The sequence below is a fragment of the Pontibacter burrus genome, assembly GCF_010686685.1.
Classification (GTDB): Bacteria; Bacteroidota; Bacteroidia; order Cytophagales; family Hymenobacteraceae; genus Pontibacter; species Pontibacter burrus.
The window spans coordinates 57,672-115,342 of record NZ_JAAGWD010000005.1; the positions used below are offsets into that span (position 1 = coordinate 57,672).

Sequence of the window (57,671 nt, forward strand, 5' to 3'; positions counted from 1 at the left end):
TGCGGGCAGACGCCCGGTACCCTTTGCAGTAGGAGTCGTTACACAAAAAGGATCCACCCCGCATTACCTTTTTTGGAACATAAGCCTCTGTTGGGTCATTGCTTCTAGCAGGCCCATTGGGATTGTAAGAAACTTGCTCTTTCAGGCTGATGTAGTATTCTGCATCATACCAATCGGCACACCACTCCCATACATTTCCTGCCATATCGTATAAGCCATACGCGTTCGGGGCATATGAGCTGACTGAGGCTATGCCGGTATGCTTATCCCAATTGCTGTTCTGGTTGGGGAACTGTCCCTGCCAGGTATTGGATTTCGGTTTTCCTTTCTCTATCGCCTCCGTTCCCCAAGGGTACGGCTGATTCTCTATTCCTCCCCTTGCAGCAAACTCCCATTCAGCCTCCGTCGGCAACCGCTTCCCGGCCCAGGTAGCATAAGCCACCGCATCGTCCCACGATACATGTACGACGGGATGTTGCTCTTTACCCTCCAAATTGCTGCCCGGCCCCTGGGGATGACGCCAACTGGCACCTTTTGTCCAGGACCACCACTGTCTTGCATCCTGTAATGTTATAGCATGTGCAGGTGGCGTAAACACGAGCGACGCTGCCACAAATAAGCTATCGGCAGGCTTTGGAGTACCAGGCGGTAATTGTTTCCTGATCTCTTCCCATTCCGGCACACGTTCAGCTGTAGTCACATAGCCGGTGGCTTCCACAAAGCTGGCAAACTGGGCATTGGTAACTTCAGTAACATCCATCCAGAAGCCATCCACTTTTACCTGATGCAGGGGATACTCGTCCTGCCTTCCTTCAGTATCGGCTGCGCCCATGTAAAATGCACCTCCTTTTATCCACACCATCCCTTCGTGTGATACTTCGCCCTTCTTTATAGAGTCTGATTTAACTGTCGTCGTAAACCGGGAAGGCATACTTTCATGACAGGAAGCTCGTGCCTCATCCACAACAACAGTTTTCTCTTCCAGTGCGCTTTCTTGTTTGCAGGACACAGTCAGGCAAAGCACACTGCAAAAAATAAAAGGAGCTTGTTTAGTGGACATCACCATGCAAGAAGTTTAATTTTAAACCTATCTATTTAACTATATCCACAGCATCTCATTAATGGTCAAAGGCAAAAAGCAATGTTTTGAATGCGTTACAGATGTACAGTGATTCTATCTTCTAGCCAGTACTTTAAAGCACCGGAGTACAATTCTGCACTTTACTCTCCACCGCGTTGCAGTTCCAGTGCAGCCTTTTCTATGAGAGCCTTGTTCGTGGAATCCAGCTTCGATTTAAAAAAATTTTTTGGACCCAACACAGTATAGGCTCTGCCACCATGATAGGGTATATATCCTACTTTCTGTGAATATTCATTCCAGCCGCTTAACAATTCCTGGAGCTTTTCCGGTTTTTGCCTGGCAAGGTCTTGCTTCTCCCTTGGGTCTTCCTTCACATTAAACAATTGCCAGTCTTGTCCTTTACCAAAAGGAGGCATCAGGAATCGGATCTTCCAATCCCCTTTGTAGTAGGCCTTATTTTCCAGACTTTCAATTCCATAGCCGGCGTTCTCATCCCGAATGGTACTTCGTTTGTTGCTTAATAATTTATTGAATGAAGTACCGGTCATAGCCGCTAATTTATTGTTTTTGTATGTATCAGGCCGCTTAGCTCCGGCAATCTCTAGCAGCGTAGGCATAATATCAGTGCCCAGAATTTTGTTGCTGGCATCTATCCCTTTTATAGTTACGCCCTTCCCCGAGATAATGAATGGCACCCGGACACCTCCTTCACCTGTGGTAGTTTTGAAATAAGAATAAGGCGTAGCGGTTACTTCGGCCCACGCCCCTTGCAATGATACAAAGGAGTTTGGTTTACCCATGTTATCCAGGCTGTTATCAAACGGCTTCATGTCAGTTTTATAGAACGATGGGTCTTTGGGGTTAGCGCCGTTATCACCGATCAGGATAACAATGGTATTTTCCAGTTTTCCTTTCTTTTGCAGGGCGTCCAGCACGCGTCCTATATTCAGGTCCATAATTTCCAGCATGGCAGCGTAGAGTTCCATGCGGCGGGCCTCTACCTTTTTCTCCTGAGCCGAAAGTTCGTTCCACTTTTTATATTCCCCTGAGCCAGGGTTCATCGGAAGGTCTTTCGGTATAAGGCCAAGCTTTTTCATATTCTCCATCCGTACCTGCCGGATGTGGTCATAGCCTTTGTCGTATGCGCCCTTGTATTTATCCATCCAGTCGTCTGGTACATGCAGCGGATCGTGGGGTGCCGTAAATGCCAGGTAACCGAAGAATGGTCGATCGTCCTTTTGCTCGGTAATGTACTGGATCATCTTGTCGGCGTAATAGTTGGAAGAGTAAAAATCGTCCGGCAGCTTTTTCACCTTTACACTATCATCATAGTACACAGTGTGAATCACTTCTTCTGGCCCTAAGGGAAAGCTGTTACTGAAATGGCTTGCTCCTCCACCCAGAAAAGAAAAGCTGCGTTCGAAGCCTTCCTCGAACGGGCGCTTGCCTTCTTCATGGCCCAAGTGCCATTTGCCACTCATGTAGGTATGATAGCCATTTTCCTGCAACACCTCCGGAAGTGTCATAACACGGTCGTTCAGATACCCTTCGTATCCGGGCTGCATGTACTGGCTGGCTGCCTGAAAAGGAGGCATAGCGCCAACGCCGCTGATGTGATTATCCATACCGGACATAAACATGGCTCGGGATGGGGCGCAAAGCGGGGTGGTATAGCACTGTTGTACAATCAACCCGTTATCGGCTAATCGCTGGATGTTGGGAGTGCGGATTTCTCCACCGAAGGGAGTCAGATCTGAGTATCCCAGGTCATCTACCACGATCAGCAGCACGTTCGGTTTAGACTGGTTAGCAGAGGTATCAGTGTTTGTATTAGCCTCATTTTTGTCCTGTGTTTTACGATTTTCGCAGGACGATATGGTGAAGAGAAATCCTATACTATACAGACTGAGCAAAAAGGCAACTTTTTTCATACCCTTCGTTAATTAAGCTTACGAACGATAAGTCAAGCATCAAGACACGAAGCAAAATATCCATCACCTATAGTTGATGAGCACATTACTTTTCAGGCATAGCAAAAAGGGTGAAGACACAGCTGCATCATAAAAACAGATACTACTGAACAACAGGGTAATTCTAACTGCCTACAGCAGTTGATGAGGGGAAAAACAGATCAGGTTTCTAAAGACGTATTACATCTTTACGATAATAAATCAACTCTGACTATCAGTATAAAAAAATAAGATACATCAATCATCCGTCGGGGCAGGTGGCATTTGTGCTTTTAAATAGTGTTAAATTAACCCTTGATTTCACTCTTAGGGTTAATGCATTTATATAATTAGGGTACTGAGGAAATGAACGCGCGATAACTCAGAAAAGCCAATACAATCCGAACTATCATTTAGAATAGAAACAACCTCTTAAGGCATCATACCAGATGCGCTCCCCAAATTCGATTTCAATATAAAACTATGTAACAATTAACTCTCCTCACATCATTCTAACTTCTTAAAGGAGGACTACAGTTTGAAAATGTGAATAATGTTAGATAATTCTTCATTTGACACACTAAACGGGAAAAGCGATCAGACTGATCGCTTTTCCCGTTATCTTTTTGCTCCGAAAACTCCTATATCTTGCTATAAAGAGTTAAAAAGCCCTTATCACTTGTGATTCGGTAATCATCCATTTCGAATTATGATACGATACTATTCCCGAAAGGCTACTGCTTCACTACCTTCCCTGAACCGGAGATCCGCTGACTTACATTAGGATCTCCTTTATAGTAGACAATACCACTTCCAGAGATAGATACATCAAGTTTTGTAGCAGCAGTCACTTGAGCTATACCTGATCCAGATATAGTTACTTCTACGCTTTCGGATTCCAGATCATACGATTCGACCCGACCTGAACCTGAAATATCGATACGATGTAAAGGAGTAATGCCTTGCAGTTGTAACTTCCCTGAACCGGTTATACGGGATATGATTCTGGCAGCTTCTACATCCAATCTTACATTTCCTGATCCGTTTAATTCAATATCCAGGTCAGATGCCGTGAAATTACTCCTGCCTTCAATACTACCTGAACCATTCAGGTACAAAGACTCTACAGCCGGTAACGTAATATACACTTCTACACTTTTACTCCTCCGTACACACTCCGCATGGGTAATTTTCCAGGTGTCATCTCGCACAGCCGTTTCCACTTGATCAAGTATGTTAGGCTCCCCTCGAATTTCTACCTTTTGAACGGTACCCTGTGTCAGGTAAACTTTAAAATCGCCTTGCACATTAATTCTTCTAAATGGATCTAAGTTAAGAAGCCGGGTATCCATTGCACCTTCCCCTTTTATACACTTACTATCCTCACAGGAACCAAACAACATAGTTACTGTTAAAAGTAGTAAAAGTCTAACCCTACCTACCCAGTTTAATGCAATTGCTTTCATCATAGTTTTTATTAGAATAAGTCATACTACTTCTATGATGCGAATAACAGTAAAAAGGTTGCATAAGGGATACATAATAAACCTGCAGGCTAAAGAATAAAGCAACCGCGTGAACAGCAGTTAACCGAGATTGAGGGTATTAAGAGCTTTACAAATTCTTCTGCCGTTATTTGTAGAAAACCTTTAAAATAGCCTCCGCACTTAAGCCTATCAGTTCTTCAAAGCTTAAACTACCCAGATAAAAGGCTAAAAAGCTTACTGTAGCTCCCAAGCAATTATTTGCTTAAACCTAAGTATTCCATTGTGCCATAACAGCACTTAAATAGTTTTGAGTCAACTTAATTTAAAATGAACAGCTTTAAGCTATACTGTGCTAGTTGGCTTTTTTTAACCACTCTCGTACATCAACAATCACTTCACCTGTGATCTGGTGGCCCATCGTTACTTCGTGGTAAGTTGGGGTAATTCCTTTACTTTCTAAAAAGGTCTTTGCTTCGCGCGCATAATGCACCGGCAACGTAGCATCCTGCGTGCCGTGAGCTATAAACACGCTAAGGTTCTTTAGCTTATCAGCAGTTTCAACCGATGGTTTTATTTCCTCCAGTATCCTGCCACTAAAAGCGAGTACGCCACTAACAAGGTCAGGTGCTGTCAGGCCTATGGTATAACTCATGATAGCGCCCTGACTGAATCCTCCTAGGTATACTTCATCAATACTGTATATTGCCTTTACCTGAGCTACAAAATCTTTGATAATCTCCCGGCTCTGTGCTTCCTGCGCGGCGTTAATTGAAGGTTTGCCCGTTGAAAAATCAACCTGGTACCAGGCGTAACGTCCTTCACCAAGCGCAAATGGACCGCGGGGCGAGATCACCGTAAAATTGCCTGGCATAAACTGCGCCAGGCTTATCAGGTCCTGCTCATTACTCCCGACCCCATGTAGCAGAATCAGTGCTTTCTGTTCTCCAGAACTTTCTGTTGCGGGGCGCACCAGGTAGTCCAACGCAAGGTTTGTCAGGAGTGTGTTTGTTTTTAAATCTTCTGTAACTGCCATAGCTTATAGTTTAAATTGTCTAGTGCTTACTTTAGCCTCACCAATATCATGTTCAGCGAACCGTCCAGTATTTTGTGGCAGAAGTAGGATACATCGTTCTTAATTCCTTTCAGGCGCGGCGTGTATATTGGTAGCCAGTAATAGTCTTGTACCAGAATAGCCATTGCGGCTTTTTGCTCGGCCTTTATTTATTGAGTTCATCTTGACTGCCACTACTGATCAGTTCCATGAACATTGTATTCAGATACTTGTCAAATCACAACAGAGTTGGTCGTCATTCCTAGTTTGATGAAAAACAGATTCTGATAGACTGCCAGATTACTCCATAGAAAGTCTTCTGACGTATGCAGCCTGCAATAATCTTGGGCGCAGCAAATGGTCTAAGGCGTATTTTCCACTACCAGTCAACAACAACATCACATAAGGGATCAGGTACAGAATTGCAGGCTCTTTTTTAGCAAACGGATCTGCGCCATGTACATAAAAGGCCGCTATCAGCATAGTAATAATAAGCGGAATAGCAGCTAGCCTTGTTCCTAATCCAACCAAAATCAGTACTGAACATATCACTTCGGAAAAAACTGCCAGAGCAAGCGAACTTGCTGCACTCAGTCCGAATAAAGCCGAAAATTTCACTGGGTCACTGGAGAGAAGCATTTCAAGTTTGGGTAAGCCGTGGGCCAGCATCAGGCCGGCCACGGTTACTCTTACAACCAGAAGTGCTATATCCGTATTTTTAGTATGCTGATACAGGTTTATAAGCTTTTTCATAGTTGACATTTCAGATAATATTACTGTATAAATTCGCCGTCTGCCTTGATGCGCACTTCGTCGCTGATCATTGGTGCCGGGAAGCCACTGCCCAGGTTAAAGTCAGAGCGCTTGATAGTGCCTGTTACCTGGAAACCTGCTGTCTGTTTTTTGCTCATAGGATTCTCAACTGTGCCACGATACACTAAGTCTAACGTGACTGGCTTGGTAATACCATTCATGGTCAGGTTGCCATTCAGCTTATAGTTGTTTTTGCCCTGTTTCTTTAAAGAGTTGCTCTTATAGGTCAATGTCGGATATTTGGCTACATCAAAGAAATCAGCGCTTTTCAGGTGATTATCTCTGTCTTCCACTCTTGTGTCTATAGATGCTGTTTTAGCAGTCAATTCAAAAGTAGCGTCGCTGAAATCAGGTTTAGAAGTAGTGATTTTTGCATCAAAATCGTTGAAGGTACCGGTCACATCGGCAATACCCAGGTGCGATACCGTAAAGCTAAGCTGCGAATGCGCATCGTCGTTTGTCCAGATGCTGCTTATGGCAGCAATAGCTGTTAACGAAAAGAAAGCGAATAAAATGACTAATAACTTTTTCATATTGGTTTAATTTATAGTTTGTGCGTTAAAATTTGATTTATAATACTTGCAGAGACGATATCAGCTTCTACTTGAAAGTTTAACTCTCTTCCTCAAGAGCTGAGAGATAGGTAAATCGTCAATCTATAGTTTGACTAACTTACTGGTGCAGAATCTTCCAGCCGGCAAGCCAATTGTAATCATACTTCATGTTAAGTTGAATAAGCAGCAACTGCATGCGCTCTAAGGTACCGCTCACAGCCAGCTTACCAGCTACAATTGGGTTAAACCCTGCAGTACTCACCAGTTCTGAAACTGTCTCCAGTGCTTCCGGATCATTACCAGCAATAAAGGCACCTGCCTGTTTGCCATCAATCACCGGAGTAGCGAAATCGGCGGCAAACGTAGTGTTGAAGGCTTTGATCACTTTCGCATTTGGCAGCAGTTTCTGCAGCTCTTCTGCAGCGCTAGTATCTGGCGCTATTACCAGCCCATCGTAGGTTTCGTTCAGAGGATTGGCAATGCTGATGACGATCTTTTGGTTGGCTACTTCTCTTATTTTCTCAGCCACTTCTTTCTCTGCAGCATAAGGAACTGCCGAGATGATTATGTCGGCTTCCCAGGAAGCATCTACTGAGCAATCTACCGCTTCTGCTGATGCGGCAGGATTTGTTTTTATAATTTCATCTGCTACTGCCTGTACTTTGTTCAGGTCATTAGCACAAAGAAGTAATCTATAGTTACCTTTAGCCAGACTCTTTGAAATGGCAGCTCCCATGTTTCCGGAAGCACCTATAATGGCGATGGTCTGTATTGTCTTCATAGTTACAATGTTTTAACAATACAAAGGTACGGCCATACCTAGCCACAGCGCCTTGCGCCATGTCAAGAAAGAGCCTTGACTTTTGTCAAGTAAAGGAAGTGGTTTTAACGGCGGTCAGCCATCTTTTTCCGCACCCTGCTCAGGGTTTCCGGCGTCAGGCCCATGTAGGAGGCGATCATATGTTGCGGCACGCGCTGGGCAATATCGGGGTAAGTCTCTGTAAAGCTGGTGTAACGTTCTTCGGCCAGCAGGCTGAGGTTGGAAGTTAAGCGCCGTTGCAAGGCAATATAGGCACCTGTTATAAGCAGCCGAATATAGGTTTCGTACTTGGGTAGGTTCTTAAGGAACTCTTCGTGGGCCGAACGTGTGATCAGCACCAGTTCGGCATCTTCCAGGGCATCAATGTTGTAGGTAGCAGGCTCAGCCGTCAGGTAACTAAACAGGTCCGAGATCGTCCAGCCCTCTATGGCAAATTGAATAACATGCTCGTTCATATTCTCATCAACAGTATAAGCGCGCAAGGCTCCTTTTTCTACAAAGGCAATAGATTTGCATATATCTCCTTCCTGCAACAGATACTGCCTTTTGCGCAGCTTTTTCGGCGTCAGGTACGCTTTTATCTGTTCCTGCTCCTCAGGCGTGAGTGGCACTTTTTCGTTGAATTTCTGAAAGAAGAGTTCGTACATGGTAGCTAAAGATAGTAAGCGATCCATCCTTTATTTCTAAGGTACGGGCCGCATCAGGTTAAGTGCTTCTATAAAATTAAAATTATACCTCTAATAACCACTCCTTACCACAGGTTTCAACTTGTAAAAAGCATTTAAACCTTAAAGATGTATTCTAAATCTCAACAAAATAAGCTTATCTGGAGGCGAAACTTAATAATTATCGTTTAGACTGTGCTACTACAGCATCTTTAAGAAGCTGCTAACAGAGTTGACTTTCACATACTACAAAATGCAATAGGGGTTAAAGCTTTACCGCCCTGTATTCATTTTTAATGTTTTAAAGAAGAGGTAGGTCAAGCCATAACCCTGACTTAGGAAGCAGTATTTCCTAAGTGCCTAATCGTTGAGTTTTTCAGCTTTATTTTTAAACATTTTTAAAGAAAAGTTGTAATACGAGCAATTAATTTAGCCCATATTTATATGAGAATCATATTTTTACTCTTCTTCTTTCTGCCTATAATAAGCCTTGCCCAGACTGGTGTAATTTCGGGTACAGTACGTGACCGCAATACCCAGGAACCGCTGATAGGTGTAACGGTGCAGGTAATGGGTACGCAGCTAGGAACCGCGAGCAACGAAAAGGGGACCTTCCGGTTGGAGAGTATACCAGTGGGCAGCTATATGGTACAGGTTTCTTATCTAGGTTTTCAGCCGCAAGCAAGGTATAATGTTAGCGTAACTACCGGAAACGTCCAGATTCTGAATTTTGAACTCGTACCAAATACCAATGAGCTGCAGCAAGTAGAAGTAGTAGCCAACCGCAGGCAAAGTGCAGCAGTAGCCGATCTGATTACGCCCTTATCGGTGCAGAGCCTGACTACGGAAGAAATACGCAACAACCCGGGTGGTAACTTTGACATCTCGAAGGTGGTGCAGGTGCTGCCGGGTGTAGCTAGTAACGGCACTGGCGGCGGCAGCCGCAACGACCTGATCATACGCGGTGGTGCCCCAAACGAAAATGTCTATTATTTGGATGGCATTGAGATCCCGCTCATCAACCACTTTACCACACAAGGCAGTTCGGGCGGAGCTACCGGCATTCTAAATGTGTCGTTTATTGAAGACTTAAAAGTTAGTTCATCTGCTTTCGATGCCCGGTACGACAATGCACTGGCCTCTGTATTTGAGTTCAGGCAGCGTTATGGCAACCCAGAGCGTTTTTCGGGTAACGTACGCTTGAGCGGTTCAGAGTTTGCTACCACCCTGGAAGGACCTGTAGGAGAAAAAACCACTTACCTGGTATCGGCGCGCAGGTCATACCTGCAATTTCTGTTCAAGCTGCTCGACTTGCCTATTCGCCCGAACTATTGGGATTTTCAGTACAAAGTAGATCATAAGCTAAAAGATAAAACATCTATCTCCTTTATTGGCGTAGGTGCCATTGATGATTTTTCATTTGGCGTGCCGCGCGAAAGCACACCGGAAAACGAATACATCCTGCGCTCTACGCCCTACATTAACCAATGGAACTATACCACGGGAGTGGCCGTGAAAAGGCTGGTGAATGATGGCTATATTAACCTTGCCCTGAGCCGTAATGCTTTCGATAACTCGCTTATTAAATATGAAGCTGCCGAAGAAGGAGAAAACAGCACCTTTACGCTCAACTCCAGTTCCCGAGAAACAGAAAACAAACTGCGCCTGGACGTAAACAAATATAAAAATGGCTGGCGCTATGCCTATGGCGTATCCGGACAATATGTGCAGTTTACCCACGATATTTTTAGTGTAATCCGGAAGGAATTGCGCGACGAACAGAATAACCTGGTACAGCCGGGCGTTACGCTGAATTATAATACAGATCTTGATTTCTTCCGTTATGGAGCATTCGGGCAGGTTTCCAAGTCAGTACTCGATAACAAGCTGGGGTTGTCGCTGGGTGTGCGCACCGACATGAACTCCTTTACCGAGGATGGGAACAATCCAATAAAAACATTATCGCCGCGCCTGGCACTCTCCTATCTGATTAATGATAAATGGACTATAAACGCCTCGTCAGGCATCTACTATAAACTACCAATTTATACAGTCTTAGGCTATCAGGAAGATGGCACGTACCTGAACAAAAATGCCGATTACATTAAGTCCATACATTATGTGTTAGGCTCTGAATTTTTACCGCGTCAGGACCTGCGCTTTACCCTCGAAGGTTTCTACAAAGACTATAGCAATTACCCGGTATCTATAAGAGATGGTATTTCGCTGGCAAACCAGGGCGGCGACTTTGGCGCAATCGGCAACGAAGCTGTGGTTACAAACGGCAAAGGCCGGGCCTACGGAGCAGAGTTTTACGTGCAGAAAAAACTGACGGGAACTGTGTTCTCAGTACTATCTTATACCTATGTAGTGAGCGAATTTGCTGGATTGGATGGTCAGTACGTTTCCAGTGCCTGGGATTACCGCCACCTGGTATCGGGCTTGCTGGGCAAGAAGTTGCCGCGCAACTGGGAGTTCGGTGCCAAGTATAGGTACGCCGGTGGAGCACCTGCCACGCCTTTCGACCTGGAAGCATCCCGCAGGAACTATGCGTCGCTGGGTGTAGGCATTCTGGACTATAGCAAACTAAACTCAGCGCGTTTAGACCCGTTCAGCCAGCTCGACGTGCGCATCGACAAGAAGTGGAATTTCAACCGCGTTACCCTGGACCTGTTCCTAGATATTGCCAATGTACTAAGCAGTAACACGCCGGGTTTTGAACGTTATACTTTCGAGCGCAATGCAAGCAATACTGGCTTTACAACTACTGATGGCAACGCGCTTCGCCCTGATGGCAGCAATGCTATCCCGGTTATTTTGGAGAACAACGACGGCAACCTGGTACCTACCCTAGGCTTTATAGTTGAATTCTAGGTACCTTATATAAACTATAAATTCAAGAAGCGAGCACACATTTGCTTTTCTTCATATCCTTTTAAACATCGGCTCTAGCAACAGTTATATGCAGAAGGTTGTACATTTTAATTCAATGCCTTCTGCATATAACTTGTATTTTGCTTAAGTGCACTGCCTGTAAAGGTTTTAACTCCTAATTAAACACCTTATATCTTCAATTCTTAGTCTCAATTTGATAGAGATAGGCAATTCTTACCAGGCTTATTCCTTATAATTATATAATTATCTATCCTGTAGTATGGGAAAGGTCATGAACTACTTTAATAAGTTTAAATTTATTTATTTGCACAGGTATTAAAGCACTTGATATAGGGCATATAATCTTTAAGTCCAGCGGCCATATCTTTTATTCTTTCTCAAATGGCCCCTTTATTACCTTCTAAAGGTAACTCAGTTAAAGTCCAGGAAATTAATAAACTAAGCTTTAGCGATTAACCTTCTCTACCCTAGGTACTTCATCATCATTACTACCCGAATCACGTTTCCCTTTCCTTTCTGAAGCTCTACGGACTTCCTGATGTTCTTTCCTTTCCTTGAATTCTTTCTGACGCTGTTTCTTTTGCTGATCTCCTGACCTGGTACTCATTGTCTCATTTTAAATTAAATAACGCTAAATCTGATTCTTTCAAATACTGATTGTCAAGATAATTATTCCAATAAGCTTAAACGAAATTTAATCGCCTTCTCCTTTAGGAGCGATAAACTAATCTAAATTTCTTAATCAGGATAGGATAATCGATAACTATAAGGAGCCGAACTCGTGAATAGATAAAATGTTGAGCAGCGGCAGAATTTTAACTATTTTAAAAGTAGCTCAAACACAATTCGAAACTGATCTGGAATAAACGAAGGGCAGGAAAAATACTTACTATGATTTTGCTATATTAGGTGCCAATTGGGTAGCTATAGTTATCAAGTAGCTGACTCACTTGGAATCAGGCTTATAGTTAACTATAGTTTATGCTCAAACTGAGGCGCGTACACCACATTGCCCTGATCTGCTCTGATTACGAGAAGTCAAAAGCTTTTTATACCAATGTACTGGGGCTTGAAGTGCTGCAGGAAGTGTATCGCCAGGAAAGACAGTCTTACAAACTGGATCTGGCTTTGAACGGTGCTTATTTGCTGGAGCTTTTCTCGTTTCCCGATCCACCTAATAGGCCATCGAGACCGGAAGCTACCGGCCTGCGGCACCTGGCTTTTGAAGTTGATGACCTGGATGAAACGATAGAAGTACTGCTGGATAAAGGCATAACTCCTGAACCTGTCCGGAAAGATGAGCATACCGGTAAGCGCTTCACATTCATCAGCGACCCAGACGACCTGCCCATTGAATTTTACGAAAGCTAAACTTTACTCTTGCCTTAAAACAACACCACGTACTGCATGAAGAAACAACTACTCTCCTTTACTTTCCTTATTCTCTCAGCTAAAGTTGCCACGCCCACCACGCTGCTGGCACAAAAACAAAAGCCAAAATTTGAACCCGAAGAATTGGCTAACCCATTGATGGGCACTGATTCCAAGGTAATTATGTCGAATGGGAACACCTACCCTGCCGTGGCGGTGCCCTGGGGCATGAACCTGTGGACAGCACAAACCGGCAAGATGGGAAACGGCTGGGCCTACACCTACGACGATGACAAGATCAGGGGCTTTAAGCAAACCCACCAGCCTTCGCCGTGGATGAACGATTACGGCCAGTTTGTGATCATGCCGGTAACCGGTAAAGCCAGATTCGACCAGGATGCCCGCGCCAGCTGGTTCTCTCATAAATCAGAAATCGCCAAGCCCTACTACTACAGCGTTTACCTGGCAGACCATGATGTAACGACCGAATTCACTCCTACCGAACGGGCCGCACAATTCCGCATCACCTATCCTAAATCCGATAGCTCTTTTATTGTGATCGACGCGCTCGACAAAGGCTCTTACATCAAGGTTATTCCCTCAGAAAACAAGATAGTAGGTTATACAACCCGCGCAGCCCGCAGCAACCCAGTCGACTTCAAGAACCACTTTGTTATCTATAGTGATAAGCCATTTACGGTAAATTATGCCTGGCAGGACTCGGTGCTTGTAAAAGGCAAACTGGAAATGAAGGCCAACCATGCCGGTGCTATAGTTGGTTTTAAAACAACCAAAGGCGAAAAAGTGAACCTGCGTGTGGCGTCTTCTTTTATAAGCCTGGAGCAGGCCGAACTTAACCTGAAACGCGAACTGACCAACGACGACTTTGAGGCTACCAAGCAGAAAGCCAAGTCGCTCTGGAACCAGGCCATGAGCCGCATTACCGTAGAGGGTGGCACCGAGGAGCAACTACGCACGTTCTATAGTTGCTTGTATCGCACGCTGTTCTTCCCGCACAAAATGTACGAGTTAGATGCAAATAACAAACCTGTACACTATAGCCCTTACGATGGCAAGACATACCCTGGCTACCGTTTTGCCGGCACTGGCTTCTGGGACACTTTCCGGGCGCTTTACCCCTTCCTGAACCTGGTGTATCCCAGTATAAATAAAGAAATGCAGGCTGGCCTGGTAAACGATTACAAAGAAGGTGGCTGGCTTCCCGAGTGGTCGAGCCCGGGCTATGCCAATATCATGATAGGGAATAACTCTGCGTCGGTAGTGGCAGATGCTTACCTAAAAGGCCTGCGTGGCTATGACATTAATACCTTGTATGAAGCTTTGCTGCATGGCGCCAACAACGAAGGTCCTATTACAGCCATTGGGCGTGCAGGTGTGGAATACTATAACAAGCTGGGTTATGTGCCTTACGATGTAAAGATCAACGAGAACGCTGCCCGTACGTTGGAGTATGCTTACGACGATTTTGCCATTTACCAACTAGCCAAAGCACTGAACCGGCCGCAGGAAGAAATTGACCTGTACGCCAAGCGCAGCCAGAACTATCGCAATTTATTTGACCCCGCCACCGGCCTGATGCGCGGCAAGAACCAAGACGGTACATTTCAGTCTCCTTTTAACCCGTTTAAGTGGGGCGATGCCTTTACCGAAGGCAACAGCTGGCACTATAGCTGGTCGGTTTTCCATGATGTGCAGGGGCTCATCGACCTGATGGGTGGCAAAAAGAACTTTGTGGCGAAACTGGATTCGGTATTCACTCTGCCACCAGTTTATGATGAGAGTTATTATGGCAGCGTGATACACGAGATTCGTGAAATGCAGATCGCCAACATGGGCCAGTACGCACACGGTAACCAGCCTATCCAGCACATGATCTACCTGTACAATTATGCCGGAGAACCCTGGAAAACGCAATACTGGGCACGCGAAACCATGAACCGCATGTACCTGCCAACCCCAGACGGCTACTGCGGCGACGAAGACAACGGCCAGACTTCGGCCTGGTATATTTTCTCTGCGATGGGCTTCTATCCGGTTACACCTGCGGTAAACCAGTATGTAATGGGTGCACCACTGTTTAAGAAAATAACTATAAAACTGGAAAACGGGAAAGAGTTTGTGATCGAAGCGCCGGATAACAGCAAAGAAAACCTGTACATACAGAAAGCTACCCTTAACGGAAAGAAATTTGAAAAGAACTGGATCTCGCATGAAGACATCCTGAAAGGCGGAAGGCTTAAAATCAAGATGGGTGCCGAACCTAACAGGAGCCGTGGCACACAGGCCGATGCTGTGCCTTATTCTTTCTCCAATGATCAAAAAGCTATTCCAGCACCAACAGCAAACGTCCAAAACTAAACCCGATGGCAACTATAACCCCAACCGCCCCTGAAGAAGCAACTGCCCAGTCGGCAGCGCTTTCTCCGGATTACAAAAACTATACTTCGCCGCTTGTAGTGGTTACTCTGCTGTTTTTTATGTGGGGCTTTATCACCTGCATGAACGACATTCTGATCCCGAAAATGCAGCATGTTTTCAAGTTGCAGTTCTGGCAGGCCATGCTCATCCAGACCGCTTTTTTCGGGGCATACTTCATTGTCTCGTTTCTATACTTTTTGCTATCTACTACCAAAGGAGATCCAATCCTGAAGATCGGGTACAAGAATGGCATTATCATAGGTCTGATAGTAGCGGCTTTGGGCTGTACCTTGTTTTATCCGGCGGCCATACTCCATAGCTATAGTTTCTTCCTGATGGCGCTGTTTGTGCTGGCTTCAGGCATTACGGTGCTGCAGATCACAGCTAACCCATATGTGGCGATACTTGGTCCACCCCAAAACTCTTCGAGCCGCATGAATCTGTCGCAGGCAGTGAACTCGTTCGGTACCACTATTGCCCCTATCATCGGCGGCTATCTTATTTTTGATTATGTAGCATCCGCTGACATCGATAGTGCAGACTCGGTGAAACTGCCCTACTTGGGGCTCGCAGCGCTTCTCCTTCTGATTGCTGCTCTCATTAAAATAGCTCGTCTTCCACGCCTGGAAGGTACGGGTAAAATAGAGACTGGAGCAGGTGCCGTAAAGCATCGGCACCTGGTGCTCGGCATCATCTGCATTTTTATGTATGTCGGCGCTGAAGTTAGTATTGGTAGCGCGTTGATCAACTACATTAAGCTACCACATATCACCGGATTAACCGAATCTGAAGCAAAGCATTATCTCGCCTTTTATTGGGGTGGTCTTATGATTGGGCGTTTCTTTGGAGCAATTGCGCTGAGCACAATTAAGCGGTTGGGCAAGTTTATTGTAATTGTTTTCATCACCCTTGTCACTTTCCTTACAGTTTATTTCCTGTATGACCTTGAGCAGGCACTGATTATACTTGGCTTAATTGCGTTGAATTTAGCCGTATTGCTGTTAGCAAGATTCATCCCGAACAGAACAGTTGCCTTTTTTGCCATAGCGGTTATAGGCTTGCTGTTAATAGGAGTACTAGCAGAAGGTTCTTTGGCTATGTGGGCCATCATTGCGATTGGTCTGTTTAACTCGGTTATGTTCCCGACTATCTTCGACTTAGCAATTAAAGGCCTCGGAAGAAATACCAGTCAAGGCTCATCGCTGTTGGTGATGGCTATAGTTGGCGGGGCCATAATACCGCCATTGCAAGGTTTATTCGCTGACCTTAGCGGCAATCTGCAGCTATCGTTTATAGTGCCGATGCTTTGCTATGCATTCATCGTTTACTATGGCTTTGCGGGGTATAAGGTGAGAAGGACTTAATTCAGTTAATGCTATTGTTCAACCCACCCCTCCCCCTCCAGGGAGGGGAATTTATGATACTGCTATAGTTGAAGCTATAGTTCTGTAGTTAACCTATTTGCTGGCGCGGATCTGTGATCCGTGACTTACTATACTCGTGGATCTGTGATCCAATGGGCGGGACGCCCAACTATAGTTCGACACGAGCGAAGACGCTCACGTCTTACACGATAGGCTTATGGAGTAATTCCCCTCCTCTGAGGGGTTAGGGGTGGGTAAACTTAGTAGAGAAAAAGCAATTAACTAAGGCCATGAAATTCACCCTCCAAAACAAGAAAGCCTTCCCGAATTGGAAAGGCTTTCTTGTTTTGTGGCAACCATAGTTTCAGTTGTTAGGGTGCTACAGCGAACAGCTTTTTGTTAGGCTTGCTGCCCATGTAAAATGTGATCTTACCACCTTGCATGATCTCCCCATGTGTCAGATAGGTACGGTTGATTGGCTGGCCGTTCAGCTCAATTTTCTGCACATACACATTGCTGTCTTTCTGGTTTTTGGTTTCGATGGTAAAAGATTTGCCATTCTCCAGGTTTATAGTTGCCGATTTAATCGCCGGGCTGGTAATAGCATACTGGTCAGAGCCGGGAGCTACTGGGTAAAAGCCCAACGCGCTGAAGATGTACCAGGCGCTCATCTGCCCGAAGTCGTCGTTCCCGCCTAGGCCGTCTACAGTTGGTTTATACATGGCTTTAAGCACCATGCGGGTACGCTCCTGTGTTTTCCAGGGCTGGTCGGTCCAGTTGTAAAGAAAAGGCACGTGGTGCGATGGTTCGTTGCCATGCACATAGTTGCCGATAATACCTTCACGCGAAATGTCTTCGGTATTCTCGAAATATTTGTCCGGCAGTTCCATGGTAAAGAGCGAATCCAGGTGCTGGGCAAAGCGTGTCTTCCCTCCCATCATCGCGATCATCTGCGCCGGGTCGTGTGGTACATACAAACTATAGTTCCAGGAGTTGCCCTCAATAAAGCCTTGTCCGTGCGTGTCCAGTGGGTCGAACTCTTTCTTCCAGGTACCGTCGCTCAACTTCGGGCGCATAAACCCGGATTTGGCATCGTATACATTTTTATAGTTCAAAGCACGCTTGCTAAACTCTTCATAAATGTCCTGGCGGTTCAGCTTCTTCGCCATTTGGGCAATGCACCAGTCGTCGTAGGCATACTCCAGTGTTTTAGATACCGAAGAACCATTCTTGTCTTCAGGTACGTAACCCATATCCATGTAGTAGCCAAGTCCATCGTAGTAGCGGGTGCGAGCGGTTTGTACACAGGCATCCAGGGCGCGGTTAGCATCAAAATTGGATATTCCTTTCATCACCATATCGGCAATTACCGGCACCGAGTGGTAGCCAATCATGCACCAGTTTTCGTTGGCGTGGTGCGACCACACAGGCAGCATTTTGTGCACGCTCTGGTCGTAGTGTGCTAACATCGATTTTACCATGTCGTTGTTGCGGGCTGGCTGTAGGATGGTGAACAACGGATGCAGAGCACGGTAGGTATCCCAAAGCGAGAAGCTGCTATAGTTGGTAAAGCCATCGGCCTGGTGCACGTTCATATCAAGCCCTCTGTACTTTCCATCCACATCCATATAGGTAGTCGGGCCTAAAAAGGCATGGTACATGGCGGTGTAGAAATTTACCAAATCATCTTTGCCGGCATCAACTACCACTTTGTTCAGTTCCTTGTTCCAGGCGGCCTGTCCTTCGCGTTTTACTCTGTCAAAATCCCAATGCGGAATTTCAGCCCGCATGTTGGCCAAAGCGCCTTCGGTACTAACCGGCGACAAGGCAAATTTGATCTTGATCTTCTCTCCTTCTTCTGTTTTAAAATCAAAGTAGGCTCTTAGCTTTTTGCCGGCAAACTCGGGGAAGTTTTTGGTCTGGTCGAACTTGCGCCAGAAACCTTTATATACCTGCGCCTCGGAGTAATCTTTGTTGCCATACTGGTAGAAAGGCTTGCTGAAAGCCATCGCAAAGTATACTGTGCGGGTACGCGCCCAGCCGTTTGTCTGGCGGTAACCGGTGATCAGAGTGTCGTTCTCCACGCGCACAAAGGTCCAGGTGGTTTTGCCATCATAGTTGTAAATACCCGACATCAGGTCCAGGATAATGTGCGCCTCGTCGGATTTCGGGAAAGTATACTGGTGCATACCCACGCGATTGGTGGCTGTAAGCTCTGCCAGGATGTTGTGGTCGTCGAGTTTAACTTTGTAGTAAGCTGGTTCGGCTACCTCATTGGCATGCGAGAAAGCCGAGCGGTAACCGCTTTCCGGTTTATCTTCGGTGCCAGGATTTAGTTGCAGTTTACCTGTAGTTGGCGCTATCAAGAAATCGCCCAGGTCGGAGTGGCCGGTGCCGCTGAAGTGGGTGTGGCTGAAACCAACTATCGTTTTATCATCGTGCTGGTAGCCGGCGCAGTATTTGTATACATCCTTGTTATACTTGCCGTTCACTTCATAGGGTATCGTATCGGTGTCTGGGCTCAGCTGCACCATACCAAAGGGCACAGTTGCGCCCGGATATGTATGGCCCATTTTGGCCGTACCGATCATAGGGTTCACATACTTTACAAGGTTGGGTGACTGTTTGGTTTGTGCAAAGGTTAGCAGCGGCGGAAGCAGCAGAACAGACAGTACAAGTTTCTTCATTCGTTTAAGAGTTAGGGCAAGTATTAAAATTTAAGGTGATATTTAAAGGTAGGCTTATTTCCGGAAACTATAAACTATAGGTTTGCTGGCACCTGCCACAAACTGGCAGCACCCAGCAAAGCAGCTTCTTCACCTAACTGAGCTGTTTTTACAGGTATTGTCATTCGTTGCGCTAGTAATTTCTCCTGCAAGGCATCGCCAAACAAGTTGAAAGCCTTTGCAATGTTGCCGCCCAGTATAATTACTTCCGGCTGTTCTTGCCTCACGAAATCGCCTAAAAAAGTAGCCAGGTTATCGGCATACTCGGCAAACAACTCCTGCACTTTTGGCTCGGTTGGCAACAGCTCTACTATACTTTTCACATTAGCCGCTTTCCTGCCGCTCAGTTCATAAAACCGTTTTACGAACCAGCGTGAGCTTAAATATTCTTCGGCAATGCCATCACGGAAAGGGGTATCCCAAAGATTAGCGTCCCAGGATTTGCCGCCAACTGTAGTTGCCGATCCCAGTCCGGTACCTAAGGTTAAACCACTGACCCTGTTGTATCCTTGCGCTGCACCGGCAAAAGCTTCACCCAGCAAAAAACAGGGGGCATCGTTCTGGAATCGGATGTTTTGAGTATCCAGTTGCAAAGCCCCGGCCAGCAGTTCTTTTACATTTACACCATACAGAGCGTCATACTTGTCCTGGTTCTGCATCAGAGCAATGCCATTTTCATAGTCGAACGGGCCCGGCATGGCGATACCAACCTTTTTGATCTCAGTCTTATGTTTCCCTATAGTTGTAAGCATGGCACTGCTCCAACTGGCAATAATATCGGCTATACTTCCATTTGCAGCCACCGGCTGACGAGTCATCGTTTCGTGCAGGATCTTAGGGGTTGAAAGATCAACAAGGGCAGTTGTGATGTGAGTGCCTCCAATATCTGCTCCAAGTATAAGTCGGGTCATTTGGTTTTGGTTTCCTGTTGTCGGGTCAAAGTAGTGAAATTTAAGATAGCAACTACAGTTCTATTTCCAAAATGCAATGCAGGTATTAAAGACTGAAAATCAGAACTATAAAATGGCTTTACAGCGCAACTGAACATAATTATAAGCTTACTTGTACTCTGGTAACTTCGCCTGGTTTTCAGGCAATATACACCTGCCATAATAAATTTAGAATTCTTCCTATATCTATACCAACTTATATAGTACAATATCGTTGAAAGTACTCAGTTGACATGTTGAACGTAAGCTATGCCCGCCCTCTATGAAATCAAAAATAATCCTGCAAAAGGTAGCCCGACGTGCAAATAAGTTTGCAAAGCGTTTTGTACCCTACCGTACTTACTTAAGGCCAAACGGAGTTTATACAATTCCATCACTTATAGCAGACACCCAAACCTCTGACGAAGGTGTTATTATCCACAGCATTTATCCGAATCATGTTACCACACTGGATATATCAGAAGAGCTTTACCAGGCGTGCTCTGAGTACTGGAAACCGCAGCGAAGTGTAATCACGGATTATGTGGTGGTAGAAGTACCCAACGGCAGACTTCATACAGACAATGAATGCAGCATTGCTGTTGTTACCCAAAAAGGTAAACTGGTTGATAATGTTTCGCTTAGTTTAATCGATGGGAAAGTAGTAAGTCCGCAGCAAAACAACATTTTCAGGCAAAGCTATTTTACGGAGCCGGTTAAATTCAACGGCACTGTTTTTACCATGCTGTCAGGTGGTGCTGGTATAAATAACATTGGGCATTGGTTTCTGGATGTGCTTCCGAGACTACACCTGCTGCAGAAAAGCAGGCTGTTTGAACAGGTTGATTATTTCCTGGTGCCCAGTACCAGGTACAGCTACCAGATTGAGACGCTTGAAATACTTGGCATTCCCAAAGAGAAAATCATTTCCGGGGAGAACTATACCCACCTGATAGCAGACCGCTTGATTGCTTCCACTGCGCCGAGAGGAAACTATACGCTGGTGCCAGAATGGCTCATAACGTACATGCGCCAGGCGTTTGTACCTGCAACAGCTGTTGCACATGATCATCAGGTAGAGTCAGAAGGGCCTTTCCTGTTCATTAGCCGAAAAGACTCCAGTATCCGAAATGTGTTGAACGAAGATGAACTGCAGCAGGTCCTCCAGCAATATGGCTTCAATACGATCGTTTCCAGCAAACTATCCATCGCCGATAAGATACAACTGTTCTCCAGTGCCAAATTTATACTCTCTCCCACAGGTGCAGGTCTGATCAGTATGCTATTCTGCCAGCCCGGAACCAAGCTCGTCGAGATATTTAATGAAGGCTTTGTGATTGAGCCTTTCTTTGATATTGCTACTAAACTGAAGCTGGATTACAATTACATTATATGTAAATCGCAGGGGCGCGTTGCAAAAAATGCTACCCAGGGCCAACAAGACCATTTGCTGGTAGAAACTGAAAAAGTAGAAGCCTTACTTGAACAATTAGTAAATCAGGATGAGCGATTAACTGCGTCTTCATGAAGATGAAGATGAAACTATAGCTATAGTTGGTTGCTGCATCTATAGTTGGTTCCTCCGGACTTGTTGAGATAAACTGGAACCAAACTATAGCAGGCGGATACGATAGATGGACGCCAACCTGAATCACGCACTTCGCTTTAGCTGATATAAACAGTCATGCACACTCATAATGATCAGAGTAGCATGGCTGTTTCTTTTTATATAAGTACATAACCTGTTCGAATTCACATTCCGGTACACAACTATAGCATACAGCATAAGGTACCTGTATGCTATAGTTGTACTTAAAACATTAGCAGGCTTTACTCGATATTATTGTACATTAATTTGTTAGAAAATAACCTATCCCATTCTGCACATATTTATTAGCATTTGTGCATGTTAAATTCCGTTTTCTGTTTGCATTTCAAAACTTTACCATCTACATTGATAGATTAAATACTATATCTGTTGCTCTTATAGTGCAGATTTACAGGTTTTACAAAACTCAATCTATTCGAAACAACTTTACTCTTACCTTGTGGATACCGAACTCTGGGATAAAATAAGACAGAGCGACAAAGCTGCATTTATGACACTGTATCAGAATCAGTATCAGCAGCTTTATGCGTTTGGCTGCCGTGTGCACGCCGATCGCGAGGTAGTGAAAGATTGTATACACGAAATGTTTTGTGAGATCTGGAACGGACGTCACCGGGTACAAGGTGTTTCCAATAGTCGTTCATACCTGTTCACATACCTGAAGCGTAAGATCCTAAAAGAAATAAAACGTGTGAACCTGAGCGACCAGTTACTGGAGAGTGATGACCATGCATCAGATAACCTTCAGGAGGCTTGTTATGAGGATATCTTAGTAAAACTACAAACAGACGAAGCCACACGCATTAAACTGCAACAAGTGCTTACTAAGCTTTCCAAAACCCAGTTTGAAATCATCCGGCTAAAGTTTTATGAAGAGCTTACATTTGAACAGATAGCCTCTATTCTCTCTATTGAGACGCGCACGGTTTACAACCATATCTACGAAGCGCTAAAGCGTTTACGTCATCACATGAAGGCTCTTATCCCCTTTCTATTTGCATCTAGCGACGTTTTAAATTTTTTCTAAAAAAGTCTGGTAAAAACTCCAACTATCTGACACTGCTGTATAAAGGCAACTCCCCGCAGATAGAATGGACTATACTTTATACAAAGCTGAAGATTTTGCAGCAGATGAGTCATTCATCAGTTATCGCTTAAGAACTGATGAAACGGCCATAAATTTCTGGGAGAACTGGATAAGTCGTCATCCTGAAATGATTGATGAGGTGATGACTGCAGAGAACCTGGTGGACATGCTACACATCAGGCTGCCGCAGGAAGAATTTGAAGCAGAGTATAAACGCCTTCAGGACTTCATTCAGTTTGAAGCTGATACTTCTGCCCCACAAGTACAGGAATTCGAAACAACGAAATTCAGGCTCCATAACACAAAACGTTGGGCAGTGGTAGCACTTGCCTGTGCTGCTGTATTGCTTGTATTTATTTTAAGAAAACCACTAACAACTCCAGCAGCCGCTCCAACAGAATGGGTAACCATCTATAACCCGCCGGGCCAGCGCAGCACGATACAGTTAACAGACGGGTCTACCATTTCACTTAATGCTAACAGTACACTTACTTATCCCAAGTCCTTTCGAGGAGAAACACGGGAAGTAAAGTTAGACGGAGAAGCATACTTTGAAATCGCAGAGAATCCCCAGAAGCCCTTTATTGTACGGGCTCATAAACTGACTACAACAGTACTAGGCACCAAATTCAATATAAAATTTAAGCCTGACGAAGAGAAGATAGAAGTAGCGCTGGTAGAAGGCAGTATTAAAGTAGGAGTCACTGATTTAAAACAGGAAATCATACTGAAGCCGAACGAGCAAATCACATATTCAGAAGCGGCTAATACCCTGACCACATCCAGCTTTATTGCTGAGGACCTGGTAAGCTGGAAGGACGGGATTCTGTTGTTCCGGGACGCTTCATTTAAAGAAGTATCTGATAAGCTGTTTCAGAACTATGGCATTGTACTCATAAACAAAAGCCCAAACGAAAACTGGAGCTACAGCGGTCGCTTTCATAACGAAAACTATTTAGCAGTTATAAAAAGCATCTGCTATGCTAAACGCTTATCATACACCATTCAGCAGGATACAGTTATTATCAAATAGATCATGGTAAATCTCGCCATTCACAGAAAAAATTTCAATCGTTTTTACCTGTTGCTATTTACGTGCTTGCTGGGTCTATCCTGCCATGTTACATATGCACAGACCAGAGACTGGAAAAAGATTAATGTTAGCATTAACGTAAAGCAAGAGCCGATCCGGGTCGTTTTAGGCGATCTTGAAAAGCAGATTGACATGAGCTTTAGTTATGATGCAACAGAATTGGACCTGGAACAAAAGATCTCCATCACTTTTAACGGTAGTCTTTTTAATGCATTCCGTGAGATTGGCTCTCTGGCTGGTGTAGATTTTCTGCAGAACGATAACACAATAACCATCAGGAAGAGAAAGACGACTCTGAATGTAGCTGATACCAGAATAATAAACGGCGTTGTGGTTGACAAGCAAGATAATTCTCCACTACCCGGCGTAATGGTAATTGTAAAAGGGACAAATAAAGCCACTTCTACAGACCTTAACGGGGAGTTTTCTTTCAGGCTTGTAAAAGAAAATATACCAGCTACTGTACTGGAGTTCCGCTTTATGGGCATGCGTACCAAAGAAGTAGTGGTAGGTAGCCAGAGCAGGTTTGAGGTAGCACTGGAACAAAATACCCATTCTTTGAAAGAGGTGGTGGTAACCAGCTCTTATGAGGGCGAAAAACGCCGTGAAGAAGTGGTAGGTAGCATCAGCCAGCTTACATCGCGGGAGCTACAGGTAGACAGACCTATTGAAAGCTTTGACAAAATGATGCAGGGCCTGATTGCTGGTGTACAGGTAGAAACATCCACTGAACCAAACAAGCCGGTCAAAGTGAACATTCGGGGCCAGAACTCTATCACCAGTTTTGGTGGAAAACGAAATACATCAACACAGCCTTTATATGTAGTGGATGGGGTGCCAATGTATGAGCAGCAGCGTGGTGATGAAAGTACGCGTTTTAATAATGAAAACTACCTGAACCCCTTATCTAACATTAACCCACAGGATATACAGTCCATCTCTGTGCTTAAGGATGCATCAGCTTCTGCAATTTATGGTGCCGATGCTGCAAATGGAGTTATTATAATTACTACCAAGGCCGGTACTGCGGGTAAAACAAGGGTAAACTTCGACTACTCGACGGGAGTTTCAACATTCATCAACGAATTTAAGTACCTGAGCGGGCCACAGTATTATGAAGTTCTCCGGGAAGCATATATAAACAACAAGCTGCCCGTTAAAACAGCCGAACTGCGAGCCGGAAGCAGCACTATAGATACGGACTGGTTTGATCTGCTCAATCGTAATGGAAGCTACCAGAATGCCAACTTTAGTTTAAGCGGCGGTAACGAAGCTACAAACTATCGTTTCTCTACTGGCTATATGAACCAGAAATCCAGCTCAAGAGGAAATGAGCTGAGCAAGTTGTTTGTTAACCTGCGCCTTAACCACAAGCTCAGCAATAAATTTGACTTAGGCATCAAAATAAGTCCAGCCTTTACGCGCCAGTCTGGGGTAAACAGTTTTGGAGGAGTTATACTGCCACCAAATATTGCGCCTTACAATGAGAACGGGGACCCGAACGAGCTTCCCGATATGAAAGTGGCAAACCCGATTGCAGTACAGGAGCAAAACGAGGATTATCATGAAGGAGTATCTTTTATGGGCTCCACTAGTCTGAACTATAAAGTAACAGATGCACTGAGTTTTTCCGGCACATTGGGTACTGACTACTATGATAAAAAGGAGACGCAGTTTAGATCTGCACGCAATGCAACAGGGCGAAACCTGAATGGGGCGCTGCGCATTTATGACAGAAAAAATCTGGGCTGGATTGCTTTTATGCAGGGCATGTATGATAAGACGTTTCTTGCACGACATAGTGTTAATGTAATTGCCGGCACACAGATGCAGGATCAGGAAACAAACCTGCTGAACGGGTATGGCTCTGGTTTTACCTATGACCGTATGCGCGAGCTCAGCCAGGCCGAAACACAGCAATCCGCCTCTTCCAAAAATGAAAAAGCTACGTTATCTTATTATTCACAGGCCAGCTATAGTTTTGATAAGAAGTATTTTTTTAACGTTAACGCCCGGGCTGATAAGTCTTCAGCGTTTGGAGGAGATAAGCAGGTAGCCCTGAACGGCTCTATAGGTTTAGGCTGGATCGTGACAAAAGAATCCTTCCTGCAGCCCACAGATGTACTCAACCACCTTCGTTTCAGAGCCAGCTATGGTTCTACAGGGAATTCAAGAATAGGTACTTATGCCGCGAGAGGCTTGTATGCCTTCACCGGAACTTCTAATTACAACGGTAACACTGGTTCAGTGCCAGATGGCTCAGCAGCCCCTAACCCTGGCCTGGGCTGGGAAAGAAGCATAAAACTTAACTTTGGATTGGATGCCACATTCTTTAACCGGATTGATATTACTGCAGAGGTTTATCAGAACACGATTAAGGATCTGATATCAACTATAGAAGTGTCACACGAAATAGGCTTCAAAGGTGTTTCTGCCAATACGGGTACCATGCAAAATCGCGGGTTTGAACTTACCGTTAACAGCTCAAACATTCAGAATCAAAACCTTAACTGGACAAGCAGCTTTAATTTTGGCTTAAACCGCAACAAAATCACAGCATTTAACTATGGTTTCCTTAGCCAGTACTCTGCGGCAACCAGCGCGTCTGTAACAAAAGTTGGCACCAGCACAGGAAGTATTTGGGGCTACGAATGGGGTGGTGTAGACCCGGACTCAGGTGAAGAATGGTTTTATGATAAAAACGGCAATAAGCTGACCGCGAAAGAAACCAATGTACTTCCAATTTCTGAAGGCATGGTTATTGGCGATAGATTACCACTTTTTGAAGGTGGCTTAGTAAATACGTTTAACTATAAAACTATCACCTTTAGCTTTAACATCATTTACTCTTATGGCGCCAGCTTCCTGGCTGATTATTCTATTCAGTCTGACGGACGGAACCTGGACCACCGCAACCAGAGCATTAACCTGCTCGACAGGTGGCAGAAACCAGGCGATATAACCAACGTGCCAAAACTTTACTTCCCAAGATCCATTGTCAGCAATTCATCACGCTATGTGCATGACCTTTCACATATAAAATTATCGAACGTTGCGCTTTCCTATCAGTTACCGGAGCACATAACGGGTATGCTGCGCATGAAAAACCTTTCAGTGTTTACAAATGCATCCAACCTACTTTATTGGTATAGGGAGAAGAGCCCTGAAGGCAGAAATGGCATTGCTGAAGTAAGATTTATATATCCTGAAATGATGACGGTAACAGGAGGTGTAAGAATTGGGCTTTAATCTGACTATCATGTTTAATAGAAAAAATATTCTGGCTTTTTTTATTTGCCTGCCATTATTGGTCGGGTGTGAGAGCTTACTGGAGAAAGAACCGAGAGATCGACTATCGGAAGAAGAGACCTTCAAAGATTTGGATGGTGTTAAAACTGCTCTGGCTGGTGCTTATGGTTCCTTAGTTAAAATTGAGACATACAATGCCCGCCTTATGCTGTATCCGGATATTACTGCCGGCAACAGCCACTACGTAAATCGGCAAACGGATTTTTTGTACGAAGAATTTAATTTCAGGCAGACAGCCCTGGAAGGCACTATGCAAGATACCTATAGTGCTTTGTATAGTATACTCAATACAGTTAACAACATTATCAAGTATACCCCAACGACCCTTTACGCAACCGAAAAAGATAAAAACCGGGTTTTGGCAGAAGCACGTATGTTGCGCGCATTGCTACACTTCGATCTGGCAAGGTTGTACGCCAGACCTTACACTCATACTGCAAATGCCAGCCACCCTGGTATAGTGGTAAATCTTAAAACACGATTATATACTGATCCACTTCCGGAGCGGTCTACAGTAGCAGAAACCTATGCTGCTATTGAAGAAGATATTGTTACTGCTCTTGCCTTGTTTGAAAACAGCAATCCGGTGTTTGGTGGAAACAGTCAATACTTTTTTAACTCAAACGCTGCAAAAGCATTACTTGCCAAGGTTTATCTCTATAAAAGCGACTGGCAGAATGCTTACAAATTGGCTGATGAAGTTATCGGTAGTAAACAGTATCAGTTGGTATCTACAAATAACTATACCAGCAGTTGGTCAGCAACTACACCAAGCTCAGAGTCTATTTTTGAACTAGCTATAGGTCCTAACTTTTCTGGCACCAGCCTGGGCAGTTACTATGATTTATTGGACAGCAAATTAACCTTTGCAGCTACCAATGACCTGCTTTCACTTTACTCTGACACGGATATACGCGGCGCACAAAGCCTGTTTAATAGTAAAGAGATAAATGGAACCCTCTACTATTTCACCAAAAAATATGGCAGAGGAGGTGTTAACGCGACCAACATTAAGCTATTAAGGCTATCAGAAATGTATCTGATACGGGCAGAAGCAGCAGCTGAATTAAGTAACCTGGAGCAGGCCAATCAAGACCTGAACCTGATCAGGCTTCGGGCTGATGCAGTAGCAGAGGAACTGAACATAACAGATAAGACAGCATTACTTAATGCCATTTTACTTGAGCGTCGAAAGGAACTTGCCTTTGAAGGAAACCTACATTACGACCTGTTACGCAGAAAGCAAGGCATTAATAGAATGGATTGCAGCGCCCAGGTATGCAGCCTGCCTTATGAGGATTATCGGTTGATATTGCCCCTGCCAAAAGCAACAACTGATGTAAACCCTAAACTACTCCAGAACCCCGGATACTAACTAAACTAACCTCTATTATTTCACCTTAAAATTTTTAAATCATGACGAGAATGATGAACCGCTACCTGTTGATATTCCTAGTGCTGTTTCTTGCAACAGCATGCGAAAAAGACACTGAGCCTGCACCGACTGCTACCGTAGGATTGTCATTTGCTGAGGAGGCCGTTGTTATTGACAGAAACTCAACCTCAAAATCGGCAACTATAGTTATAAACGTTGATGCACCTATCACAAAAGCTGAATTGGAAGAACGCCTGAAACTAAACTATACTTCAAAATCAGCTGAAATAGACAAGGATTTCCGTATCGTTAGCCAGACGATTAAAGAAAGTCCGCTGCAGGTAACACTACAGGTAGAGGCCCTTCCATCACTTGCCCGAACAACCCAGGAAGTTAAAATTTCCTTCGACTCGAGCATGCAACCAATTACCTTAGGTACGATCCCTGAATTTACTTTAACCCTGAAACCTTATTCTCCTGCCAGCACATGGGCAGACCCAAGCAATATTTATTACCAGCCTAAGGTTTATTACCATAACACAGAAAGCGCCAGCTGGCAGACTGTAGCCAGTAACTTCACGGCACTGGCAGAAGATGATGCCGCTGTACTTGGCTTTGTGAACAATGCAGTAGCAGAAAGTGGCGTAGCTTTATTTAACATGGTAAAGTTATACAGCTCGCAGATAGGCTCAACCAATATTAAAACTGCTAAGATTAATTCAGAAAGAACATTAGAACTAATTCCGTCTGCTGCAGGAGCTAAACAAGGAAAAGTAAATGTGATTCCACAGGATGTGGTGGTAACCAGAGCGGATGGTTCTACTTTTAAAATTGGCATCAGTGGCCAGGGCACTTATAACGAAGAAACCGGGCTGATCGACGTGGTAGTTAACTTCAATGAAACTGCTATTGGTGGTCCTGCTTCTGTTGCAAGGACCTACAAAATAAGCACAGTAACTTTAGCCCTGTAACATGGATGTAAAAAAGAAACGTAACCTGTTAAAACTAGGCTTATCATTTGCCTGTTTTGCACTGGTTTCCTTTGTTGATTATGGCCATGAACCTGCTTATTCGGTAGAAGATCTTCGCCGTCTCTATAGTGGAGATCCGTCAAACTGGCCTGCTCCTCAAATTGATCCCAGCGTTAAAGATGGTTTTCGGGACATTGGTAAATTAGGTAGGCCAGAGTACCCTGCAGACAATCCTTATTCTAAGGAAAAAGAATTGCTGGGCAAAACCCTGTTCTTCGACCCGAGACTTTCTTTATCAGGGCAAATTGCATGTGCTTCCTGTCATGATCCGGAATTAGGCTGGGGCGATGGCCGCCGTGTATCTTTCGGGCACGACCGTCAGACCGGGAAGCGTAATGCCATGACGATTATAAATACAGGGTTTTATGAAATGTTTTTTTGGGATGGCAGATCACCTTCCCTGGAAGACCAGGCCCAGTTTCCGGTGCAGGATAAAGTGGAAATGGCCCATAGCCTGAAGGCAATGGTTAAGAACATTAAAGCGATAAAAGGATATAAGTCAAAGTTTAAAGAAGCTTACGGCTCTGATGAAATAACGCTTGACAAAATTCAGAAAGCCATTGCAACCTTTGAGCGTGGGATTGTAAGCAACTCCAGCCGCTTCGATTCTTTTGTTTCCGGCAACTCCAAAGCCATGACGGATCAGGAAATTAAAGGGCTTCACCTCTTCCGGACAAAAGCTGGCTGTATCAATTGTCATAACACGCCCTTGTTCTCGGATAATAAATTCCACAACGACGGGCAGGCTTTATATGGCTCGAAAATGGAAGATTTTGGAAGATACCATATAACCAAGAAAAGAGAAGATATAGGCGCTTTTAAAACACCTTCTCTGCGCGAAACTGCTTTAACAGGTCCATGGATGCATAATGGCAATTTCCCGTCTCTTAAAGATGTGATTGAGTTTTATAACCTGGGCAACCCCGCTCCTATCCAAAGACATGTACAGGTTGATGAGGCTATGCGACCTATCCCATCACCGCTTCTGCGCAAGCTTGACTTGACACTGGAAGAAAGACAGCAACTGGAAGCATTCTTAGGGGCCATTACAACCCGAACCCAACGAATGGCTCCGCCTGAATTACCTCAGTAAAGATGATTGATGCCAGAATTTCATCTAAAGGTGAAACAATTGGTTCAGTAGATTAGCTTGTTCTGAAAGTTAAGATAAAGCGGTATAGGTGAACTCCTATCCCGCTTTATTTTTTTATAGAGGTCTAAACAGTGTAGAGCTTATAGCAGCACAAGCAGAAATACATACACAAGTTTAGTATAGGCACTCCACTCTTATTTCCGCTTTATATTTTTTAAAGTAGTTAAATTCCACAGTGGCTCACAGAGTATCAAAATGTACTCCACTCTGTGTTTCCGGCCTATTATCTGAATTAACCACAAGAACCGATATTCTCCAATTTTTACTGAAGCACTATAACATGTTGGCTTAAGGGTAATACCCTACGGCATATCGCAATTATCCTAAAAAACGGGTTGCATTTTAGATAGGATATGTGCAAATACAGGTACAATTATCTGCCTATAGTGCAATCCATTCCACCAATATAATTAGCATCACAGATTGGCTGTCCTATATTCATTTAAACAGTTTCAATACCAAATGTTATAAGCCTAGAAGCCTAACTGGTATGGTCATGTCAATAAATTAAATTAAACATTCTGTCAGGGAACAATTTTAATTTTAATTTTGCTACTTATAAAATTTTAGTTCTTACCTTCTTTCAAAATATTGAATAGGTGCGCAAATAGTCAGAATTGTTCATGAATCAACAAATACAAGAGTCCCATACGTTATGCTAAAACGCCAAGAACTGATAAGCAGAACGAAGGGAAATCAGCGCTTATTAACCGGATTTGTATCAGGCCTATTCATATTTTTTGCGCTCATTTTTGGTATCTCTTACAACATGGAAAGAGAGAATGAGCTAGCGCAGTGGGTACTACAGTCTCAGGAGGAAATTTATCAGATCGAGAAAACCATCTCGCTGATGAAGGACTATGAAACGAGCTCGCGCGGGTTCCTTTTAACTGGCCTTGATTCTTATGAAAAGCCACTGAAAGACGCAGCCGAGAGCCTGGATGTTGTTATCAGCCAGCTGGAACTAATGGCTAGTGGTAATAAAATTCAGAAACGGAACCTCGACTCTTTAACCTATTACCTGAAGAAAAAGGCAGATTTCTCGTCCAAAGTCATTCAGATAAAACGACAGCAGGGGCACGATGCTGCTATGGCCCTTTTCAAAACGAATATTGGCATGCAGTACATGGATAAAATCAGGTACCATGCTGATATTATGCACGCACATGCCAGAGCACAGTTAGCACAGCAGAAAGAAGAGAGTAAAACAGCTGTGCAGGCCACCAACCGGGTACTAACCGTAGGTGTTATCTTTTTTGGCATCCTGCTGCTATATGCCATCTGGAAAAGCTGGCAACAGGAAAAGGAAAAAAGAGCCGCTTCTACCCAGCGAAAGGCTGCAGAGCTAAAGTTAAAAGAGTCTGAAAAAAATATGCAGGCCATCCTGAGCAGTTCTCAGGAAGCTATCTATTTACTTGATCTGAACTATAGACTGGTACTACTAAATGACCACGCCTATAGCATTATACAGCAGGCTTACGGTGTAGATTGTAAACCGGGAGATGATTTCCGCAAGCTGTTTGATGATCAATTAGAAAAAATCGCAGTAATTTATAACCAGGTACTTGAGGGTAAGAAGATAGAAGTGGAAAGAACTTTCCCGTTAGCTGACGGAGAAGCCTACTACATTTCTACCTATTTCCCGGTAAAAGACACCGACGGCACCATTATTGGCATCTGCTGCGCCGCCAAAAACATTACGCAGCGCAAGCTCAGCGAAGAAGCCGTAAAAATCGCAAACGCCGAGAAAGAGGAATACCAGTCGCGCTTTAAAGCTATTCTCGACTACTCTCCACAGGCAGTTCTGATCAAAGACACACAGGGCGAGCACATCTTCTCTAACAAAGCATTTCATCAGCTTTTTGATTTAGAAGAAAGCGATGTGCCAACCTATAGTTTACAGGCCGTTTTAGATGATGCACCGGTGTTGGTGGAGTTTTTAGCTACTTATGATGCCGACGGCGGCAGCAACCTGAACTCGAAAGAATGGCAGCAGCAGGTGGTATTGCAAAACGGCCAGGTGCTGGAAATGGAAATCACCAAATTTCCGCTTTACGACCGCCAGAAACAGCTATTCGGGGTTTGTACGTTGTTTAAAGATATTACCGAGCAGATAAAGCACCAGCAGCAGTTGGTGGAAGCCCGCGAAAATGCCGAGCAGGCAGAGCGATTGCAGGAGCAGTTTCTGGCTAACATGAGCCACGAGTTGCGCACCCCTATGAATGGCATTATTGGCATGGTAAACCTGCTTTTAACTTCTTCTTCTTTGCAACCAGACCAGAAAGGACGCCTCCAGGTTATCAAGCATTCTTCTGACACTTTACTAAATCTGATTAACGATATTCTGGACCTTTCTAAAATAAAAGCAGGCATGCTGACGATAGAAAAACTGACGTTTGATTTTAATGACACCATTGCGGGTACCGCTATGTTGTTTCGCGAAAAAGCCAGGGAAAAAGGTATTAAACTGGCTGTGTCTGCTGACCCGTTCATTCCAAGATTCCTGACCGGCGACCCGCACCGCTTAAACCAGATCCTGAATAATCTGCTGAGTAACGCGGTGAAATTTACAGAGAAAGGCTTTGTGCGTCTGGAAGCGACGCTGCTTAACGAGACAGAAGACCAGGCTATAGTTGAGTTTATAGTTAGCGATTCAGGTATAGGCATCGATACCAATAAGCTGGAAACGATCTTCGAAAACTTTACGCAGGAGTCTACTGATATTTCGAGCAAGTATGGCGGTACCGGACTTGGACTGGCCATTACCAAAAGGCTGATCGAGTTACAGGGTGGCGAGATTGCGGTTGAAAGCGTAAAAGACAAAGGCACCACCTTTACCTTCACAATAAACTATGGCATTGCCCACGATACCAGCAATGTTGTAGTTACCAACAACCAGGCGGCCACAGCTTTTGTTAAAAAAGACTATAGCGGAAAACGTGCGCTTATAGTAGAAGACAACGAGATCAACCAGGCGGTACTTACGTCTTCACTGCATCAGCATAAAATGGAAGCGGTTATTGCGAACAATGGCCAGGAAGCCGTGGACCTGCTACATGCCGGCGAGCAATTCGACATTATTTTTATGGACCTGCGCATGCCGGTGATGAATGGCTTCCAGGCAACTGCTTACATCCGGCAAACGCTGCAACTACAGACACCTATCGTTGTATTGACAGCCAGCGTGTTGCGAAACGAACGCGACCGTTGCCTCGAGATCGGCGCTTCTGACTACATGGCCAAACCGTTCTCTATCAACGACCTGGCAAAAACCCTGGAGCGTTTTGTTTCGATACAGGCCGAGCCTGCAACTATAGCATCCACTGTTGAAACTATAGCAAGTAACGCGGCTGAAAAACCTTATAGCATTACCAATTTACTGCAATTAAAGAATACAGATTTCATAAAACGTATTCTGGCACTTTTCACGAGTAATCTACCGGAGTACCTGAATGAGCTGAAAGCACTGGCAAGCGTCAATAACAAAGTAGAGTTTCTGGAGAAAGCACATAAAATTAAGGGCAGCCTTTCGGCCATCCAGATCAATGAACTATACCAGCTTATACTTTTGATGGAAGAAGAAGCTCCGGAGCAGGAACACCTGCATGTATTTGAGCCGCAGATTGAAAAATGCCTTGCTTTATACAGAGCACTTATGCCAGCCATTACAACAGAAGTAGAAGCATATCTATCCCTAACAGAAACAGACGCATAGTTACCATGAAGATTTTAATTGCAGAAGACGAGCCGATTACGCTGGCCACCATGGAATTTCGTCTGGTGAAAGACGGGCACGAAGTGATCAGTACAGAAAATGGCCAGGATGCGCTTGCGAAGTTAACAGAAGTTACGCCGGATCTGGTTATTACGGATATTATGATGCCGTTTGCGTCGGGGCTGGAAGTGCTGAGCGCTGTGAAGAAGCTGAATGCTAACATTCCGGTGATCGTGTTGTCGGCCATGGGGCAGGAAAATGTGGTGCTTGAGGCTTTTACTTTAGGCGCTGATGACTACATTACAAAACCTTTCAGCCCGAACGAACTGGCCCTGCGTGTAAAGCGGTTCTCGCTGCGGACTTCTTAACTATAGTTGGTAAAACAAGTGACTTCAATCCTCTCTACAGCACTTCAGCAGTTAGCGCGCTTTACCAGCATCGAGCTGTTTTTTATCGCTATCAGTGTGCTCGCCACGATCATTATTACCCTGATCGGCGCCATGCTGTACATTATGCTGGCGAAAAAGAACATTTCCAACCGGGAGGCGCAACTGCAGCAACAGTTTAAATACTGGCTGGTGAGCATTATTCTGCAGGACGCCGACAAGCAGCAACGCTTTGAGATACCTGAAGACATAAAACCATTGGTACATCGCCGCTTTGCCCGGAAAGCCTTGTTAGCCGAATTGATCCGTTTGAAAAATGACCTGAGCGGCCAATCTGGCGACAACCTCATCAAGCTGTACAACGAGCTGCAGCTAGACAGACTTTCGGCGTACGATATGCGCAACGGCAGGTGGTTTGAAAAGGCCAAAGGCATTCAGGAACTGGCCGTAATGGAGCAGAAAGCCTACATCGACGAGATCTATCCGTTAGCCAACCACCGTCACCCGATGGTGCGTATGGAGGCACAGATTGCTTTAGTATACCTTCTACAATACGAAGGCCTCTCCTTCTTCGAAAACCTGAAGTACCCGCTTACTGAATGGCACCAGATTAAGCTGCTACAGTTACTGGCAAACCAACCAATTTCTTCCGAAACTATAGTTACCAGTTGGCTCAACTCTCCTAACCCAAGTGTGGTGCAGTTCACGCTTAAGCTCATTGCCGAGCAGCATGCCACCCAGTTTCAGAATGATGTGATTTCCTGCTTAAGCCACCCGGATGATGCCGTGCGCAGACAGGCCATCGCTTGTTTGGGTGAGATCCCATCTGAACCAGCTGCTACCGCCCTACGAACGCACTATACCAACGAAAGCTGCAAGGTTCTGCAGCTAACAATCCTTTCAGGATTGATGAAAACAGGTACCGCAGGCGAGCTGCCTTTTCTGCAGGAACTACAGTTAGCGCCAGACGAAAGCGTACGATTGGCTGCCATGAAAACCATGCAGCACCTGCAACAGCAAGCATAAACAAACTATAGTTCAGACTTTTAGCTAACCCAAATACCGAATTACTACATGGCGTTTTTATACAATCTGTTTCACTATGGACTGCTGATCTATGCTGTTTCCATGCTGAGTTGTTATATTTTCCTGGGTACACTGGCTATAGTTGAAGCAGTTAAATACCTCCGCCGCAGCCGCCTCACTAACTATAACCTGCTGGCATCCTCTCCTTTTGCGCCATCGGTCAGCATCCTGGCCCCGGCTTACAACGAAGGCGCCAACATCATCGAAAACGTACGCTCGCTGCTCAGCATCTACTACAACAACCTGGAGCTGATCGTGATAAACGATGGCAGCAAAGACGACTCGATGGCAAAGCTGATTCAGGCCTATCAACTGGAGCCTGTGCAGCTGAACTACCACCAGCAACTGGCAACCAAAAAGGTAAAAGCCGTTTATAAAAGCACCAACCCGGTATACAGCAAGCTACTGGTTATTGATAAGGAAAATGGCGGTAAGGCCGATGCGCTTAATTCCGGCATAAACCTGGCTACTAATCAGTATCTGGTTTGCATTGATGTGGATTGCATTTTGGAGCAGGATGCGTTGCTGAAGCTTGTAAAGCCTTTCATGGACCAGACCGATAAAAAGGTAATTGCAACAGGTGGCGTAGTGCGAATTGCCAATTCCTGCGTCTTCAAAAACGGGAAACTGATAGACGTTAACTTACCGAAAGATTTTCTGCCACGCGTGCAGGCACTGGAATATATCCGGGCGTTTTTGCTTGGCCGCATGGCCTGGAGCAACCTGAATGGGTTATTGCTGATTTCCGGTGCGTTTGGCGCGTTTGACAGGCAGGTAGCTATTGATGCCGGTGGCTACAACCATAATACCGTTGGCGAAGACATGGAGCTGGTAGTGCGTATGCGCCGCTACATGGCAGACCGTAAAATTCCGTATAAAGTAGCCTTCATACCAGACCCACTGTGCTGGACAGAAGCACCGGCCAGCTACCAGATCTTGGGCAGGCAACGTAACCGCTGGATGCGCGGAACCATCGAAACGCTTAGCATGCACCGCAAGCTTTTCCTGAACCCGAAGTATGGCGTACTGGGCTTGATGAGCTATCCTTACTGGCTGTTTTATGAGCTTCTCGCGCCTATTATTGAGTTTACCGGTTTCGTGATCTTCCTGATTCTGGCGTTTATGGGCTACATTAACTGGCCATTCTTTGCCGTGCTGACGGCCTTCATCCTGATCTTTGGCTGGCTATTTTCTACGTTTGCGATACTGATGGAAGTGGCTACCTTTAACCAGTACAAAAAGCGGGGCGAACTACGCAAACTTATCCTGACAGCTATAGTTGAGCCCTTCGCTTTTCACCCGTTTGTAGTGTGGTCATCTATCAAAGGCATCTGGGATTTGCTGCGCAAGAAAAACTCGTGGGGCGAAATGACGCGCCAGGGCTTTAACACGGCTCCAACCGAAGCTCCCAAAGCTTAAGCAAACTATAGTTTAAAACCGGAATTGGTAAAGTGTAGAAATATTCAGTTGGTTGCCTTTTGTTTCGGGTTGGTATTCTACGTTTTCATAAGTGCTGTTCAAGGAGAAAATGTGTCGCTTGGCAACTGCAAACCTGTAGCCGCCCCCTATCCGGAACGACTGTAGTTTCTCATTGCTGTTTAACCTTACAGCCTGCGAGCGGTCATCCGGCGACACGCCCCAGCCAACTATAAGCGAGGCGTAGTTATCAGCTCCTTTCAGGTAATAGCGTGTGGTTAAACTATAGGCGTTTGCTACGCTGTTATTTCCCTGCGTCAGGAAGGTTCTTCCATTAATCCAGAAGTTCTGAATGTACTTGCTCACCGAGAAAGTATATGACCAGAGAGACTCATCGAAACGCAGAAACCGGGCTCCCGCTTCAACTTCCCAGGCCTTCGGCAAATTGGCGTACAACGACAACCCCGCTCTCACTTTCGGGAAAACTGGCAGATCGGCAGAGTAAGCAAAACTGGTATAGGTATAGAATGTCCTGGAAAGCCTCGGGTAAGCATCCGCTTCAAACTGCCAGCCTTTGGTAGCAAACCTGTTGGCGTAGTTCACACGTCCGGTTACAGGACCTATTTTAGTCTGCCTGCCGTAACTGATACCTGCCAAATGCCAGGCATCCGCAAACTGCTCGTCAAAATAGGTATAGTCGTAGGTTAGCTCTAAGCGGTTCTCATAACTATACTCGCGTAGTTGGCTGGTTAAGGCAAGCAACTGGTCATTGTTGGGGTCGCCTGCTAAAAGGCTGTCTGCTACACTATAGGCTTGCTTATAGTTGGCCTTCGCTGCCAGTACGGTAGCTTTCCGGGTCATCAGCCCCCGCGACTGCGGATGTTGTGTTAAGCCGGCTGAAAGGTACTGAAGCGCTTCGTCGTATTGTTTCTCAAAATATAGCACATCTGCTAAAGCCTGCGCCGCATCTTCGTAAGCAGGCATCTGCCCGTACGCCTTATTTAGTTCAGCTATAGCAGAGTCGGCGGCGCCGTTCCAGTAATGCAGTCGGCCCAGCAAAATACGGGCATCTATGTACTGCGGGTCCTGCTGCAATACCTGTTTGCATAGTTGGATGGCCTGTCTATAGTTCTTCTCTTTAAAAGCAATTTCCCGGGCTCTCAGAAAATCAGCTTCAGGTGTAGATTGCCCGAAACTATAAGTCGAAAACCAGGCTGCAAAAGCCAGTAATGTAAGCGTTATTTTAATAGCTTTGGAAGTAAAGCTGCCGGTGAATAAAGTTAAAGAAGCGCTCAAGTTGAATAGCATAATTTGATGTACCGAAGGTAAAACATTTTCATAAATCAACGTGCCTTTCGGAATCAGTTCCCAAAAATTACTTCAATCTAATGGTTTCATCCTTTGATCTATTGAAATTGAAAAGCCGCCTCATATAAAATGGAGCGGCTTTTAATTTGATAAATTCTTTAAGCAAACAGGCTCGTTTTGTTAATGCCTCCAATCTATTCCTATAGCTTCACTCTTCAGGGAAGAACCTGTTCTACCAAAACCCTGCTGCTGAACTATAGCTCAGTGGCATTAAAAGTATCGCCCTGCGACACATCACCTGTATCAAAGCCTTTTTTGAACCAACGCACACGCTGGGCAGAGGTTCCGTGCGTGAAGGAGTCGGGCACAACTCTACCTGTAGCTTGCTTCTGCAGGCGGTCGTCGCCGATGGCACTGGCAGCATTCAGGGCTTCTTCCAGGTCGCCGGGTTCCATAAAACCTGTTGCCCGCTGAGTATGGTGCGCCCACACACCAGCATAAAAGTCGGCCTGTAGTTCTAACCGTACCATCAGTTTGTTAAAATCGGTTTCGGATAACCTGCTACGCATAGCGTTTACCTGGTCCATGGTTCCCATTAATTTCTGGATATGGTGCCCTACCTCGTGGCCAACCACATAGGCCTGGGCAAAATCCCCTTTAGCACCAAGCTTGTTTTCCATTTCACTAAAAAAGCTCAGATCGATATACAGCTTTTCATCGCCCGGACAATAAAATGGTCCTGTGGCTGAAGAGGAAAGTCCGCAGGCAGAACTTACCTGCCCGGAGTAAAATACTAAGGTGGGTTCTCTATATCCATCTAGCAGCTTGTTCCAGACATCTTCCGTATCTGCCAGCACAACCGCCGTCTGGTCTTCCAGTGCCTGCTCCTGAGGACTTGGCTGGTAATCTACTGACTGTGCGTATTGAGGTTCTCCACCCAAAAACTGCTGTAGGAGCGCAATAGGGTTGGTGCCAGTCAAAAACATCAGCACCACCAGTATGGCCACTATAATAAGCCCCACTTTTGAGAAAAGGAGCCTGAACAAAGGGACAAGCGGCATGGGACTTATGCCTCTGCCACCCCCGAAACCACCGGCTGACTGGCCTCTCCGGTCTTCTATATTGCTACTTTTTCTTCTGCCTTGCCATTTCATAGAATGCTTAATTTAATGAAGTGAGTTATACTCATTTTTATTGTTTTCTGCTTTACCACTAAAAGCCTTTACCGGCATCTGAACTGTATAACGGTGTATAGCTTTACTTGGATGTGTGCATTTGCTTTGCAGGAGTTTGTGCGTGAAGAGCTCTAATGAAATCGATGTTAAAACGGCCAGCTAAGCGGCAGGTTAATAGATGATTTTCCTGTGTGACAATCGTCACTGAACTGGCGGCGCCTGCAGGCTATCTTTGTACTATAAAATATTGCAACTGGATATTCAACAAACTATAAATCAAGCAATCATGAAAATACAGCAATTTGAAGATAAAGGACTGGCGCATTACAGTTATGCGATTTTAAGCGAAGACGCACGCGAAGTAGTGCTTATTGACCCGGCCCGGGACCCGCAGCCATACTACGATTTTGCAGCCCTGAATAACGCCAGAATAGTAGGCGTAATTGAAACACACCCGCACGCAGACTTTGTGAGTTCGCACCTGGAAATCTATCATAAAACAGGCGCTACGATATACACTCATAGTTTGGTTGGCGCAGATTACCCGCACCAGGCTTTTGACGATGGCGCAACAATACAGCTAGGAAAGATAAAACTAAAATCGCTGCACACGCCTGGCCACTCCCCTGACTCGATCAGTGTGGTGTTGGAACACGAAGGGAAAAACAAAGCAGTGTTTACAGGCGATAGTTTGTTTATCGGTGATGTAGGTCGCCCGGACCTTCGTGAAAATGCCGGCAACGTAACAGCCAAACGCGAAGAACTTGCCCGCCTTATGTACAGAAGTACCAGGGAGAAACTAATGCAGCTGGCCGATGATGTTATAGTTTATCCGGCGCATGGTTCCGGTTCGTTATGCGGCAAAGCGTTGAGCGACGCTAACAGCAGCACAATTGGTGCTGAGAAGCTGGGAAACTATGCCTTACAGCCCATGAGCGAAGATGCGTTCGTAAAGATCCTGACCGAAGACCAGCCCTTTATTCCGAAGTACTTTGGCTACGATGTAGACCTGAACAAACAGGGTGCACCAGATTTAAAATCAGGTATAGCTGGCGTTAAAAAACTGGATAAGAACTATAAACCCAAAGAAGGTTCCTTAATTGTTGATGCACGTAATGAAAAAGCTTTTAAAAAAGGGCACTACAAAGGCGCAATAAACATACAGAATGGCGGCAAATTTGAAACCTGGTTGGGAAGTATAGTTGGGCCAGAAGAAAAGTTTTACCTGATAGCAGAAAGTGATACTCAATTGGATGATCTGATCTCGAAAGCAGCAAAGATCGGGTACGAACTCCTGATTGAAGGCGCATTTGTGCTGGACGGTGATGCAGACTATACTTCATCCTTAATCGATGTAGAAACATTCCGCAAGCAACAGGATGGGTACACGATTGTGGATATACGCAATGCTTCTGAAGTAAAGGCTGGTAAATTTTTCGAAAAGGCAATTAACATTCCTTTACCGGAGTTACGCGAGCGTGCCGGCGAAATTCCTACAGCAAAACCTATCGCTGTACATTGTGCAGGCGGGTACCGTTCCGCGGCAGGTAGCAGCATTGTAGAAGCCGCCTTACCAACCGCAACAGTCTATGACCTGAGTGAGGCCGTAAATGATTTTAAGAAAGCGTAATATGAAGTTTAACTAAAGTAAAGCCGGTACAGCGAATGCTGTACCGGCTTTCTTATTTTGCCCCTCTCCTGCTCAGGCTATAGTTCGGGCTTTGTTTTGTTACCATGTTAAACTTTACCATATTTCCTCTCGATATTAAACTATAGCTGGTTTTACTAAACTTTACCGCATGCAGCCGATACCTAAAGAGCTTGTACTCAAAAAATTTCCTTCTCTCGAAGACTCCCTGCTGGATGAATTGCTGGCAGAAAGCACACTGAAAGAAGTGGACGAAGGAGAAGAAGTCATGCGGTCGGGGCAGTACATTACATCTACAATTTTGCTGCTGCGTGGTTTGCTTAAAGTATACCGCAACGACGACGAGGGAAATGAATTCCTGATGTACTACCTGGAAGCGGGTAATGCCTGTGCTTTATCTATGATGTGTACTGCCCGTACCGAGAAAAGCCAGATTATGGTAAAAGCCGTTACACCAGCCGAGGTGCTGCTGGTTCCCTCCCATCTCTCTGAACTATGGCTGGGCAAGTATAAAACCTGGCATAGCTTTGTGATTGCTTCTTACCGCCAACGCTTCGAAGAATTGCTGCAAACCCTGGACAGCATTGCTTTTAAGGGGCTAGATGAACGGCTGCTGTTTTACCTGAAACGCCATGTAAAGGTAAGCGGCAACGAAGTAAAACTATCCCACCAACAAATTGCAAGCGAACTCAACTCTTCCCGTGAAGTGATCTCGCGGCTGTTGAAAAAACTAGAGCAAACCGGCGCCATTACCTTACACCGAAATTACATTCAGGTGCACGACCTGTCTATAGTTTAGGAGTTAGAGCGTTTATGAGTTATAGAAATGGAAACACAACTTTATAACTCAAATTTAGATCTCAAACCATAAACTTACTTCCAAACTTATACCTTTCTAACTTTCTAACTCATAAACTCCCAAACGCTCTAACTCTTAAACTATAAGTCCTTCTGTGATAAGAGTCACTGAAGTTGGGCTTAGTCTTCTATACTTTTGTACTGTTATCTAAATACAACATATAATGGAAATACTCGGATACATAGCTGCCATGCTAATTGGCTTATCGCTAGGCCTGATTGGTGGTGGTGGCTCTATACTTACCGTACCAGTGCTGGTATACCTGCTGGGCCTGAGCCCGGTTATTTCAACGGCTTATTCCCTGTTTATAGTTGGGCTTACCAGTTTGGTCGGGTCTTACAAATTTTACCAGAAAGGGTTGCTCAGCCTGAAAACAGCTGTTGTGTTTGGTTTACCATCCATCGTAGCTGTATACCTCACGCGCCGCTACCTGGTACCGGCTATCCCGGAAAATATCTTCTCAGTAGGTGACTTTACGGTAACGAAAGGTGTGCTTCTGATGCTCCTGTTTGCGGGCTTAATGGTGTTCGCCTCTATTTCCATGATCCGAAAAAAGAAAGTTGCCACAGAGCCGGCAGATGAGAATATTGATACATCTACAGATGTAGTGAGCACCATCTCAACAGAAAAGCATCCTGAACCGAAATTCAACTATAGCGGCATCCTGGCCGAAGGCTTGGTAGTAGGCACGCTTACCGGGCTCGTAGGTGCAGGTGGTGGTTTCCTGATCATCCCGGCATTGGTGCCGTTTAGCAAGCTCGATATGAAAACGGCAGTAGGCACTTCCCTACTCATTATTGCAGCCAAATCACTCTTTGGCTTTATCGGGGATGTGTATAATTACGATATAGACTGGGCACTATTGGGTATTTTCTCTACCATTTCTATAGTTGGCATCTTCATCGGTACTTATCTTTCAACCAAAATACATGCGGATAAGCTAAAGACTTCGTTTGGCTGGTTTGTACTTCTGATGGGTATTTACATATTCATGAAAGAACTCTTTTTTGCCTAAATACTCCTGCGTGACCAAAGTCACTGAACCGGGGAAATTAACTCCCGATATTTGTACTATTCTTAATCGATAACTGAATTTCAAACATAACCAGCTTACTGAGTTTGTACCAGGTTGCTCTGTAGCGTTACGAAAACCTGGGCTATTCAACCAGCTAATTAATTTACAATGATAGAGTTTATAAGTCAGCCCTGGCCCTGGTATGTATCGGGTGCGGTAATTGCCTTTGTTATGATGATCCTGTTATTCTTCGGAAAATCGTTCGGTTTTTCGTCTAATCTGCGGGTGATATGTGCTGCCTGTGGTGCAGGTAAAAAAGTAAAGTTTTTTGATTTTGACTGGCGGGCTCAGACCTGGAACCTGCTGTTTTTAGTTGGAGCTATAGTCGGCGGTTTCGTTGCATCAGAGTTCCTGTCGACCGGTGAAGCCGTACAAATCTCTCAGGCCACTATCCAGGATTTAAGCCAGTTGGGTATATCAGCACCGGAATCATTACAGCCGGACGAAGTCTTCAGCCTGGAATCCCTGCTAACGGTCAAAGGTTTTCTGATCCTGTTGCTGGGTGGCTTCATGATCGGGTTTGGCTCCCGCTATGCCGGTGGCTGTACATCAGGCCATGCGATTAGTGGAATATCAAACCTGCAGTTACCTTCGCTTATCGCTGTTATTGGCTTTTTTATCGGCGGGCTGATTACCACCTGGGTACTGCTGCCACTCATTTTTTAATTAATTTTTAGTCAGTAATAAAAACGTGAAAGGATTAAAATTTATAATAGCCGGCATCTTATTCGGCATCGTAATGAGTAAATCGGAAGCCATTTCGTGGTACCGCATCCAGGAAATGTTCCGCTTCCAATCGTTCCACATGTATGGTATTATCGGTACGGCGGTAGTGCTGGGTACCATCATCACCTACCTTATCAAAAAGTATAATCTACGCGATTACCAGGGTAACCCGATCGTCTTTAAACCAAAAGAAAAGTCAGTGGCACGTTACCTGATCGGGGGCACCATTTTTGGGTTAGGCTGGGCACTAACCGGCGCTTGTCCTGGTCCCTTATTCGTGAATTTAGGCCATGGGTTCTGGGCCTTCCTGCTGGTAATTGCCGGAGCTATAGTTGGGACTTTTACATATGGTGTTGTAAAAGACAGGTTACCGCATTAAGATACGATTTGGCTTAAAATGAAATATGTTCGGATAAGGGCTGAAGGTTGAAGTGGTCTATGCTTCCAACTATAAACAGTGCTCGCAACTATACAAACTGTCTGGTTTTGCTCAATGCTTATAGTTGGAAGCGCCGCAACTGTGCCGGCCCCTTATTCTACATATTACCAGTACAATTGATTTAAATGACTTTACTTTTGAATGACCGGCAATAATCAGCAAAAGCAATTGCCTTAAGCTTCTTCCAGACTTTTAATCCTGGTTGGTGAGCCGACGATCCATAAGATGTCTCCCTGTTCAAAAGTAAGGTTGGATGATGGATTCAATATCCGGCTCTGTCCTCTCTCTATGCCAACTATAAGCCCTTTCGTATTTTCCCGTATCCCAGATTCTCTTATAGTGCGGTGCAGCAACCTGGAAGATGCAGAAACTATAAACTTCTGGAGCCTTACATCTTCTTTCCTGGTCTCATCAACTTCTGTCAGAACAGACTGACTATCCAGGTATTGCCGGAATTGCTCTATCTGTTCATCTGTACCAAACACATAAATTCTGTCTCGGGGGTAAAGCGAGTCGTTCTGCGAGGGAGGCATGATAGTCAGGTCTCCCCTTTCGATGACAGCAATATTTACTCCGAACTTTTCACGGATTTGTAGTTGCACCAATGTCTGGCCGATGACAGATGAAGTTGGTTTTATATCGAAACTGGTTAAATGCGCATCCCAGGGTGCTATATTCCGGTGCATTCTGCGGGCTTCTTCTATTTCTCTTTCGTTCAGGTTATCGATAAAACGATCTTCTATAGTTATATAAAACTGCCGGATACGCTTAGAGAATATCACCAGTAGAATGACCATTATTGCGCCAACAGTAAGAGCTATCAGGGTGGAAATAAATTGATTCAGCAAAAAGGCAACGAATAACACAGCTATTACAATTCTCACAAACCGCATCACCAAAATCAACCCTCTGTACTTCTCAGTTGCCCAAAGCCTGGTCTGGGCTTCTTTCTGCGTATGACGAATAGCTAAAGCCCAGAGAAAAGGGACCATAAAAATCAGGGTAATAAAGCTGGTTACTAAATCAGCCCACAGCAATTGGGTAGTATTGGCTGCAACAAAAGAATGCAAATAAGCATCAGCAAGCAATACAATAGCTGTAAGTACGACTGCATAAATTACAAGATTCAGGATGTAGGATTTTAAGATAAGTTGCCAGTCGCTGGTGGCGCTGATGGTTTGTGCCCCGGAAGTATAATGGTTTAATAATTCCTGCCACCTCGGGGAGAGCGCGGAATCAACTTTTCTGTAAACCAACTCTGAATAACGGATAAGGTATGGTGTGGTAAAGGTAGTTAGCACCGATACGGCTACAGCAATCGGATACAAAAAATCGCTGGTCACCTTTAGTGTCAGGCCTAATGTGGCTATTATAAAAGAGAACTCCCCGATCTGAGACACGCTCATACCTGACTGGATGGATGTTCTTAAACCCTGGCCTGCCATTAGTCCGCCACCTGTGATACTAATGAACTTGCCAACTATAGTTATTAGGGATATAATAAGTATTGGACCTGCATAAGTTACAATCATTTCCGGATTGATGAGCATACCGACCGACACGAAAAAGATTGCTCCAAAAAGATTTTTCACTGGCTTTATTACACTTTCTATCTTTTCTGCCTTTGTTGTCTCTGCTAAAATAGAACCGATGATAAAAGCTCCCAGCGCCTGAGAAAACCCAGCCTGTACGGCCAGAATAACCATCAGCAGGCAAAGCGTGACCGAGATGATCAGTAACATTTCATCATCTAATAGTTTACTGGTTCTCTTTAAGAAGGTAGGAATCAGCAAGATTCCTGACAGAAACCATATCATCAGGAAAAACCCGAGTTTTAGCAAAGAAACCAGCATTTCGGTACCTGCAAACTGTTGGCTTAATGCAATTGTAGACAGCAGCACAAGGAGTAAGATGGCAACGAGGTCTTCTATTATTAAAACGCCGAAAACAAGGCCAACAAAGCGCTGTGTTTTCATACCAAGATCTTCAAAAGCTTTGATGATGATTGTAGTTGAAGAAATCGATAAAATACCACCCAGAAAAATGCTGTCTATGCTTCCCCACCCAAGGAACTTGCCTGTAAGATAGCCAAGCAGTAGCATGATAATTACTTCTGTCAGCGCCATAATAGAAGAAGCACTACCGACTTTCGCTAACTTTCTGAAACTGAATTCGAGGCCCAGGCTGAACAATAAAAATACTACCCCTATTTCTGCCCAAACCTGGGTGCCTTCTACTTCAACTACGCCGGGAAAGAATGGACAATAAGGACCAACTAAAATACCGGCAATGATATAAGCGAGAACGAGTGGTTGTTTTAGTTTTTTAAAAATCAAAGTAGTTATACTTGCCACACCAAGTATTAAGCACAAATCCATTATTAAATGCGGTAAATGCATTCTACTTTTCAGAAAACTTACTGGAAATCCGTCTCTTATTTTTCTTTAATAATTAAGAGATAAGCACCTATTTAAGTACGGCTTCTTCAGTAAAACAGCTTTAAAATCAAACCGGAAGTAATTAGCTATCAGACAGAAAACACGTGGCAAAGTATTTCAGATAGCTAAACCGACTGTGATCTGGGTGAGGCTCACTGTTACAGGTTGGAAAAAATGGGAGCAGAAACTATAGGTAAAACTGAGATGACTATAGTGTTGTCATACTCCTTGCATTGGCTCCTCAGGCCTATGCGCCTGATACAAAGCATACACTATTTATCAGCTACTCAGCTCTATTAGCCAGAGTGAAGAGAAAGCACACAATTTCAGTTTGCTGCTTTTTATCTAATCCCAAAATTTGGTAATCTGGTTTTTCATCTGCTAACTTTACAGTTAATGCTCAAAAAAGAAGACATACCTGCCCGCCTTCGGATAGCGATCATAATGCTTGTTGCATTATTGCTGCTCTCCATGCAGCAGCATGTACTTCGCAGCTTTTTTTCTGATGCAGCCCCAACGACTATAGAAGTTGAAAAACAGCTTACGTTAAAGCAAAGTATTGGCAGTGCCCATAGTTTAGGTATCGTTCACGATAACACTCCGCTTACATTCGCGATTGCACTTGCTTTCATATTCTTTTTTCTTCCTTATCTTTTTGTAAAAACAGGTAAGGTAACCCGGTTTGCACCTGTCCCGCTTTCCCGCAATTTCTGTTGCATAGTGCCCAAAGGGCCATAGTACATACTTTTCTTTTTCCATTTCCTGACAGTTTCGCCAAATGCCGTCTATTCTGATAGTTTCAGAACAGTACGCCTATGCTTCTATCTGTCAGTTTAATTTTAAGAAAAGTCATTTACCATGTTCCTATTTAGCTTATGTATTCCATTATTTCTGCGGTACTATTAACTGTACAGCGACCACTTCTATTACAGGCCAGTGCTCCTGCCAGCGTTGAGTTTTCACTTTTAAGTATGCTGCAAAAAGGTGGCCTGATCATGATTCCCTTGGCGCTTCTTTCTCTGTTATCGGTTTATCTTTTTGTAGAACGCTTTCTCTACATCCGCTCAGCAGGCAAAACAGATAATCGCTTACTTGAAAGCATTTCCGACAACCTGACAAAATATAACGTAGATGGCGCTTTGACCATCTGTAAGTTATCGACAACACCAACCGCCCGCATCCTGGAAAAAGGCATCAGCCGCATAGGTGCTCCCATGCGAGACCTGGAAAGCGCCATGGAAACTATGGCCCGTGTAGAGATTACGCACATGGAGAAAAACCTGGGTATTCTTGGCGCCATTGCTACCATTGCGCCCATGCTGGGTTTCCTTGGCACTGTAACAGGTATGATCAGGACCTTCTTCAATATCTCGCTCTACAAAAACATCAGTATCGATATTATAGCAGCCGGTATTTACGAGAAAATGATCACCTCTGCAACCGGCCTTGTAGTAGGTATTACGGCTTACATTCTCTATACAATTCTTAATAACATGCTAGAGCGATCTGTAAGCAAAATGGAGATGACGTCGCTGAACTTCCTGGATATTTTATGCAAAAGCAATTCCTATGAACTTCAGGCGAACTAAAAACAGGGGTCACGCTGCCGTAGAAGCAGCTTCGCTATCTGATATCCTCTTCTTCCTCCTGCTTTTTTTTCTGATCGTGGCTACCATGGCAAGTCCTAATGCTATTAAAGTGCTGTTGCCAAAAGCATCTTCAGAAGAGTCAGTGCCCCGAAATATCATTAACCTGACCATTACAGAGCAGCTGGAATATTACATTGAGCAACAGCCGGTGCCGGCAGCAAGCTTAAAAGAAGCGCTGGCATCTATTTCTGCAACCACTATTTCACCAACTGTAGTGCTCCGTGTAGATAAAACAATTCAGGTTAATGAGCTCATCAAAGTAGTCGATGTGATCAACAGCCTGAAGCTGCCTATGGTAGTCGCAACTGAGAAAGCATCTAACTAAAATATTTTTTTAATACTCCTGAACAATCATGTTACAGCGTTTTTCCGGCCTTATCGGTATTGCTTTAATACTCGGCATCGCTTTTCTAATCTCAAATAACCGAAAGGCTATCAACTATAGGCTTGTTGCCTCGGGCCTTGGTTTACAATTATTGCTAGCTGTTTTTATCTTAAAAGTGCCGGTTGGGCAAGCTATTTTTGCTAAGATTGGGCAAGGCATTACCAGGTTACTGGCCTTCTCCGATAAAGGGGCTGAGTTTGTATTTGGTGCTATAGTTAAAAAAGACCTGATGGATCAGGCTTTTGGCCTTGGCAACGACTTCATCTTCTTTTTCAAGATTATCCCAACTATCATTTTTGTATCCATACTTGTAAGCATAGCATATCATATTGGCCTGATGCAACGCATCGTATCGCTGGTAGCAAAAGGGGTTTACAAACTGATGGGGGTAAGTGGAAGTGAGGCACTCTCTAACGTTGCCAGTGTTTTTGTGGGGCAGGTTGAGGCACAGATCATGATAAAGCCATACTTGAACAACATGACCCGTTCGGAATTACTGGCATCCATGGCCGGAAGTATGGCTTGCATTGCCGGAGGCGTTATGGCAGTTTACATTGCATTGGGTGTACCAGCCGAGTACCTGATAGCAGCCAGCCTGATGGCTGCCCCCGGTGCGCTGGCTATTGCTAAGATCATTTACCCCGAAACAGAGCCTTCTGAAACTCGCGGCAACGTTACGCTATCTGTAAAAAAGGAGCACAGTAATCTTGTTGACTCCATTTCGCACGGCGCTTCGGATGGTTTAAAAGTTGGTTTGAATGTAGTGGCTATGCTAATTGGCTTTATAGCGTTGATAGCACTTGCAGATTACCTGTTAGGTTATGTAGGCAGAGGCTTAGCTTACTTCGGTGATCCACACCTGATGGGCTATAACTTGAGCGCCTTAAGCCTGAAAGATCTACTAGGCAGCTTCTTCTCTGTTTTCGCATTTGCGATGGGCGTGCCTTCTCAGGACATACAGATCGCCGGCTCTCTGATGGGCGAGAAAATGGTGATCAATGAATTTGTTGCTTACCTGGATTTGGTGAAAGTAAAAAGTCAGCTGGACCCCAAGACCTTGGTTATAGTTAGTTTTGCGCTCTGCGGTTTTGCGAACTTCAGTTCTATAGCTATACAAGTTGGGGGCATAGGCCAGTTAGCACCGGAACGTCGCCAGGATTTGGCTGCACTGGGTTTTAAAGCATTGATCTGTGGGACGCTGGCCTCTTACATGTCTGCGACGCTGGCTGGTATTATCCTATAACGTTAATTTTAGGCAAGTATCGATAGGCTTAAGCCACTCCCGAATGGTACAGCTTATAGTTCGCTTGTTTTCAACCCTATAAAGTTTCGCTAATGCAAACTATAGAAGCTCTGACGTTACTGCCGACAACTATAGTTTAAGTAACTACCAGCTTCACATTTTACTTGCTTAACACTCATTAACAAAAGTTTAAAATCAACCTCATGTAACCTATTCTATAACTATTATAACAGAAAATGAAATGAGAAACAGCAGACATTGACCAAGCTTAAAATTGCACAAGCTAATACAGGTTTAGATTCTCAGTTGTATACATCTCGCGTGATGATGAAGCCAGATATCCTGCTCTGATAGCATATTTGATGTAGGCTATATTGAAATATTGAGTACTGAGTGACTTAAAAAATATAAATACTCAGATACTCAACCGCCAATACGTATTATGTATATAGCGAAAAGTACTTATATTAGCTCCTTCTAACCTATTACAAACTAACTACAACTAACTATTTTCTAAGTTTTACTCTTTTATGGCAAACCAACTTTTCGCTAGGAAGTCCATAGACCAGCTTAGCGCAGACGCTTCAATCGAAGGGGCGCACAACCTGAAACGAACTTTAGGGCCAGTCAACCTGGTAGCCCTGGGGGTAGGGGCCATTATTGGTACTGGTATCTTCGTATTAACAGGTAGTGCGGCCGCACAGTACACTGGCCCGGCAATTGTAATTGCCTTTATTCTGGCCGGATTAGGCTGTGCATTTGCAGGACTTTGTTACGCTGAATTTGCTTCAATGATCCCTATTGCCGGTTCGGCCTACACCTACGGTTATGCAACTTTAGGTGAATTCGTGGCCTGGATTATTGGCTGGGACTTGATCCTGGAATATCTTTTTGGTGCAGCAACCGTGGCTGTAGGCTGGTCCGGATACGTGGTATCTTTCCTGCGCGATCTGGGCGTGAATGTTCCGCCGGAATGGAGCAATGCTTCAGGAGTTGAACTAGTTCAATTGCCTGGTAGCAGCTCATGGGTACGTAACACAGAGCAACTGGCTGTATCTCTTGCTTCAGAGGGTATTGACATTGCTACACTGCCTCACGCTACTGGTATTTTCAACTTAGTGGCTGCCATTTCAATTGCCTTGATTACCATCCTACTGGTACGCGGTATGAGCGAGTCCGCCAGATTTAACAACTTCGCTGTAATCATTAAAGTAGGCGTTGTATTGCTGTTTATCCTGGCCGGAGCGAATTATCTGTTTGGCCACCCGGAAGAAGCTGCTGCCAACTGGACGCCATTTTTACCTGAAAACCAAGGCGGTTTTGGTGAGTATGGCTGGAGTGGGATAATCAGAGCCGCAGGAGTGATCTTCTTTGCCTATATCGGTTTTGACGCAGTATCTACCACTGCTCAGGAAGCTAAGAACCCGCAGAAAGACATGCCAATCGGTATCTTAGGTTCTCTTATAATCTGTACCGTTCTATACATTCTGGTATCTGGTATCTTAACAGCTATGGTGCCTTACAGCCAACTAAACGTAGCTGAGCCTATCGCTGTAGGTATTGAGAAGACTGGCTATACATTCCTGCGCGACCTGGTGAAGATTGGTGCCATCGCTGGTCTTTCTTCTGTAATGCTGGTGATGCTGATGAGCCAGCCACGTATTTTCTATACTATGTCTAAAGACGGTCTGTTACCTCCTATCTTTGGTAAATTGCATCCGAAATTCAAGACACCGCACGTAAGTACGATCCTGACTGGTACTGTATGCGCTGTGGTAGCGGGTGCTTTCTCAGTAGATGAATTAGGCCACCTGGTGTCTATCGGAACATTGCTTGCCTTTGCAATTGTGTGTGCCGGTGTTTGGTACCTGCGCGTAAAAGAGCCAGATCGTCACCGTCCGTTCAAGACACCGTTCGTTCCTTTGATTCCAATCCTTGGTATTCTGGTGTGTGTGGGTATGATGGCCGGCTTACCAGCAGAAACGTGGTATCGTCTTCTGGGCTGGATGGCTATAGGTATTGCTATCTACTTCCTGTACGGTAAAAAACATAGTAAGCTCCGTAAGGAAAATGCGGAGAAGGAACAGTATGCAAATTAAACAGTTAGTGGCCTGACCTTAAAAATCGGCCTCAAACGGTTGCATCAATTAAGAGCCCGTAGCGTTTTGAATGCGAACAGTATTTAAAACGCTACGGGCTTTGTTCTTTTATAAAGCTCGCTATAGTAATAGAGCCCAAGCTGCTCAACTTGCCTAACCGCCCGAACTAATAGTACAATCAGCATAGAGGAGAGCATAAAGCCTTTCTCCATTCAAGCATAGTTGGTCCTAATGGCTTTTCTTTTTGAGTGGGGCTTGAAAGCATACAGGAGAATAGGTATATCCTGCGCTAGCTTACCTGCACAGACTAATGGAACTACACTATGTGAAAAGGAAAGTGAGCATAATCGCCACGTATGTCGGGGTTCACAGGCATAAGTATAAGAATCCGGGCCAGATACTACCCAGTGCCGGTCGTGTAACTGCTATGTCTTCTGACCTGGTAATATCTCTAGAACCTATGCCTCCTCAGGTGATACTATCGTGTTAAACTGAACCTCTTAGATTTTGAAGCTTCTACACAGCAACATAGCTTAAAAACCTGCGGCAGCATCATCACCGCGCGGGTCGGCGCCGGCTTCCAGTTTTCCGTTTGGCAACACCAGTATAGCATCTACTCGGCCGTATGGTTTACGCGGCTCTAACTTGTATCCCTTGTTTTCCAATGTAGTTCTCACAGCCGGGCTAATAGCATCCGGCTCGTACTGAATTACATCTGGTAACCATTGGTGGTGAAACCGTGGTGCTGCTACAGCCTGTTGCATGGTCATGTTATGTTCTAGCACATTCAGTATAGTCTGAAATACCGAAGTTATGATGGTAGAACCACCCGGAGTGCCCACCACCATGAACAGCTTGCCGTCTTTTTCAAGTATGGTTGGTGTCATGGAGCTTAGCATGCGTTTGCCTGGCGCAATAGCATTTGCCTCGCCACCTACTAATCCGAACATGTTCGGGACACCTGGCTTTGCACTGAAATCATCCATTTCATTATTAAGCAGAAAGCCGGCACCTTTTACAACCACCTTAGAGCCATAGTTGCCATTTAAAGTTGTAGTCGTAGATACTGCGTTACCCATCGGATCTACTATACTGAAATGGGTTGTCTGGTCAGATTCTGCAAAAAGCAAGTTCCCCGCTTTTACTTCGGAAGAAGGTGTTGCTCTTTCCATAGTAAAAGTACTCAGCCTTTCTCCCATGTAGGTCCTGTTGAGCAGTTCCTGTGTCGGTACTTTCACAAAATCAGGGTCACCTAAGTAAGTAGCACGATCAGCATACACTCTGCGCTCAGCTTCTGTTATCAGTTGAACTGCTTCTGCACTTTGCCATTTATACTTGCTTAAATCGTAAGGCTCCACCATTGTCAGTAGTTGCAACAGGGCAATACCACCGCTCGATGGCGGCGCCATAGAAATAACTTTGTAGCCTTTGTAAGTACCTTCCAGGGGTTTGCGCCAGGCAGAACTATAGTTTGCAAGATCATCTTTTGAAATTATGCCCTTGCCTTGCTTCATTTCCTGAACAAGTAGCTCGGCTGTTTTACCGCCATAAAACCCTTCACGTCCTTCATCCCGGATGCGTTCCAACGTTTGCGCCAGTTCTCCATGAAAAAGGGTATCCCCGGCCTGCCAGTTCTGTTTTTCAGTAAGGTAAGGTATATGCTTGTTAATTTTCAGAAAGGCATCCCGCATATTATTAAGGCCATCTGCTTCTCTCTGGGTTAGCACAACGCCATTACGCGCAAGGTCTATTGCAGGCTGCACTACCTCCGCCCACGGAAGCACACCAAACTTTTGATGCAGTTTAACCATACCGTCTACTGTACCAGGTATGCCCACCGCTAAATGCCCGTTTGTGCTCAGACCCGCAATTACATTGGCCTCACTATCCTGGTACATGGTAGCAGATGCTGCTGCAGGTGCGATTTCGCGGTAATCTATAGATCCTGTTTCTCCATCTGAGGAACGATACACCGTAAAACCGCCTCCACCAATATTGCCGGCTTCAGGGAAAACCACCGCCAAAGCAAACTGCGTGGCAACTGTTGCATCATATGCGTTCCCTCCTTTGCTCATGATTTCCAACCCTACCCGGGAAGCCTCCGGATGAGCAGATACAACCATTGCCTTATCCGCAATAACTCCACGGTCCTCAATTTGGTCTATTGTGTTTGCTGGGGTAGCACAGCCGCTTACGATCAAGCTAAAAGATGTGATGACAAGCAAGGTATTAATACCAGCAGCTTTAAACAGAAAGCGATACATGTTTACTTGGTAAGTGATTTTAAGAATCGGTTTAACTTCCAAAATAAAGATTATTTATGCTTCATGCAAAAGCATATATAGTATAAACCTAATGTAAGCTTTTAGAGGTACTTAAATCGAGACCTTACAAGCAGAGTTAAGAGGCCACTACATACTCAACAACATTATTAGAAACTTCCGTAAACTTATAGTCTGATACTCCGCCTATATTTATTTACTACGCAACTATAGCAACAAACCAATCAGAATCAAAAATCAGTATATTAGCTCCTATAAATACTGTTTTATTTTCTACACATTTAGCATCGTACAGCCTCTAAAAGCATTCTCAAACATATATGGACCTGACTGAAACAGAAATTCCGGAAGCGCCTGCAACTACCGGCCACCCGAAACAATTGTACATGCTGTTCTTCGCCGAAATGTGGGAACGGTTCTCTTTTTATGGCATGAAGGCGCTGTTGCTGGCCTACATGGTTACCGAGCTGAAATTCGATGAACCGAAAGGCTATGCTATACTTGGCTCCTATGCAGCGCTGGTTTATACCATGCCACTGTTAGGCGGTGTAATGGCCGATAAATACCTAGGCTACCGCAAAGCAGTGCTTTATGGCGGAATTCTGATGAGTATCGGACACCTGGTGCTGGCTGTGCCCGAAGACTGGAGTTTTTTCATTGGGATGGCCTTTATTATCTGCGGCAACGGTTTCTTTAAGCCAAACATCTCCAGCCTGGTGGGTACACTTTACACCGAAAATGATCCTCGCAGAGACAGCGGCTTCTCTATTTTCTACATGGGTATCAACATTGGGGCAGCACTAGGCGGACTACTTTGTGGCTACGTGGGGCAGCAGATAAACTGGCATTATGGTTTTGGTCTGGCAGGTATCTTCATGATCTTAGGTCTTATTGTGTTTGCAATTGGCAGAAAATCGCTGAAAGAAAAAGGACTGCCACCTGACCCGGCAACGTTGAACAAGCCGCTGTTTGCCGGTATTTCCACCGAGATTTTTATCTATGCCGGTTCGCTGCTGATTATTCCGATTATAGTTGCCTTGTTCCACCGCTACGAGCTCATGGATATCATTATGTTCGGTTTGGGTGCTATTTCCTTAGGCTATATTTTATACATCGCCTTCCAACTGGAAAGTATTGCCCGTAATAAACTCTTTGCTGCGCTGGTGATGATCATTTTCTCAACGCTGTTCTGGGCGTTTTATGAGCAGAATGCAGGCTCGCTTAACCTGTTTGCCATGCGAAACGTGGACATGCATGTGGCAGGCGTAGAGCTACCGGCGCTGGCTGTCAATAACTTTCTGCCACCGGCCTGGGTAATTGTGCTGAGTTTCTTTTTCGCCTGGTTATGGCCTGCCCTTAACCGAAAGGGCCTGGAACCATCTACTCCTTTAAAATTCGGTTTATCATTTATACTGCTTGGACTGGGCTTTTGTGTTTTCTATGCCGCTACAGTTTGGGGTGCCGAATCAGGTCATATCTCCCTGGCTGCTTTTATCTTCGGATACTTCTTTATCATTTGCGGGGAGCTTTGTATCTCTCCTATCGGGCTGTCGATGGTAACGAAACTGGCCCCTGCTAAAATTGTAGCCATGATGATGGGTATCTGGTTCTTCGCCAGCGCGATTGGGGAGTTTCTGGCCGGCAAGATCGGAGCTTTGATGAGTGTTCCGGAAAACGTGGTTGATAACCCTGTGCTCTCCTTGCCTTATTATGCCGACATCATCAGTAAGATTGGTATCTATGCCATCGGTTTCGGTATCCTGCTTATGTTGTTAGGGCCTCTCCTCCGCAAATGGATGGCCGATGTGCGTTAAACGATAAGTCCTAACTCTGGTTTATATAAATAAAAGCCACTTCAGCTCGTCTGGAGTGGCTTTTTAATTTTAGAGTTGAGTCCCGCTCAATTAACACAACAAGCCCTGCTGTAAGCAGCATTTCATAGGAGTTGCAAACTATAGCCCTGCGCCTAAAAACTATTATTCCCATACACTGCAACTATGGCCTATAGTCCAGCTCTTTAAATTAAAGTGTATGCCCGGTCTTAAGCCAGACACGTTATAACTTTTAGCAAAAGTTCTTGTTTGGCTAACAGGATGAAGATTCTATACCTGCATATATCCTCATCCAAATTTTAATAAAAAGGAGACCAGATCAATGAAAAAATATATCAACGCAACGCTTTATGGGAACCCCGAATCCCGCGAAATTTTAGTAGAAAATGGACAGTTTAAAGCTATTGGGAACGATCTTGGCAACGCAGATGAAGTAATTGACCTGGAAGGCCGGTTGGTATTACCTCCTTACGTTGATCCTCACTTACACCTTGATTATATCTTTTCGGGACTGGGCGAAGGGAATGCAAACGTATCAGGGACTTTGTTTGAGGGAATTCAGCGGTGGAGTGAGAACAAGAAATCGTTGACCGAAGAAATTGTGCGGGAGCGTGCCATGAAAGGCATCCGAAAAGAACTGAGCCATGGGGTGCAGTTTATCCGCACGCATGTAGATATTACCGATCCGAACCTGATAGGAATGAAAGCCCTGATCAAGCTGCGGGAAGAACTGAAGGACATCGTGACTTTGCAACTGGTTGCATTCCCCCAGGAAGGATTCTTCCGCTATAAAGGTGCGGAACAGTTAATGGAAAAAGCCCTTGAAATGGGTGCTGACGTAGCAGGCGGAATCCCTCATTTCGAGATTTCCTATGAACATGGGGTAGAATCGTTGCGGCGTATTGTTGACATGGCCATAAAATACAAGGTCATGATCGATATTCACTGCGACGAGAACGATGACCCCAACAGCCGGTTTCTGGAGGTGCTGAATGCGCTTGTGATGGAAAAAGACTATGGAGCATATACTACAGCAAGCCATACCTGCAGCTTCGGTGCAGTTGAAAATAGTTACGCTAACAAAATGCTGGGCCTGTTTAAGGAATCAC

Annotated in this window: 42 protein-coding genes (2 of these 42 cut by a window edge); 27 read left to right on the top strand and 15 right to left on the bottom strand. The window is 44.8% G+C overall.

Annotated elements, in window-relative coordinates; all coding sequences use genetic code 11:
• From GXP69_RS11900 to GXP69_RS11940, 9 genes are all read right to left on the bottom strand, one after another.
• Positions 1-1,060, bottom strand: the 5' portion of a protein-coding gene (locus GXP69_RS11900) for a formylglycine-generating enzyme family protein (RefSeq protein WP_204282008.1). The gene continues 62 nt to the left of window position 1, outside the view; only the first 1,060 of its 1,122 coding nucleotides appear in the window; the start codon lies at positions 1,058-1,060; the stop codon falls past the left edge of the window.
• Positions 1,061-1,221: 161 nt separating this feature from the next.
• Positions 1,222-3,012 (bottom strand): arylsulfatase, encoded by a 1,791-nt coding sequence (locus GXP69_RS11905; RefSeq protein ID WP_163915301.1) that lies wholly within the window; start codon positions 3,010-3,012, stop codon positions 1,222-1,224.
• A gap of 752 nt (positions 3,013-3,764) precedes the next feature.
• Entirely contained in the window at positions 3,765-4,499 is a 735-nt protein-coding gene (locus GXP69_RS11910; RefSeq protein WP_163915302.1) for a head GIN domain-containing protein, read from the bottom strand.
• 370 nt (positions 4,500-4,869) lie between these two features.
• Positions 4,870-5,550, bottom strand: coding sequence for an alpha/beta hydrolase (locus GXP69_RS11915; RefSeq protein WP_163915303.1), 681 nt, complete (start codon positions 5,548-5,550; stop codon positions 4,870-4,872).
• 26 nt (positions 5,551-5,576) lie between these two features.
• On the bottom strand, positions 5,577-5,714 hold the full coding sequence (locus GXP69_RS11920) for a hypothetical protein (protein ID WP_163915304.1): 138 nt from the start codon (positions 5,712-5,714) through the stop codon (positions 5,577-5,579).
• Positions 5,715-5,868: 154 nt separating this feature from the next.
• Positions 5,869-6,321, bottom strand: a complete 453-nt coding sequence (locus tag GXP69_RS11925) for a DoxX family protein (protein ID WP_163915305.1) — start codon at positions 6,319-6,321, stop codon at positions 5,869-5,871.
• A 20-nt stretch (positions 6,322-6,341) separates the two neighbouring features.
• Positions 6,342-6,914 (bottom strand): YceI family protein, encoded by a 573-nt coding sequence (locus tag GXP69_RS11930; RefSeq protein ID WP_163915306.1) that lies wholly within the window; start codon positions 6,912-6,914, stop codon positions 6,342-6,344.
• Between the two features lie 139 nt (positions 6,915-7,053).
• Entirely contained in the window at positions 7,054-7,716 is a 663-nt protein-coding gene (locus GXP69_RS11935; RefSeq protein WP_163915307.1) for an NADPH-dependent F420 reductase, read from the bottom strand.
• A gap of 104 nt (positions 7,717-7,820) precedes the next feature.
• Positions 7,821-8,402 (bottom strand): Crp/Fnr family transcriptional regulator, encoded by a 582-nt coding sequence (locus GXP69_RS11940; RefSeq protein ID WP_163915591.1) that lies wholly within the window; start codon positions 8,400-8,402, stop codon positions 7,821-7,823.
• Positions 8,403-8,864: 462 nt separating this feature from the next.
• Between GXP69_RS11940 and GXP69_RS11945 the strand changes: the two genes are divergently transcribed.
• The 4 genes from GXP69_RS11945 to GXP69_RS11960 all read left to right on the top strand — a co-directional run bounded on the left by GXP69_RS11945 (position 8,865) and on the right by GXP69_RS11960 (position 16,489).
• On the top strand, positions 8,865-11,294 hold the full coding sequence (locus tag GXP69_RS11945) for a TonB-dependent receptor (protein WP_163915308.1): 2,430 nt from the start codon (positions 8,865-8,867) through the stop codon (positions 11,292-11,294).
• 1,002 nt (positions 11,295-12,296) lie between these two features.
• Positions 12,297-12,686 carry an SMU1112c/YaeR family gloxylase I-like metalloprotein gene (gene gloA2 / locus GXP69_RS11950; RefSeq protein ID WP_163915309.1) on the top strand — a complete coding sequence of 130 codons (390 nt, stop codon included), beginning with the start codon at positions 12,297-12,299 and terminating at the stop codon, positions 12,684-12,686.
• Between the two features lie 36 nt (positions 12,687-12,722).
• Positions 12,723-15,065: a GH92 family glycosyl hydrolase gene (locus GXP69_RS11955; RefSeq protein WP_163915310.1), complete on the top strand. Its 2,343-nt coding sequence runs from the start codon at positions 12,723-12,725 to the stop codon at positions 15,063-15,065.
• 5 nt (positions 15,066-15,070) lie between these two features.
• A complete protein-coding gene (locus tag GXP69_RS11960; RefSeq protein WP_163915311.1) occupies positions 15,071-16,489 on the top strand; it encodes a sugar MFS transporter in 1,419 nt (472 codons plus the stop codon).
• Positions 16,490-16,860: 371 nt separating this feature from the next.
• Here GXP69_RS11960 and GXP69_RS11965 read toward each other — a convergent pair whose 3' ends face one another.
• Positions 16,861-19,176, bottom strand: a complete 2,316-nt coding sequence (locus tag GXP69_RS11965) for a GH92 family glycosyl hydrolase (RefSeq protein WP_163915312.1) — start codon at positions 19,174-19,176, stop codon at positions 16,861-16,863.
• A gap of 74 nt (positions 19,177-19,250) precedes the next feature.
• On the bottom strand, positions 19,251-20,126 hold the full coding sequence (locus GXP69_RS11970; RefSeq protein ID WP_163915313.1) for an ROK family protein: 876 nt from the start codon (positions 20,124-20,126) through the stop codon (positions 19,251-19,253).
• Positions 20,127-20,427: 301 nt separating this feature from the next.
• On the opposite strand from GXP69_RS11970, the gene GXP69_RS11975 reads away from it, so the two are divergent.
• From GXP69_RS11975 to GXP69_RS12025, 11 genes are all read left to right on the top strand, one after another.
• Complete coding sequence (locus GXP69_RS11975; RefSeq protein WP_163915314.1) at positions 20,428-21,672, top strand: glycosyltransferase family 61 protein; 1,245 nt, start codon at positions 20,428-20,430, stop codon at positions 21,670-21,672.
• 520 nt (positions 21,673-22,192) lie between these two features.
• On the top strand, positions 22,193-22,780 hold the full coding sequence (locus tag GXP69_RS11980) for an RNA polymerase sigma factor (protein ID WP_163915315.1): 588 nt from the start codon (positions 22,193-22,195) through the stop codon (positions 22,778-22,780).
• Between the two features lie 64 nt (positions 22,781-22,844).
• Complete coding sequence (locus GXP69_RS11985) at positions 22,845-23,873, top strand: FecR family protein (RefSeq protein WP_163915316.1); 1,029 nt, start codon at positions 22,845-22,847, stop codon at positions 23,871-23,873.
• Between the two features lie 51 nt (positions 23,874-23,924).
• Positions 23,925-27,182 (top strand): SusC/RagA family TonB-linked outer membrane protein, encoded by a 3,258-nt coding sequence (locus GXP69_RS11990; RefSeq protein ID WP_163915317.1) that lies wholly within the window; start codon positions 23,925-23,927, stop codon positions 27,180-27,182.
• A 10-nt stretch (positions 27,183-27,192) separates the two neighbouring features.
• Positions 27,193-28,617, top strand: coding sequence for a RagB/SusD family nutrient uptake outer membrane protein (locus GXP69_RS11995; RefSeq protein WP_163915318.1), 1,425 nt, complete (start codon positions 27,193-27,195; stop codon positions 28,615-28,617).
• Positions 28,618-28,658: 41 nt separating this feature from the next.
• Positions 28,659-29,588 (top strand): hypothetical protein, encoded by a 930-nt coding sequence (locus GXP69_RS12000; RefSeq protein ID WP_163915319.1) that lies wholly within the window; start codon positions 28,659-28,661, stop codon positions 29,586-29,588.
• A 1-nt stretch (position 29,589) separates the two neighbouring features.
• Complete coding sequence (locus GXP69_RS12005; protein ID WP_163915320.1) at positions 29,590-30,741, top strand: cytochrome-c peroxidase; 1,152 nt, start codon at positions 29,590-29,592, stop codon at positions 30,739-30,741.
• 715 nt (positions 30,742-31,456) lie between these two features.
• Complete coding sequence (locus tag GXP69_RS12010) at positions 31,457-34,516, top strand: ATP-binding protein (protein ID WP_163915321.1); 3,060 nt, start codon at positions 31,457-31,459, stop codon at positions 34,514-34,516.
• Between the two features lie 5 nt (positions 34,517-34,521).
• Positions 34,522-34,884, top strand: coding sequence for a response regulator transcription factor (locus GXP69_RS12015; protein ID WP_163915322.1), 363 nt, complete (start codon positions 34,522-34,524; stop codon positions 34,882-34,884).
• A gap of 18 nt (positions 34,885-34,902) precedes the next feature.
• The gene (locus GXP69_RS19305; protein WP_163915323.1) at positions 34,903-35,928 is read left to right on the top strand and encodes a HEAT repeat domain-containing protein; all 1,026 of its coding nucleotides are present in this window, start codon (positions 34,903-34,905) and stop codon (positions 35,926-35,928) included.
• A gap of 48 nt (positions 35,929-35,976) precedes the next feature.
• Complete coding sequence (locus GXP69_RS12025; RefSeq protein WP_163915324.1) at positions 35,977-37,407, top strand: glycosyltransferase family 2 protein; 1,431 nt, start codon at positions 35,977-35,979, stop codon at positions 37,405-37,407.
• A 12-nt stretch (positions 37,408-37,419) separates the two neighbouring features.
• Here GXP69_RS12025 and GXP69_RS12030 read toward each other — a convergent pair whose 3' ends face one another.
• Complete coding sequence (locus GXP69_RS12030; RefSeq protein WP_163915325.1) at positions 37,420-38,700, bottom strand: YaiO family outer membrane beta-barrel protein; 1,281 nt, start codon at positions 38,698-38,700, stop codon at positions 37,420-37,422.
• Between the two features lie 266 nt (positions 38,701-38,966).
• On the bottom strand, positions 38,967-39,866 hold the full coding sequence (gene ypfJ / locus GXP69_RS12035) for a KPN_02809 family neutral zinc metallopeptidase (RefSeq protein WP_163915326.1): 900 nt from the start codon (positions 39,864-39,866) through the stop codon (positions 38,967-38,969).
• A gap of 307 nt (positions 39,867-40,173) precedes the next feature.
• Between ypfJ and GXP69_RS12040 the strand changes: the two genes are divergently transcribed.
• The 5 genes from GXP69_RS12040 to GXP69_RS12060 all read left to right on the top strand — a co-directional run bounded on the left by GXP69_RS12040 (position 40,174) and on the right by GXP69_RS12060 (position 44,574).
• Positions 40,174-41,517: an MBL fold metallo-hydrolase gene (locus GXP69_RS12040; protein ID WP_163915327.1), complete on the top strand. Its 1,344-nt coding sequence runs from the start codon at positions 40,174-40,176 to the stop codon at positions 41,515-41,517.
• A 169-nt stretch (positions 41,518-41,686) separates the two neighbouring features.
• Positions 41,687-42,334: a Crp/Fnr family transcriptional regulator gene (locus GXP69_RS12045; protein WP_163915328.1), complete on the top strand. Its 648-nt coding sequence runs from the start codon at positions 41,687-41,689 to the stop codon at positions 42,332-42,334.
• 223 nt (positions 42,335-42,557) lie between these two features.
• Positions 42,558-43,409, top strand: a complete 852-nt coding sequence (locus GXP69_RS12050; protein ID WP_163915329.1) for a sulfite exporter TauE/SafE family protein — start codon at positions 42,558-42,560, stop codon at positions 43,407-43,409.
• 168 nt (positions 43,410-43,577) lie between these two features.
• Positions 43,578-44,135 (top strand): YeeE/YedE family protein, encoded by a 558-nt coding sequence (locus GXP69_RS12055; RefSeq protein ID WP_204282009.1) that lies wholly within the window; start codon positions 43,578-43,580, stop codon positions 44,133-44,135.
• A 25-nt stretch (positions 44,136-44,160) separates the two neighbouring features.
• Positions 44,161-44,574, top strand: coding sequence for a DUF6691 family protein (locus GXP69_RS12060; protein WP_163915330.1), 414 nt, complete (start codon positions 44,161-44,163; stop codon positions 44,572-44,574).
• Positions 44,575-44,807: 233 nt separating this feature from the next.
• On the opposite strand, the gene GXP69_RS12065 is transcribed toward GXP69_RS12060, so the two are convergent.
• A complete protein-coding gene (locus GXP69_RS12065) occupies positions 44,808-47,012 on the bottom strand; it encodes a cation:proton antiporter (RefSeq protein WP_163915331.1) in 2,205 nt (734 codons plus the stop codon).
• A 456-nt stretch (positions 47,013-47,468) separates the two neighbouring features.
• Here GXP69_RS12065 and GXP69_RS12070 point away from each other — a divergent pair, with 456 nt between their 5' ends.
• The 5 genes from GXP69_RS12070 (at position 47,469) to GXP69_RS12090 (ending at position 52,448) form a co-directional block, all read left to right on the top strand.
• Complete coding sequence (locus tag GXP69_RS12070; RefSeq protein WP_163915332.1) at positions 47,469-47,810, top strand: hypothetical protein; 342 nt, start codon at positions 47,469-47,471, stop codon at positions 47,808-47,810.
• Positions 47,811-47,947: 137 nt separating this feature from the next.
• Positions 47,948-48,661 (top strand): MotA/TolQ/ExbB proton channel family protein, encoded by a 714-nt coding sequence (locus GXP69_RS12075; RefSeq protein ID WP_163915333.1) that lies wholly within the window; start codon positions 47,948-47,950, stop codon positions 48,659-48,661.
• Complete coding sequence (locus tag GXP69_RS12080) at positions 48,642-49,046, top strand: ExbD/TolR family protein (RefSeq protein WP_163915334.1); 405 nt, start codon at positions 48,642-48,644, stop codon at positions 49,044-49,046. The genes GXP69_RS12075 and GXP69_RS12080 overlap by 20 nt, the downstream gene beginning before the upstream one ends.
• A 28-nt stretch (positions 49,047-49,074) precedes the next feature.
• Positions 49,075-50,349, top strand: a complete 1,275-nt coding sequence (locus GXP69_RS12085; protein ID WP_163915335.1) for a NupC/NupG family nucleoside CNT transporter — start codon at positions 49,075-49,077, stop codon at positions 50,347-50,349.
• A gap of 530 nt (positions 50,350-50,879) precedes the next feature.
• Positions 50,880-52,448: an amino acid permease gene (locus GXP69_RS12090; protein WP_163915336.1), complete on the top strand. Its 1,569-nt coding sequence runs from the start codon at positions 50,880-50,882 to the stop codon at positions 52,446-52,448.
• A 533-nt stretch (positions 52,449-52,981) separates the two neighbouring features.
• On the opposite strand, the gene ggt is transcribed toward GXP69_RS12090, so the two are convergent.
• Positions 52,982-54,712 carry a gamma-glutamyltransferase gene (gene ggt, locus GXP69_RS12095; protein WP_394367362.1) on the bottom strand — a complete coding sequence of 577 codons (1,731 nt, stop codon included), beginning with the start codon at positions 54,710-54,712 and terminating at the stop codon, positions 52,982-52,984.
• A gap of 338 nt (positions 54,713-55,050) precedes the next feature.
• Here ggt and GXP69_RS12100 point away from each other — a divergent pair, with 338 nt between their 5' ends.
• Both GXP69_RS12100 and GXP69_RS12105 read left to right on the top strand, forming a co-directional pair.
• The gene (locus tag GXP69_RS12100; RefSeq protein ID WP_163915337.1) at positions 55,051-56,544 is read left to right on the top strand and encodes a peptide MFS transporter; all 1,494 of its coding nucleotides are present in this window, start codon (positions 55,051-55,053) and stop codon (positions 56,542-56,544) included.
• Between the two features lie 340 nt (positions 56,545-56,884).
• A protein-coding gene (locus GXP69_RS12105; RefSeq protein WP_163915338.1) for an amidohydrolase family protein crosses the window boundary here: on the top strand, positions 56,885-57,671 show its 5' portion. It continues 464 nt past the right edge of the window; only the first 787 of its 1,251 coding nucleotides appear in the window; its start codon is at positions 56,885-56,887; its stop codon lies beyond the right edge, outside the window.

What these genes read in the sequence shown, in the direction of transcription:
- GXP69_RS11970 (WP_163915313.1), bottom strand. Translation starts at nt 20,126, where the DNA reads ATGACCCGACTTATACTTGGAGCAGATATTGGAGGCACTCACATCACA.
- GXP69_RS11930 (WP_163915306.1), bottom strand. Translation starts at nt 6,914, where the DNA reads ATGAAAAAGTTATTAGTCATTTTATTCGCTTTCTTTTCGTTAACAGCT.
- GXP69_RS11945 (WP_163915308.1), top strand. Translation starts at nt 8,865, where the DNA reads ATGAGAATCATATTTTTACTCTTCTTCTTTCTGCCTATAATAAGCCTT.
- gloA2 (WP_163915309.1), top strand. Translation starts at nt 12,297, where the DNA reads ATGCTCAAACTGAGGCGCGTACACCACATTGCCCTGATCTGCTCTGAT.
- GXP69_RS11910 (WP_163915302.1), bottom strand. Translation starts at nt 4,499, where the DNA reads ATGATGAAAGCAATTGCATTAAACTGGGTAGGTAGGGTTAGACTTTTA.
- GXP69_RS11920 (WP_163915304.1), bottom strand. Translation starts at nt 5,714, where the DNA reads ATGGCTATTCTGGTACAAGACTATTACTGGCTACCAATATACACGCCG.
- GXP69_RS12025 (WP_163915324.1), top strand. Translation starts at nt 35,977, where the DNA reads ATGGCGTTTTTATACAATCTGTTTCACTATGGACTGCTGATCTATGCT.
- GXP69_RS11985 (WP_163915316.1), top strand. Translation starts at nt 22,845, where the DNA reads ATGGACTATACTTTATACAAAGCTGAAGATTTTGCAGCAGATGAGTCA.
- GXP69_RS12085 (WP_163915335.1), top strand. Translation starts at nt 49,075, where the DNA reads ATGTTACAGCGTTTTTCCGGCCTTATCGGTATTGCTTTAATACTCGGC.
- GXP69_RS12045 (WP_163915328.1), top strand. Translation starts at nt 41,687, where the DNA reads ATGCAGCCGATACCTAAAGAGCTTGTACTCAAAAAATTTCCTTCTCTC.
- GXP69_RS12015 (WP_163915322.1), top strand. Translation starts at nt 34,522, where the DNA reads ATGAAGATTTTAATTGCAGAAGACGAGCCGATTACGCTGGCCACCATG.
- GXP69_RS12010 (WP_163915321.1), top strand. Translation starts at nt 31,457, where the DNA reads ATGCTAAAACGCCAAGAACTGATAAGCAGAACGAAGGGAAATCAGCGC.
- GXP69_RS11965 (WP_163915312.1), bottom strand. Translation starts at nt 19,176, where the DNA reads ATGAAGAAACTTGTACTGTCTGTTCTGCTGCTTCCGCCGCTGCTAACC.
- GXP69_RS11935 (WP_163915307.1), bottom strand. Translation starts at nt 7,716, where the DNA reads ATGAAGACAATACAGACCATCGCCATTATAGGTGCTTCCGGAAACATG.
- ypfJ (WP_163915326.1), bottom strand. Translation starts at nt 39,866, where the DNA reads ATGAAATGGCAAGGCAGAAGAAAAAGTAGCAATATAGAAGACCGGAGA.
- GXP69_RS11995 (WP_163915318.1), top strand. Translation starts at nt 27,193, where the DNA reads ATGTTTAATAGAAAAAATATTCTGGCTTTTTTTATTTGCCTGCCATTA.
- GXP69_RS11975 (WP_163915314.1), top strand. Translation starts at nt 20,428, where the DNA reads ATGAAATCAAAAATAATCCTGCAAAAGGTAGCCCGACGTGCAAATAAG.
- GXP69_RS11955 (WP_163915310.1), top strand. Translation starts at nt 12,723, where the DNA reads ATGAAGAAACAACTACTCTCCTTTACTTTCCTTATTCTCTCAGCTAAA.
- GXP69_RS12050 (WP_163915329.1), top strand. Translation starts at nt 42,558, where the DNA reads ATGGAAATACTCGGATACATAGCTGCCATGCTAATTGGCTTATCGCTA.
- GXP69_RS12070 (WP_163915332.1), top strand. Translation starts at nt 47,469, where the DNA reads ATGCTCAAAAAAGAAGACATACCTGCCCGCCTTCGGATAGCGATCATA.
- GXP69_RS12005 (WP_163915320.1), top strand. Translation starts at nt 29,590, where the DNA reads ATGGATGTAAAAAAGAAACGTAACCTGTTAAAACTAGGCTTATCATTT.
- GXP69_RS12055 (WP_204282009.1), top strand. Translation starts at nt 43,578, where the DNA reads ATGATAGAGTTTATAAGTCAGCCCTGGCCCTGGTATGTATCGGGTGCG.
- GXP69_RS11905 (WP_163915301.1), bottom strand. Translation starts at nt 3,012, where the DNA reads ATGAAAAAAGTTGCCTTTTTGCTCAGTCTGTATAGTATAGGATTTCTC.
- GXP69_RS11960 (WP_163915311.1), top strand. Translation starts at nt 15,071, where the DNA reads ATGGCAACTATAACCCCAACCGCCCCTGAAGAAGCAACTGCCCAGTCG.
- GXP69_RS12075 (WP_163915333.1), top strand. Translation starts at nt 47,948, where the DNA reads ATGTATTCCATTATTTCTGCGGTACTATTAACTGTACAGCGACCACTT.
- GXP69_RS12065 (WP_163915331.1), bottom strand. Translation starts at nt 47,012, where the DNA reads ATGGATTTGTGCTTAATACTTGGTGTGGCAAGTATAACTACTTTGATT.
- GXP69_RS12100 (WP_163915337.1), top strand. Translation starts at nt 55,051, where the DNA reads ATGGACCTGACTGAAACAGAAATTCCGGAAGCGCCTGCAACTACCGGC.
- ggt (WP_394367362.1), bottom strand. Translation starts at nt 54,712, where the DNA reads ATGTATCGCTTTCTGTTTAAAGCTGCTGGTATTAATACCTTGCTTGTC.
- GXP69_RS12090 (WP_163915336.1), top strand. Translation starts at nt 50,880, where the DNA reads ATGGCAAACCAACTTTTCGCTAGGAAGTCCATAGACCAGCTTAGCGCA.
- GXP69_RS12040 (WP_163915327.1), top strand. Translation starts at nt 40,174, where the DNA reads ATGAAAATACAGCAATTTGAAGATAAAGGACTGGCGCATTACAGTTAT.
- GXP69_RS12000 (WP_163915319.1), top strand. Translation starts at nt 28,659, where the DNA reads ATGACGAGAATGATGAACCGCTACCTGTTGATATTCCTAGTGCTGTTT.
- GXP69_RS12080 (WP_163915334.1), top strand. Translation starts at nt 48,642, where the DNA reads ATGAACTTCAGGCGAACTAAAAACAGGGGTCACGCTGCCGTAGAAGCA.
- GXP69_RS11940 (WP_163915591.1), bottom strand. Translation starts at nt 8,402, where the DNA reads ATGTACGAACTCTTCTTTCAGAAATTCAACGAAAAAGTGCCACTCACG.
- GXP69_RS11925 (WP_163915305.1), bottom strand. Translation starts at nt 6,321, where the DNA reads ATGAAAAAGCTTATAAACCTGTATCAGCATACTAAAAATACGGATATA.
- GXP69_RS11915 (WP_163915303.1), bottom strand. Translation starts at nt 5,550, where the DNA reads ATGGCAGTTACAGAAGATTTAAAAACAAACACACTCCTGACAAACCTT.